The organism is Antarctobacter sp. (genome assembly GCF_048262615.1).
Taxonomy (GTDB): Bacteria; Pseudomonadota; Alphaproteobacteria; order Rhodobacterales; family Rhodobacteraceae; genus Antarctobacter.
Genome location: NZ_JBLXFB010000011.1, coordinates 56022 through 113250, shown reverse-complemented (window position 1 = coordinate 113250; position 57229 = coordinate 56022). Strand labels below are relative to the sequence as shown.

Sequence of the window (57229 nt, the reverse complement as noted above, 5' to 3'; positions counted from 1 at the left end):
GCTCTTGCTCACCGGTGCCGGGGGTGGTCTTGGCGGCCATGGGGGCTCCTTCCTTGTCACGCACAGGGCGTTTTGCCACGCGGGGCGCGGGGGTCAAGCGCCGTCTTGACGCGGGACATGTCCGATACGGGAAGGATTATGGAGCGGGCGACGGGAATCGAACCCGTATCATCAGCTTGGAAGGCTGAGGTCTTACCATTACACAACGCCCGCTCAGCGGGTTATGTCCTATGATAGACTCAAATCGGGGTCAAGGTCGTGTAAGCCGCTCAGGGAGGAAAGCTGGATGGATAAACCGCAGGCCGTCATCATCGGGGCCGGGGACGGGCTGTCCGCCGCGCTGGCGCGCGAGCTGGGCCGGGATCACCGGCTGACACTGGCCGCACGGACCGGCGACCGGATGCGCGCCGTGGTGCAAGAGACCGGGGCGCGGGCGGTGCTGCTGGAGGCGACGGACGAGTCGGCGGTCAGGCGGCTGTTCGATGATCTGTCCGATGCGCCGCGCGTGGTGATCTATAACCCCTCCGCGCGGGTGCGCGGCCCGGTGGCGGAACTGGACGCCGAGGAGGTGCGCAGGGCCATCGAGGTCACCGCCGTGGGGGCCTTTCTGGCCGGAAAACATGCGGCGCGCCGGATGCTGGCGGCAGAGCCGGTGGGCGGCACACGCGGCACCATCCTGTTCACCGGGGCGTCGGCGGGGGTCAAGGGCTTTGCCCAGTCGGCCCCGTTTGCGATGGGCAAGTTCGCGCAGCGTGGTTTGGCGGAAAGCATGGCACGGGAGTTGCACCCCAAGGGCATCCATGTCGCCTGGGTCAATATCGACGGGGCGATCCTGAACCCCGGCCGGGTCGAGCCTGCGGATGCGCCGGGTTCCATGTTGCAGCCCGAGGCGATTGCCCGCACCTATCGCCACCTGATCGAACAGGACCGCAGCGCATGGTCGCAAGAGATCGCCATTCGCCCTTGGGTCGAACGGTTCTGACCGTGGTGCGGCAGGTTTTGGCTCAAAGGCGCAGCGCATGGCCCGCATCCTGATCCTGTCCAGCTGGGTGGCGCATGGCCATGTCGGCGCGTCGGCGGGCGCTCCGGCGTTGCAGGCGCTGGGCCATACGGTCACGCAACTGCCGACGGTGATGCTGTCCAATCATCCCGGCTGGCCGCATGTGGCCGGGATGCCGGTCCCGCCCGAACAGCTTGGCGCGATGATCGACGCGGTGGCGGCGAACGGCTGGCTTGCAGAGCAGGACGCGCTGCTGGTGGGGTATCTGCCCACGCCTGAGCATGTGGCCTTGGCCGCCGGTCTGGTGGAGAGGATGCGCCGCCTTGGGGCGCGCATCGTGATTGACCCGGTGTTGGGCGATGCGCCCAAGGGGCTGTATCTGGCCGAAGCGGCGGCAGAGGCGCTGCGCGACAGCTTGCTGCCGCTGGCGGATGTGCTGACGCCGAACCTGTTTGAACTGGGCTGGCTGACGCGCGCGCCGGTTGACGATATGCAGGCGGCCCGCGCCGCTGCCGAAACCCTGTTGGACCCTGCGCAAGAGGTGCTTGTCACCTCTGCCCCCGTCGGGCCGGGGACAACCGGGGTGCTGCGGGTGACGGCAGAGGGCGCGCAGGTCTGTCCGGTGCCGCTGCGCAAGGGTGTGCCGCAGGGGGTGGGCGATGTCTTTTCGGCTTTGATCGCGGGCGGTCTGGCACCGGGGGAGGCGCTGGGGCATCTGTCAGACCTGATAGACGCCAGCCTGCACGCGCCGCACCTGCGTATTGCAGAGGCCGCCGCCACATGGACCCGCGCCACACCCCTGACCGCAACGGAGATCTGAGCCATGGCCTTTGATTTTATCCTCATGCTGACCGCCAATGACCGCACCATCCCCGACGCCCGCGCGCGTCTGGAAGAGGCGCTGGAAGGCGGGGTGCGCCACATCGGATTCAAGGACGTGGGCCTGCCATTGTCCGAGTTGAAGGGGCTGGCGGCGGCGATCCGCAGCGCCGGGGGGCGGTCGTATCTGGAGGTGGTCAGCCTTGACGCGGACAGTGAACTGGCCTCGGCCCGCGCGGCGGTCGAGATCGACGTGGATTGCCTGCTGGGCGGGACGCGGGCGCGTGAGGTGACAGAGGTCACGCGCCACCATCCGCTGCGGTACTATCCGTTTCCGGGGAAGATCACCGGCCATCCCAGCGTGCTGGAGGGCCCGATTGAGGATATCGCCGCCTCGGCGCGTGAGTTGGCGGATTTTGAACATGTGCACGGGCTGGACCTGTTGGCCTATCGGTTCGATGGCGCGGTGCCCGCGCTGATGAAGGCGGTCTGCGGCGCGGTGGGCAAACCGGTGATCATGGCGGGCAGCATCGACAGCGAAGACCGGGTTGCGGCCTGCGCGCAGGCGGGCGCGGCAGGGTTCACCGTGGGCACGGCGGCGCTGTCCGGGGTCTTTCCGGCAGAGGGCAGCGGGTTCGCGGCGCAGGTGCGCGCGATACTGGCGATCACGGCGCGGGCGCGGGCGGTGTCCACAGCCCCCCGGCGGCTGGCGCTGGTGGCGCATGACACGCGCAAGGCGCAGTTGCGCGCATGGGTGCTGCGGCACCGCGCGGCGCTGGCGGGGCATAGGCTGATCTGCACCGGGGGCACCGGGCGCATGTTGTCCGAACTGGCCCCAGAACTGGCCATCCGCCGGTTGCAGCGCGGCGACCGGGGCGGCGATCAGCAACTGGGCGCGCTGGTGGCGACTGGCGAACTGGACGCGGTGATCTTTTTCGCCGACCCGACGGTGCCGCATGGCGGAGATGTGGATTTACAGGCGCTGACGCGGCTGTCGATGCTACACGACACGCCGCTGGCGCTGAGCACCTCGGCGGCGGACATGCTGGCGGCGGCGCTGCTGGCGGGCGGGCGTGGGGCGTGATTGTTCCAGTTTTAGGCATTGTCCGGCCCGTGTAGACACTTCGTTTCCGTTTCTTCGCCAATCTGCCCCTGAGTTTCCCTCAGGCAGAGGCGATCATGCCCATCCTTTCCGTACCCCTTGCCAGTGCTGGCGAGGCCGCCACCGCTTGGCTGTTTGGCGGCAACCTTCTTGCGCCGCGCGCGCCGATGACCGGCCCCGGCAGCCATGCCGAAGCGGTTGAGGCGCTGGGCGTTACTAGTCTGCGCTATCCCGGCGGGTCGCTGACAGAGAGCTTTTTTGACCTCTCGAACCCCGACGCCATCACCGCCACCGACAATGAGACCGGCGAAGTGGTGTATTTCATGCCGCTGTCGGACGCGATGGATTACGCGGGCGACACCGGCCGCGCGATAACAATTGTGCTGCCGACGCGCGAACAGATTTCTGCCACGCGGTTTGACGACAATGGTGACCGGTTAGCAGCGGTGGATGAGGCGGAACTGCGCGGGTTCGTGCGCGAGGTGATCACCGGCGACTACGGCGATGCGCCGGTCGCGGGGTTCGAGATTGGCAATGAATACTGGGGGTCTGGGCGGATGAACGCGGTCGAATATGGCCGCGTCGCGTCCGAGATGACGCGCATTATCGACAGCGAATTGCAGGCGCTGGCCCCGCTGTACCCCGAGGCGGCAGAGGTCGATATTCTGGTGCAGATGGGCACCAACTTTGGCGACTCCTCGCTGGATGAGGTCTATGACGGCTTTACCGACGCCGAGATTGCCGCCGATCTGAACGCCACCTACGGGCTGAATTTGTCGCCAAACGCGCGGATCGACTGGACCGAGGTCAACAACCTGCTGGTGATCGAACAGTTCGACGCGGCAGAACTGGACGCCGTGGACGGCATCATCGCGCATGTCTATTCGCGCGGTCCCGATGCGCCGCACACGCGGTATTTCCACCTCGATCAGATTCAGGACACGTGGTTTGAGGAAAACCCGGATCTTGAGATCCATGTGACCGAATGGAACCTGCGGTCCAATTCCTCCTCGCTGGATGAGGCGCAGGACTACGGTCTGTTTCAGGCGCAGGAGATGCTGGAACAGGTCGAGGCGTTTATGGCCGAGGGGGTGGATGCGGCGCAGGTCTGGCCGCTGATCCAGAACACGCCGTCGGCGCTGAGCGAAGGAATGCGCTATTCCGGCAACACGCCCCCCGGTGAGATGTTTGCGCTGATGTCGGAGAACCTGCCCGGCATGACGATGCTGGATTTCGCACCGAACGATGCCCGCGAGACAGAGTATGAGGGCGCGGGGATCGAGGTGCATGGCTTTGCCGATGGCGACGACATGCTGCTGTATATCACCGCGCCGCAGGGCGGTGGCGTGGTGCAAAGCGGTGTCGATCTGCGCCCGCTGGTGGCGGATGTCGGCGGGGTCGAGGCGGTGGTGCTGGGCGTCGCTCCGGGGCAGGCGCCGGGCGATACCTCTTCGGCGGCGGTTCTGGAACGGCTGGCCCCGGAGGACGTCTATGACGGCGGACAGGTGGATGTGGTGCTGGCCGAGGGTGAGATTTTGCAATTGCGGCTGGTGGATGTGACCCCGACAGCCTCGTTTGCGCCGGTGTTCGACAGCACCGCGCCGGGGGCGGGTCCGGCGGGTCCGGTCGTGGTCCTTGACGAACCCGCCGAGATGGAGCCGTTGGTCGATCCGGTGCCAGAGGCGCAGGCCGATGCGCCGGACCTTGTGGCCGAAGCGCCAAGACCTGGTCTGGCGCAGGCCAGAGATTTTTCCGGCAGCGATCCGGACCCGGCCCAGAACCCAACTCCGAACCCGGCCCCGACCGCAGAGCGTGAAATTGCGGACACGGATGTCTTGTTCAACATCAGGGCCCAAGATGACAGGCAAGAGGACGCCCCCGAGGCGGCAGAGGCCGAGGGGCCGGATGCGGCGCTGCAAAACTGGGCGCAGGTGATGTCTTTCGATGCGGCAGAGCCGACATCTGCCCGCCCCTCCCAGACCCCGTCGGGACCGGGACGGGATGAGGGGGAGGCCCGCGACTTCTGGTCCGAGATCAACGATCTGCTTCCCCGGACCGAGCCTGCGCCGCCGCCCCCCACCGCTGCCGATCCGGCGCAGGCCGCGCAGGACCTGTTGACGGTGTTGGGATTCGCGCCCGATCAGCAGGATCACGCGGATTCCTTCGATCTGTTCCGTGGTCCACCGGACGCGCCGGAAGAGCCGGAGGAGGACGCAGAACCCGAAGGCGATTTTGATGATCTGGGGCTTGGCTGGGCGCTGGCCGCCTTGCCGTTGTTTGCGATGGCGGGGTTGGGATAGGGGGCGCTGCCCCCATCGCCTTTCAGGCGATCCCCCCGAGATATTTCCGGACAGAAGAAACCGCGGGCGATGACCCTGCATGAGCGCGATGGACCTCTGCGCGGCCGCTTGTTATCAGGCGGCGACGATTTTGCGAGGAGAGCGCCCATGTCCGCCCACGGCACCCCGATCCCGATGACTGCCCGCGCCTCCGGCCCGCTGAAGGGCGAGGCGCATGTGCCCGGCGACAAGTCGATTTCGCACCGGTCGCTGATCCTTGGCGCGATGGCGGTGGGAGAGACCAAGGTAACCGGTCTGCTGGAAGGTCAGGACGTGCTGGACACCGCCAAGGCGATGCAGGCCTTTGGGGCCGAGATCGAAAAGATCGGCGACACGTGGCATGTGCATGGCGTCGGTGTGGGCGGTTTTGGCGAGCCGGGAAATGTCATCGACTGTGGCAATTCCGGCACCGGCGTGCGGCTGATCATGGGCGCGATGGCGACCTCTCCGATCACGGCGACCTTTACCGGCGATGCCAGCCTGAACAAACGGCCGATGGCGCGGGTGACCGATCCGCTGGCGCTGTTCGGGACGCGGTCCTATGGCCGGTCGGGTGGGCGGCTGCCGATGACCATCGTCGGGGCGGCGGACCCTTTGCCGGTGCGCTATGTGGTGCCGGTGCCCTCGGCGCAGGTGAAATCCGCCGTGCTGCTGGCGGGCTTGAACGCGCCCGGTGAGACCGTGGTGATCGAGCATGAGGCGACCCGCGACCATTCGGAACGGATGCTGGCGGGCTTTGGGGCGGTGATTTCGACCGAAGTCACGGATGAGGGCCGGGTGATCACGCTACAAGGGCGGCCCGAGTTGACGCCGCAGACCATCATCGTGCCGCGCGATCCGTCTTCGGCGGCGTTTCCGGTCTGTGCGGCGCTGATTGTCGAAGGCTCTGACGTCTTGGTGCCGAACATCGGGCTGAACCCGACGCGGGCGGGGCTGTTCTTTACCCTGCAAGAGATGGGCGCGGATCTGACGTTCGAGAACATGCGTGAGGAAGGCGGGGAGCCGGTGGCGGACCTGCGGGCGCGCTTTTCGCCGGATCTCAAGGGTATCGAGGTCCCGGCAGAGCGCGCCGCCAGCATGATCGACGAATATCCGGTGTTGTCCGTGGTCGCCGCCTTCGCCGAGGGGCGCACCCATATGCCGGGCGTCAAGGAACTGCGCGTCAAGGAAAGCGACCGCATCGACGCCATGGCCACGGGCCTGCGCGCGGCGGGCGTGCATGTCGAGGAAGGCGAGGATTGGTGGACGGTCGAGGGCCGGGGGCATGGCAACGTGCCGGGCGGCGTGACGGCGGAAAGCCATCTGGATCACCGCATCGCCATGTCGTTCCTTGTCATGGGGATGGCCAGCAACCGGCCGATGTCGGTGGATGACGGCGGCCCGATTGCCACCAGCTTTCCGATATTCGAGGCGTTGATGGGCGGGCTAGGGGCCGAGGTCACGCGTGGTTGAGCCGCGCGGCCTGTCTGCTTTTGACGGGCCGTACACTGGCGGTTTTTGTCACCACGGTTCTGGTGACCTGGCCGCAAGTCGCGGCGGCGGCGGGCTCTGGCAAGTCTGGCGCGTCGGGCGGCCGGGGAATGCAAATCGGGCCGGTGATTGTTGTCAGACGGCGACTGGCCTGGATCGGGACCAAGGGAGCGTAACATGAGCTTTACCATCGCCATCGACGGGCCTGCGGCCAGCGGCAAGGGCACCATAGCGCGGCAATTGGCGGCGCGCTTCGGCTTTGCCCATCTGGACACCGGCCTGCTGTACCGTGCGGTCGGTCGCAAGATGCTGGAGGGGGTCGACCCGGTCGAGGCGGCGCAGGCGCTGGACGTGACCAGTCTGGATGCGGGTGAGCTGCGGGGGCCCGACGTGGCGCAGGCGGCGTCCAAGGTGGCGGCGCTGCCCGCCGTGCGTGCGGCGCTGGTGGACGTGCAGCGCGCCTTTTCGCGGCGTTCCGGCGGGGCGGTGCTGGACGGGCGCGACATCGGCACGGTGATCTGCCCCGAGGCGGAGGCCAAGCTGTTTGTCATCGCCAGCGCCGAGGTGCGGGCCGAACGGCGCTGGCGCGAGCTGGTGGCGGCGGGTCACGCGGTGACGCTGGACGAGGTGCTGGCCGATGTGCTGGTGCGCGATGCCCGCGACATGAACCGGGCCGATGCGCCACTGAAACCGGCAGAGGACGCAACCACTCTGGACACTTCAAAGATGGCCATCGAAGACGCGGTGGCTGAGGCGGTTGCAATTGTGAACGCGGCGCGCGGTTCGGGGTAGGGGCGTTTCGGGCGGCACCTGTGTGCCCGCCGGGAGGTCCCGGATCAGGTCCGGGACGGCGGCGCGCGGCAGGGACGTGCGCGGGCCTTAGCGGCGTTTCAGCGTATCGCCGTAGTCGATCGTGGGCGTCAGTTCGATGACCGGCTCTGTCGCTGTGTCGGGGTTTTCGACCCGCGCGGCGATGATCTGCGCCGCCTTGCGACCGATCTCTGTCCGGCAGGCATCCATCGTCGCCAGATTGCGCGGCAAGCCGTCCAGCAATTCGACCCCGTTGAACCCGGCAAGGCCCACCTGTCCGGGGATGTCGATCCCGGCATCCAGCAGGTGCATCAGGCCCCCGGCAGCGATCATGTCGTTGGAATAGTAGAGGAAATCCAGTTCCGGTTCGCGTTCCAGCATGGCGCGGGTCATCTCGCGTCCTTTGCGGAGCGCCGATCCGCCAGAGTAGAACTCCTGATCGACGACTTCGATGCCGTCCTTGGCCAGCGCCTCTGTAAAGCCTTCGAACCGTTTGCGGGCGCGGTGGTCCAGCGGCATCTTGGTGCCCATGAAACCGATGCGCTGATACCCCTGTTTGAGGATCGCACGGGCCATTTCGCGCCCGGCGCGGCGGTGGCTGATGCCCACGGCGCAATCGATGGGTTTGCCGTCCGTATCCATGATCTCGACCACCGGAATGCCGGCTGCCTTGAGCATCGCGCGCGCGGCGTCTGTATGTTCCAGCCCGGCGACAATCACCCCGGAAGGCCGCCACGACAGCATTTCATACAGAACACGCTCTTCCTTTTCCGGCATGTAGTCGGTGACGCCCACAACCGGCTGCAAATCGGTTTCTTCCAGCACGGCGCTGATCCCGGAAAGAACCTCGGGGAAGACCATGTTGCGCAGGCTGGGGATGATCACGGCCACCAGATTGACCCGCTGGCTGGCCAGCGCACCGGCGATCTTGTTGGGCACGTAGCCCAGCGTCTTGGCCGCCTCCAGCACCTTTTCACGGGTCGCCTGGCTGACGTCGCCACGGTTGCGCAGGACGCGGGATACGGTCATTTCCGAAACACCGGAAGCCTCTGAAACATCGCGAAGGGTGAGCGGGCGGGTATCGTCTGCGGCCAAGGGAATTTCCTTTTAGAGGGATATCGATACGTTATCGCAATCAGGGCGGTGCGCAAGGGGGACGGGACCCGGAGGCGCGTGTCTTTGGCCGTGGCGCAGGCCTCGCAAGGGCGGACATCGCCGGGTGGCGGCAGAGCCGTCCTTCCGGCCATTCCAAGGGTGACAGCAGCACGCGGAGCGGTTATCCAACAATCGCACGGCCCCGTGGCTCAACTGGATAGAGCAGCCCCCTCCTAAGGGGCAGGTTGCAGGTTCGAATCCTGCCGGGGTCGCCAGAAACTCTGACCCCGTGACCTTTTCTGGCGGCTCACTTGTGCGTTCGGGCCAGACGCCCGGTCGCTTGGTTTGGGCGTGTGGAAAACGCATGCGGTATTCAGCGTGATACGGTTCTGGCAACGACCTGCCTTTGTCGCTGCGTCACAACGGGGGGCTGCGGGGGGGTAGGTCTTCGGGGCGTACATAAAGGGCCGCCGCGCCGGGATTGGTGCGTTCATCCTGTTCCTGCCACCGGTGGCTTTGCACATGTGTCAGGAATTGTCAGCGACCAGCGAGACCCGCATGGGGCTATCGGGGCAGCGGCGGCTGCCCGGATACTTCAACGCCACAGACCGGGGTCATGTGTCAGCGAGGCTTTTCTCCGCTCTTTCATGCCCTTCCGGGCTGTGGAGCCTTGGCTGCAAGGTGGCCTGACGTGCCACCAGCGCGGCCAAGGTCCACCGCAGGCGGGGGATCTGAGTCGCTGGAACGATGGCGCCAACCGGCGCAAGTCAGGTCTTTCGCCTGTCCGGATCTGGCGCCGGTGCTTGCTTCAAGACCTGTACAACGGCTCCTCTTGGTCGAGAATGCGCATATTGCTGGCCAGATGCAGCCGCGCGGACTCGGCGTCTTCGTCGCGCATCTGGCGGGCGGTGGCCTTGGCGATCTCGGGCGCGACGGGCACGATCCGGCGACCCGTGGACAGGGCAAGACACTGCACCTCGCAGGCGCGTTCGAGGTAATAGAGATCATCCCAAGCCTCGGCCGCCGATCCGGCCAGCACCATCACCCCGTGATGTTTCATGAAGACGATGTCTGCCTCGCCCACGGCGGCGGCGATCCGGTCGCCTTCGCGTTCGTCCAGCGCAAGGCCGTTGTAATTCTCGTCGACCACGGTGCGGCCATAGAATTTCAGCGCGGTCTGCCCGGCAAAGATCAGCGGGTCGCCCTCGGTCATGGTCAGCGCCGTGGCATAGGGCATATGGGTGTGAAACGCCGCCCGTGCGCGCGGCAGCGCCTTGTGCAGGCGGGCATGGATATAGAAGGCGGTCGCCTCGGGCGTGCCGGAGCCAGAGACCACATTGCCGTCGAAATCGCAGATCAGCAGGTCGGAGGCGGTCAGCTCTGCGAAGGCCTTGCCGTAGGGATTGACAAGGAACAGGTCGTCATAGCCCGGAACCATCAGGGAAAAGTGGTTGCAGATGCCTTCCTGCATGCCCAGCCGCGCGGCATAGCGAAAGCAGGCCGCCAGTTCGACGCGCGCCTGCGTGACTTCCTCTCCGTCGAGGTCGGGTCGGTTCGGGCGGTCCTGCGTGGCAGTGTCACCGCTGGTCGTGCCGAATGCATGTGCCATGTGTCTGGGTCTCCGTTCAGTTGGTTTCGGGCGTCGGTGGGACAACACCGCGCGTCAGGTAGGACAGGATCACGTCCGTGATATGTGCCTTGCGGCTCTGGATGCTTTCCGGGGCGGCCAGTTCCCGGTCGAAGATCATGGACAGGGTGTATTGGTTCGACAGGTAGAAATACCCCAGCCCGGAGATCGAGATATAGAGTTCCACCGGGTCGATGTCGGTGCGAAAGACGCCCGCCTCCTCGCCCGCCCTGAGGATCGAGCGGATGGTATCGGACAGCCGATCGTACATCGCCCGGATCGCCGGCGATTTGGCGATGTGCTTGCCCCGGTACAGGTTTTCGGTGTTCAGCATGGAAATGATGTCAGGCTCGTCGATGAAGACCTGAAAGGTGTCTTCGCACAGCCGCTGCATCGCCTCGACCGGATCAAGGCCGCTCAGGGGGATGTCGCCCTGCCGTCGCCGGAGCGTTTCGTAGATCCGCTCCAGCACCCGGATGTAGAGCTCTTCCTTGCTGCGAAAATGGTGATACAGCAGGTTCTTGGAGATTTTCGCCCGCGCGATGATCGCGTCGACGCGGGCACCGTCATAGCCCTTGCGCGAGAACTCGGCCTGGGCGGCCTTGAGAATGCGTTCCTGCGTGCGGATGGCATCGCGAATGCGGGTCTTTGGCGCATCCGGGGCGGGGGCAGAGCGGGCTTTGGGCAATCGGGAACCTCGTCAGTAACAGGCGTCAGGCCAGAGCGGGCGTCGGTCTTGGGGCCACAAAAGGAGCGCAGCGGTCCACCGACATGCGCACCGTTTCATCCCCGTCCCGCGTCCACCAGTCCAGCTTCGAGAAGATCTCGATCTCGAACGGCCCATCGTAGCCAATCTCGTCCAATATGCCACGGTAGCGGGCGATGTCGATGACACCGTCCCCCACCATGCCACGGTCCTGATAGAGGTCGCGGGTCGGAGCCAGCCAGTCGCAGAGATGAAAGGTCAGGATCTTTTCCGGGCCGGCCTTGCGTAGCCCGTCCTCGAAATCCGGATCCCACCAGCAGTGATAGACGTCGGCCACAAGGCCGCTTCCCTCTCCCAGCCGTTCGCAAAGGTCGAGGCATTGCGCGAATGTCGACAGGCAGGAACGGTCGGCGGCATACATCGGGTGCAGCGGCTCCAGCCCCAGCGCGACGCCAGCGGCGCGCGCATGGGGAAGCAGCGCTTCGAGCGCGTCACCCACCCGCGCGCGCGCGGCGCGCAGGTCTTTTTCGCCGGTGGCGAGGCTGCCGGGCACCACGACCAGCGTCTTGGCCCCCAGCTCTGCGGCGAGGTCGAGCCTGCGCCGGTTCTCATCCAGGGCGGCGGCAAAGGCCGCCTTGTCGGTCAGGTTCACCCAGGCGCTGGTGCAGAGGCAGGGCACAAAAAGCCCCGCGTCGCGGATCAGTTGCGCCGCGCTGGCCCCGTGCGCGTCGGCGTATTCGGTCCAGACGCCGATTCCGGGCACGCCCGCGCGGGCGTAGCCGTCGACCGCCTGCGCGAGGGTCCAGTTCTTGGTGGTGATCTGGTTGATGGCGAAGCGCGAGAGGTCCATCACGCCACCCGCGCACGGCGCAGCGTCTCTGTTTCGACGCGGTCCAGCGCATCGCCGGTCACCGCCACGCCGAACTCTGCGCGCGCGAACCCAACGCTGATCTTGCCGTCCAGCACATCCTCCAGCACCGCCTCGGGCGCGCGTTCAAAGGGATCGCCATAGCCGCCGCCCCCCGCTTGTTCGTGGCGCAGCAAGGCACCGCGGGTGATCTCGCGGGTGACCTTGCTGGCCAGCAGTTCAAAACTCTCCGCCGCGCCCCCCTGGGAGAACAGGTTGCGCGACGGAGCGCCCGGACCGCCCCCGAAAAGGCCGTATGGCCGGGTCTGGTATCGATCGGTGCGCAGTTGCATCACCGCTTCGTCCGCCAGCAGGCGATAGCTGCGGATCACGCTGAGGCCGCCGCGCTGCTTTCCGGCACCACAGCTGTCCGGGCGCAGCCCGTATTCCTCGATGCGGATCGGATAGGTCGCCTCCATGATCTCGACCGGCATGTTGGACATGTTCTGGCAGGGGTTGGTGACGCCATCGACGCCGTCCAGCGTCGCCCGCCCGCCAAGCGCGCCGTTGATCATGTCGACAAGGATGAACGGTTCGCGGGTCTGCTTGTCATAGCCGCCAAGGCAGACCACCGAGTTGCCGCCTTCGCCCGCCGCCGCGACCCGGTCCGGCACGATGCCCGCAAGCGCCCCCAGTACCGTGTCCGCCACGCGGTAGCCGGTCAGGGCGCGCGCCGCGACAGGGGCGGGAAATTCGGGGTTCAGCAGCGTGCCCTTGGGGGCGCTGATGTCGATGCACCGATAAACCCCCGCATTGTTCGGCACGTCATTGTCCAGCACGCAGCGGATGCCCAGATAGGTGGCGGATTTGACAAACGACAGGGTCGAGTTGATCGCCCCCCGGACCTGCGGCGCGCTGCCGGTGAAATCGACGGTCAGGTGGTCGCCCTTTACGGTGATCGTCACCTTGATCGGGATCGGCGTCTCGTCAAAGCCGTCGCCGTCGATAAAGTCGGTGAAGGTGTAGTCGCCGTCCGGCCAGGTGGCGATCGCCTTGCGGGTCAGCCGTTCGCCGTAGTCGAGGAATTCGGCCAGAAACTCTTCCAGCATGTCCGCGCCGTATTTGTCGACCAGTCGCAAAAGCTCGCGTTCGCCCAGCGCGCAGGTGGCAAGCTGCGCCTCCAGATCGCCGACGACCAGCGCGGGCAGGCGGACGTTGGTGCGGATCATGGCCAGTAACGTGTCGTCGCGCACCCCTTTGTTGTAGAACTTCAGTGGCGGGATGCGCAGGCCCTCCTGAAAGATCTCGGTCGAATCCGACGCGTTGGAGCCGGGCACCCGCCCGCCCATGTCGCAATGGTGGCAGATCACGACTGAGAAACCGACATGACGGTCGCCCGAAAAGATCGGCTTGAACATGAAAATGTCGGGCAGGTGCATGCCGCCATCATAGGGGTCGTTGAAGATGATCACGTCGCCCGGATGCAGGTCGTCGCCATAGTGATTCATCAGCGAATCGACGGCATCGGGCACGGCCCCCAGATGCAGCGCGACGGTCTTGGCCTGCGCCAGAATGCGGCCCTTTGCGTCGCACATGGTGGTGGAGTAATCCAGAACGTCGCGCACGATGGGTGAGCGCGCGGTGCGCATAACGGTATAGGCCATGTCGTCGACGATGCTTTCCAGCGCGCTTTTCAACACGGCAAAGGTGACGGGGTCGATGCTGGCGGTCATGGTTGTGTCCTTCATGCGTCGGCGTCCATTTCGATCAGGATGTTGAGATAGGGGTCGCGGGTGCAGCGCGCATCCGGCGGGATCACGACGGTGCTGTCGGTGCCTTCAAGGATCGCCGGGCCAATCAGGGTCGCGGGTGCGCCAAAGCGGCTAAAGCAGGGCGTGTCGCACCAGCCGTGCTCTTCGCCGAAATAGACTCGGCGCGTCGTTGCCGGGGTCTCTGCCTCTGGATCACGCGGCAGGCGGAAGTCCAGCTTGCCGGGGCGCTCGCCGCGCCCGGTGACGCGCAGGCTGACCATTTCGACCTGATCGGTCGGCGTGTAGCTGTAAATGGTGCGGTAGGCGTCAAGATAGCGCGCGCGGATCGCTTCGGGGTCGACCGGATCGCCCAGCGCGACAGACAGCGACAGTTCCTGCCCGCGAAACCGCAGGTCGATCTCTGCCGAAAGCGCGATGGCCTCGGCGGGGATGCCCTCGGCCAGCACCGCGGCATGGGCCTCTGCCTTCAGCGTTTCGATACGGGTGAGGGCGGCACCTGCGTCAATGTCTTCGAGCATTCCGGGGAAGGGGGCGATGAAGTAACGCTCTACATCCCCTGCAAGCATTCCCATGGCGGTGAAGACACCGGGGGACGCGGGCACCAGAATGCGCTTCATCGACAGCAGCCGCGCGATGTCGGCCGCATGGACCGGGCCCGAGCCGCCGATGGCCACCAGGTCGAAGTCGCGCGGATCAACACCGCGCTCGACCGTGACCGCGCGGATGGCGCGGGCCATGTTGGCATTGACCACCGCGCGCACACCCCAGGCCGCCTGTTCGGCGGACAGTCCAAACGGCTCTGCGAGGTCGCGGCCAATCACGTCGGTCGCGCGGGTGATATCCAATGCGCGCGACCCGCCCGCCAACTGCTGCGGCAGGTACCCCAGAATGAGGTTCGCATCTGTTACAGTCGGACGGTCGCCGCCAATGCCGTAGCAGACCGGCCCCGGCTCTGCGCCGGCAGAAATCGGGCCGACCTTCATCAGCCCGCCTTCGTCCACATGGGCGATGGAGCCTGCGCCGCTGCCGACCTCGGCCACGTCCACCGCCGGGACGCTCATCATGTAACCGCCCGCCTTGATAAAACGGCTGGGGGTCGAGATGCCGGAGCGGAATTCATATTCGCTGACCCGGCTGAGGGCGCCTTCGGCCACCAGAGAGGCAGAGGCCGTGGTGCCGCCCATGTCGAACACCACCAGATTCGCGGTTTCCAGCGCGGCGCCGAGGCGTCCGCCGCCCGCGGCACCCGCCGCCCGGCCCGACGAGATGAAGAAGACCGGCTTTTCCCGCGCGGTGGCCGAAGAGGCCAGCGCGCCGTTGGAGTTGCAGACCATCAGCGGCGCGTCGATTCCCAGCGCGCGCAACCCATCCTCCAGCCGGGTGAGGTAGCTTTTCAGGGCGGGGCGGACATAGGCGTTCACCACGGCGGTGCTGGTGCGTTCATATTCCTTTGCCTCGGGCAGAACCGAGACGGAGGTAGTGATTTCGAGATCGGGGAATGCCTTGGCCAACGCCTCTCCGGCGGCGATTTCATGCACCGGGTTGCGGTACGAGTTCAGAAAGCAAATGGCGAGCGAGGTCAGTCCCTCGTCCACAAGCTTTTGTCCGACGCGCAGCAAGTCCTCAATGTCCAGCGGGGTCAGAACCGTACCGTCGGCGGCGATGCGTTCGGTTACCTCGCAGCGGTAGCGGCGCCGCACCAGCGGCTCGGGCTTTTGCCATTGCAGGTCGAACATGCCCGGCGTGCGCAGCCGTCCGATTTCCAGCACGTCGCGGAAGCCGCGCGTGGTGATCAGCCCGGTCCGTGCGCCCAGCTTCTGCAACAGTGTGTTCGATCCGACCGTCGTTCCATGCACGATCTCACCGATTCGCGCGGCGTCGATCCGGGCGTCCTGCATGATCTCGGCGACGCCGGTCAGAACCGCCATTTCGGGGGCCGGAGGCGTCGAAGCCACCTTGCGGTGATACAGCTTTCCGCCCGTATCCGTCAGCACCAGATCGGTGAAGGTTCCGCCAATATCCACGCCGATGCGCGCCAGTGATTCTGTGGTCATGTAACCGCCTTCCCTGCTACTATTGGACTGGATGGTTAGTTAATGAGATTAGGTCGGTCAAGAAAAATAACCAAGTAACACTGATGCAAAACTGGTCGAAAATAAAACTTGCCATATTTATTGTACTAGCTAGTCTCGAATCAAATCATATCACAGGGAGCCTTCAGATGATCCGTACCAACAGTGGAACTATTCGCGCCGCCGTGTCGGCGATGGCCTTGGCGATCGGCTTTGCCGCGTCGGCGGGCGCGCAGGAGCAATTGACTGTCCGGCTCGATTTTTCGCCATGGGGCGTACATGCCGGGATGCATCTGGCTCAGCACATGGGCTGGTTCGAAGAGGCCGGTCTGAACGTCGAGGTGCAGGACGGGCGTGGCTCGGGCAACACGCTGCAACTGGTGAACGCGGGGCGTGTCGATGTGGGGCAGGTGCAGTTGGGTCTGTTGGGGGCCGCGCGCGAAGAGGGGGCCAAGGTGACCTCCTTCGCCGGGTTCCAGCGCAAGACCGACCTCTGCATCCTTGTGGACAAGGACTCTGAGGTGGCGCAGATCGCGGACCTCAAGGGCAAGTCGCTGGTGGTCTTCGCGGCCAGCCCCTGGGCGGCCTATATCAACGATTTCCTTGCTGCGGGCGGGCTGGACGAGGGCGACGCAGAGGTGCTGTTCGTCGACCCCGCCGCGCTTTGGGGCACCTATACCGCAGGTCGCGCGGACGGGCTGATGTCCACCATCGGCTCTGCCATTCCGGTGGCCGAGGCCTCGCGCCCGTCGAAGTGCCTGATGCTCGACCTCGCCGATCTCTACTTTCCCAGCTATGGGTTGATCGCCTCCGAGGACACGATAGCCGATCGCGGCGCGGATCTGGCCAAGCTGGTCGCGGTGCAACAGCGCGCATGGGCCGAAATCAAGGAAAACCCGCAGGCCGGAGTCGAGGCGATCCTTGCCATGCGTCCGGATGCCAAGCTGAACCCCGACGTCTTGCGTGCGCAGATTCAGCTGACGGTCGACTATTTCGACACGCCCGCGACCGAGGGGCACCCGATCGGCTGGCAGGCAGAGGCGGACTGGGCGCAGGCGCTGGCCGGGATGGAAAAGATCGGTCTCATCGCGTCCGGCTGGACCGCGACCGACTACTTCACCAATGATCTTGTCGAGTGAGGCAGGACCAAGATGGATGGAAGTTTTCAAGTGAGCGACACGGCCGCACCCTATGTCCAGATCACCTCCGTGGGGAAGGTCTATGCCTCTCCTCGGGGCAACGTGGTGGCGCTGGAGGACATCAACCTTGATATCCGCCCCGGCGAGTTCGTCAGCATCGTCGGCCCCTCCGGCTGCGGCAAGAGCACGTTGTTCAAGTGCCTTGCCGGGCTGGAGCCGGTGACCTCTGGCGCCATGCAGGTGGCCGGGGGGGCGCTCTCCGGTCCGCCAGAGTCGCTGGGCATGGTGTTCCAGCGCGACGTGCTGCTGGACTGGCGCACGATTATCGACAACGTGCTGTTGCAGGCCGAATTCCGGAACCTGCCAAAGGCCCAATACCGCGCCCGCGCCGCGGAACTGTTGCAACGGTTCGGCCTTGGCGGGTTTGAAAAGATGTACCCGTGGGAGTTGTCGGGCGGCATGCGCCAGCGCGCCTCGATCTGCCGGGCGCTGCTCTGTGATCCCGACATGTTGCTGATGGATGAACCCTTTGGCGCGCTTGACGCCATGACGCGGGACGATCTGAATCTGGAACTGACGCGGATCTGGCAGGGCAGCGAAAAGACGGTGCTCTTCATCACGCATTCCATCGCCGAGGCGGTCTATCTCTCGGACCGCGTGGTGATGATGTCGCGCAGCCCCGGAGCCATCGTCGACGTGATCGACATCGACCTGCCGCGCCCGCGCCCGCTGTCAATCCGCGAAACGCGGGAATTCGGCGCGTATACGCAGCGCATCCGCCATCACTTTGCCGAACTGGGGATCTTGAAAGAATGAAACCGCTTCTGACCGCCCTGTCGGGCGACAACCGGGCCCGCGACGTGGTGATTGTGCTGGTCGTGTCGGTCCTGCTGTGGGAGGTGGCGGTGGCCATTTTCCAGCCCCCGCTGATCTTCCTGCCGCCGCCCTCTGCCGTCTGGGCAGAGTTTATGTCCAGCCCCGGCGTCTTCCTGAAACATATGGGCTACACGCTCTCGACCACCGCCGTGGCGTTTGCGCTGTCGGTGATCCTTGGGGTGTTCCTTGCGGTCTGTATCGTGCAGTCGCCCTTTCTGGAACGGACGGTCTATACCTTGCTGGTGGCGCTCAACTCTGTGCCCAAGGTGGCGCTGGCCCCGCTCTTTGTGATCTGGCTGGGGGTCGGCGTCGCGCCGAAGCTGGCGGTGGCGATCATGCTGGCGATCTTTCCCATCGTCATCGACACCGTTCTGGGCCTGCGCTCGGTCGAGCCGGACATGATCAGCCTGGCCAAGACCTCGCGCGCGTCGCGCTTTCAGGTGCTGATGAAGATCCAGTTCCCCAACGCCTTGCCAAGCCTCTTTGCGGGCATGAAGGTCGCGGTCTCCTTTGCCTTGGTCGGCGCCATCGTCGGAGAGTTTGTGGCGGGCGGGAACGGACTGGGCTTTCTGGTTCTGGTGGCACAGGGGCAGTTCGACACCACGCGGGTCTTTGTCTCACTGGTGCTGTTGGGACTGATGGGCACCATCCTGTTCTACGCGGTGGATTTCATGGAACGGCTGATGCTGCCATGGCACGTCTCGCAACGCGGACACCGGCCAGTGGCAACGCCCGAAGCGGCGGGGGCCTGACATGACCGTGACCGTGAACGAAAACCGCAACAAGCGTGCCCGAGTGGCTCGGGCCGCGCATGTGTCGGGCTGCCGGATGGATCTGAACGTCCGCCATTTCGGCCCGATGACGGCGGATGAACCGGAAATCGCGGGTGGCACCGACAAGGGGCCATCGCCCTTGGAATATGTGACCTCGGGGCTGGCCGCCTGCCAGCTTGTGACCGTGACCAAGATCGCGGACGCCATGGGGTTTGCCTATTCCGACCTCACCGTTGACGCCGAGGCGGATGTCAAGTTCCGCGCCGCCAAAGGCGCCATGAGTCCGATCCCCCGCTTTTCGGCGGCCCGGCTGGTGGTGCGGATGCACAGCCCAGAGTCGCCCGAGCGCCGCGCGCAGCTGGAATCGCTGGTGGAAGAGCGCTGCCCGGTCAGCAATCTTTTCCTGGACGCGGGGCTTGCACCCGAGGTCGTCTGGACCTTCGAGCCCGCCTGACACCCATGCGTCCCGCAACCCTTGGCATCTGCGCGCTGCTTGGCACGGCCATCTTGTGGGGCAGCAACCACGTGGTCGCCAGAGCCGCCAACGGCATCGTTCCGTTGGCGGCTTTTGTGTTCTGGCGATGGGCGCTGGCGTTGCCGATCATGCTTGCCATCGCCTGGCCCTCGATCCGCCGCCACCGGGCGCTGATCCGGTCGCACTGGCGCGACCTCTGCGTGATCGGAACGCTGGGGGTCGGCCTTTTCTCTGCATTGCTGGTGGCGGGGGCCTATCACAGTCGTGCGGTCGAGGTCAGCATGATCAATGCCACGACCCCGGCCTGGGTGGCGCTGATGACCCTGCGCCACCGCGACACCCGACTGGGCGGCCTGCAATGGGCGGGGCTTTCGATTGCAATGCTGGGAACGCTTTTGATCATCGCGCGCGGCGACCTGATGACATTGACGCGGATCGAGGCGCGCACCGGCAATTTCATGGCACTTTGCGCTGCGATCCTCTTTGCATGGTTCAGTATCCGGCTGCGGCGCTATTCCGGGCATCTGCCCGCGTTCACCCTGACCACCGTCACAGCCGCATTCGGCACGGCGGTCGTCTCACTTCCCTATTTCCTTGTGGCGGTTTGCATTCTGGGGCAGCCAATCGTTGCGGCAGCACCCGACAGCCAATCGGCGGCCTTGCTGATCGTTCTTTATTGCGCGCTGGGGCCGACACTGATTGGCAATGTTTTCTTCATCTATGGATTGTCGGAGATCGGGCCGCAAAGAGCGGCTGCCTTCCTCTATGCGGCCCCCATCGCGTCGTCGGTGCTTGCCACCGTCTTTCTCGGAGAGGTTTTGCGGCCTTATCATTTCCTCGGATACGCGGCGATCCTGACAGGGCTGATCATGGTCAACCGGCGTCCGGCCGAAATTCGGGCCGGGGCGCCGGATCTGGAATAGGCCACGTTGAGACGGTGTTTGTTTTGGGGTCGGATCCGGAAAACATCACGCTTATCTGGCTTTCGCCCCGTCGGAGCTGACCCAAAGACCACAAGCCGTGAACCGGCGGCACAGGGTGAAGGCCAAACGCACCGCCGAACGCGGGGTTTACATCCCGCGCCCCGGATCGCGTCTGAAGCCTGACCGCAAGACCGTTTCGCGATGACTTTCCCGCGCCCTGCACGACATGACGGTGTGCGGCGAAACCCCGGTTTTGCGCAGGGCGGGGTGGGCACCGTCAGGTGAAACAGACGGCAGATGGCGTCAGCCCACCGGGTCAAGGGGGTACCGGTATACCCGGCGCTGCGCTGCGACCGGCGCGCCGTGGTCAGGTCAGGACAGGCGACAGGGCACGGGCAGCCGCAAGCGCCGCGTCGTCGAGCGTGACCAGCGCCCCTTTGCCGCCCACCACTTGGCCGGCGACGGCCGAGGCGCGCCGGACCCTTGCCGCCATTGGCAGGGTCTCACCCCAGCCCGTCAGGAACCCCGCGTTAAAGCTGTCGCCGGCCGAGGTGGTATCGACCACGCGCCCCACCTTGGGGACATCGACACGCAACGTTGCGCCATCGTACAGGGCCAGCACCGGATCGGCACCATTCTTGACAATCACCACCGTCGCGCCGGCGGCCGCATAGCGCGCGATGGTGCCTTGCGGGTCGGGGTCACCGAAATGCATGGCTTCGTCTTCGAACGAGGGCAGCACGATATCGCTGACACTGGCCCCTTGCATGATGGCTGTTTGCATCTCCTTGGGGTCAGGCCATAGTCCGGGGCGCAGATTGGGATCGAATGCGATGGTGCGGCCCGCTGCGCGCGCGTCCTGCAAGACGCGCAAGAGCCGCTCCCGCGCAACTTCGGATAGGATGGCAAGGGTGATCCCGGAAAAATAGACCAGATCGGCCGCGTCAATCGCTGCGATCATGGCCGTTTCGTCCCGCGCCAGCAGCCGCGCCGCCGAGGTGTCACGCCAGTAGGAAAAACTGCGCTCTCCGTCGATCAGCGAGATCATGTAGAGCCCGACGCTGTGGCCGGGGCAGCGGGCGATATGGTCGGTGCCGATCCCGGCCTCTGCCATGAAACGGAGCATGTCGGCCGAGATCGCATCGCATCCGACGGCGCTGAGATAGGACACGTCCTGATCCGGGTTCAGTTGGCGCAGATACCAGGCGGTATTGAAGGTGTCGCCCGCATAGCCCAACCGGTAGTCCCCGACCATGTCCAGCGGTGCCAGTTCGGCCATACACTCGCCGATACAAAGGACATGCTGAGGCCGGGTCACAGGAAGTCGTCCCGCCGGGGCGTGAAACTGTCGATCATGGTTCCCGGTTCGAGACATGTGCACCCATGGTGCAGGCCCGACGGAATGACCAGGCTGTCGCCCGGCCCGACCTCGTGTTCCGCCCCGCCAAGACAAAAGCGAAAGCGTCCGCTCTGGACGAATGTGGTCTGAACTTGCCGGTGGTGGTGCAGGGCGCGCGCCGCACCCGGCTTTTCATACTGGCAGGCGACCATCATCAGGTCCGGATGATCCGCCAGAATTTGCCGGGTGATGCCGTCGTCTGCCACGACAATGGGGTATTCGCTCATAGTGCATCGTGCCTTTCAGCCAAACAGCCAGTGGCCATTGTGATCAAAGATTGCGCCGGTGATGAAAACGCATGCCGTGTCGGTGGCGGGGCTCCGCGTGACCGCGCGGAGACCCGTTCCCCGATGGCGCGATCAGGCCCCGAGCTTGCGGAAATAGTCAAAGATCTCTGGCACGTTGCCGTCCCCCATCCCGGCGGTCACGGCAGCCTGAAGGTTGTGCGAGGTGCCTTCGGCAATCTCGGCCCGCGTGCCCAGATCCTCGGCCATCTTCAGGAAATAGCCCAGATCCTTGTTGGCGTTGTTGATCGAAAAGCCCAGATCGCTGACGCCATCCACGGCGTAGTGCTTGCAGAACTTCATGAAGGGCGAATTCGACGGGCCGGTCGACATGATGTCGTAGAGCTGCTGGCGGTCGACACCGGCACGGTCGGCCACGGCAAAGGCCTGGCTCATGGTGCAGACGGTTGTCATGCCCATGAAGTTGTTGATCAGCTTGGTGGTGTGGCCCGCGCCCAGCGCGCCAAGGTAAAAGACGTTCTCGCCCTGCGCGTCCAGCACCGGCTTGACCTTGTCAAAGGTCGCCTTGTCGCCCGCCGCCATGATGTTCAGCAGCCCGTCCTTGGCATGCGCCGGGGTGCGGCCCAGGGGGGCGTCGATCATGCCTGCGCCCTTGGCGGCCAGATCCGCGCCGATCTTGCGGGTGGAGGCCGGAATGGAGGTGCCGTAGTCGATCAGCACCGCGCCTTCGCGGATGCCCGCCAGAATCCCGTTGTCGCCATAGACAACCTTTTCGACCACTTCGGAGGTGGTCAGGCACAGCATCACGATATCGCTCGCCTCTGCCAGATCCTTGGGCGTGGCGGCCTCACGCGCGTTGCCCCGGTCGAGGACCGCGTTCACCGCATCCTTGTTGAGGTCCATGACAACCAGTTCGAAGCCCTTCTGCTGAAGGTTCTCCACCATGTTGCCGCCCATAAGGCCGAGGCCGATGAATCCGATGACGGGTTTGGACATACCGTTTCTCCCATAAGTCTTTGAGTTTTTTGTGATCAGAGGAAATCTTCGCGGTGCGGCGTGAAGATATCCAACAGCGTTCCCGCCTCCAGGCAGGTCGCGCCGTGTACGATGTTGGGTTGTTTGTAGAGCGAGTCTCCGGCGGAAACGATGTAGCTGTCGTCACCGACCGTGAAGGCGAACTTGCCCGAGATCACGTAGGTGATCTGTTCGTGCGGGTGGCTGTGCAATGCCGCCACTGTGCCGGTCTCGAAATGCACTTCGACGACCATCGCGTTGTCGTTGTAGGCACCGACCTTGCGGGTCAGCCCGCCACCGGCGTCGAAAAGCGTGTTTTCGCTTTCGGGAAAGTAGTTTTTGACAGTCATGGCACATATCCAAGATGGCTGTTTTCGGTCTGGCCCCGGACCGCCGGTCCGGGGCCATGGGCGGCGTCGGTCAGGTATTGGCCAGCTTTTTCATCACCACCTTGAAGGTGTTCTCGTCGGTGTCGGTGAAATAGAGATCGGCGTCGTAGCCCTGATCATCCATGAAGTTGAAGATCCGCTTTGGCGCGTCCAGCCGGTAGGGCACCAGCAGGGTGGCGATCCGGTGGCGGGTCGAGGCCGGGTATTGCGCATGCAGGCAGGTGCTGACGGGCAGGCCGTCGTAATCCGCCGGATCGACATTGGGAAAGCCGGTCTCCTGGGTCAGGACCGGTTTGCCCGCCTCGGACCAGACCACCTGCCCGTAGAACCCGGCGCGCTGGCCGGTGTAGCGGAAAGTCGTCTTGCCAAGGTCATAGGGGGCGTTGGCGTGCAGCAACCAGTCGAGGGTGACAGGCGTCTCGGCGTCGACCTTGTCGACGATGACGAAATAGCTGTTGCGCACAAAGTAGATTTCGCGTTCCGCCAGTGTCACCTCAGGCGACAACGATTGATAGGCGGCGGTGGCGTCCCCCTTGATGTAGATGTGATCCTCTCGCGTTTCGGCGGCAAGGATCTTGCCCGATGCGGCGATCGCCTTGGCCTTGTCCTTTTCGGCGTATTGGCCCTTGCCGTTGATCAGGATGGCGTTCTTGGACACGGTCTGTCGCCGCCAGAGCCGGTGCATGCTCGAGTTGAAGGCCACGTAATAGCCCGACTGGATCGCCAGATCCTCGCCGTAGGCTGCCATGCAAAAGGCGTTCTGGTCGCCGTGGCTGTGGCTGATCGAGCCAAAGCGCGAGGACTTGAACACGAACTGGATGTGGTTGTCCGGGTCCGCCATGGCGTGCTGGATGCCGACCCAGCCAATGCCGCGGAAATGGCGGAACCCGCTTTCAGGTGGCGTCGCCTCGACCTGCGGGTAGTCGGTCAGATAGGTCAGTTCGTCGAAATGGGTGTCCCACCAGCCCCAATTGTAAAAGGCGTCTTCGGTGTCCGGGTTCAGCCGGGCCAGTTCCTCATGATACCATTGGTAGGCACCGTTGCCGGTGACGCCCGCGTATTGGCGCAGGTTGATGCCGGTCTTGATGCAGGGCAGATCGCCCTGCGTGCTGTCGTCGCCAAAGGTGGCGCGGCGGGTGTCGGGTGCCTTGCAGTATAGTGGGAAATCCCCGGTGTTGCGAAAAAACGGCCGCTTGTAGAGGTCAATGCCGGCAAAGCTTTTCAACCGGTTCGCCGCCTCGATCAGATAGGCCATGCCCATCATCCAGTAATTCGTGCCCTCGGCCCAGCCGCCATCGCTGTCGCCCCAGGGCGAATAGACGGTGGCGAGGAATTCGATGCAGTAGTTGAGCCAGTCACGGGCCTCGTCGTCCGCGTCATCGCCCAGCAGGGCGATACAGGCCGGGACCAGCGTCAGCGAGACCGAGCGGACCGCATGGCTGTCATAGGGGAAGAGGTGGATCTTGGCGTTGACGATCGCATGTTCGGCGATGTCGCGGGTGCGGGCCAGCAGGGCGGCACGCACCGTGGCGCGTTCCGCGTCGCTCATCTGGTCGTAAAGCCAGTCATAGCCCCATGCCAAGGCATTGCAGACACGGTAGGCCCATTCGTCGGTATAGGCGCGCGAGGTGACGCCCATGGGGTCCCAGCTTGCCGCTTCCAGCAACCAGTCCTTGGCGCGGTCCAGCATCCCCTGGTCGCCGGTCACCTGACCGCCGATGGCAAGGTGACGCACGGCGTACATGTGCTCTTGCAGGTCGATATAGGTCTGGCGCCAGACCGGCGCGACCCGCTGGTTGTTGGGATAGCCCGCAGGTTCCCGCATCACCGCGCGGTCCATCCATGGCAGGACGGATTTCTGGTAAAAGGTTTCCCACGTGCAATGGGCCGGGTCGGCCTCGACGGCGTTTTTGAATTCTACCAGCCGATCGGCGCTCAGCCAGAGGCGCGGGTGTTCCGGGGCGGTCTTTCCAAAGCGGGCCTTGCGCGATGGCAGTGGGGACTCCGGCAGACCTGCGGGCACGGTAAAGCTGCGCACCGTGCTCCAGGTGGTTGTGGGTTTGCCCGACTCCGGGTCGCAGACCGCGTATGACCAATGGTAGTCGCCGGGTTCCAGAACCACGTCCGGCGTAAAGAAATTCACCGGCAACCGGCAATAAAAGTGTGTGGACCCTGTCGGGAAACCCGGATCGGCCGAGATCCGCAGCACGTACTGCGCCTCGTCCTCGATCACGGGCAGCCATGTGAAACGCGGCGGATTTTCGACGATCTCGCTCTGTGCGTCTGGTGCATACTGGATGGTCAGGCGGCCGGTGTTGGGTTCGTCGAGCATGGGGGCGGGTGCGCCGGGCATCGGTCAGGACTTTCTGTTGCTTGCACGGTGGGGGATGTGCGGCCAACAGCGGGCCGCACATGTCTTTGTCGATGGGACGAGAGTCAGCCGTACTGCCGCTTGTAGGCGGTGTTCAGGACCTCGATGACCTTTTCGTAGCCCATCTTGTTCAGCGTCTTGACGTAGTCGTCCCATTCCGCGGTGACGTCGCCGGTGCCCAGCACCCATGCCTGCTGGCGCTCCAGCATGTAGGTGCGGATCGACGGCCAGTAGCGGTCAAAGATGGCCTGTTCGTCCTTGTTGAAGGCGACACCAAGGAACTGATCGACCAGAATGTCGTGCTGGTCGTACAGCTCAATCCCCTTGCGGGCAGCCTCGGCGGTCCACTGCCACTCATAACGGTAGTCCTGCCAGTAGCCGCGCTGGATCTGCGCGCCCACCGCCCACATCTGGGCGTTGACCGGCTGGCCGTTGGTCAGCACCTCTTCCTTGTAGATCGGCTCGCCGTCGACCATGTCCCAGGTATCGCCCTCGACGCCGAAGTTCGACAGCAGGCGGCCTTCTTCGCTGAACCAGAAGTCAAAGTACTTGATCGTCTCGACCGGGTGCTTGTTGTTGTGGCTGATCGCCCAGCCATCCGGTTTGATCGGGATGCGGCGGTGCTCTTCCATCCGCACGCCCCCGGCCGATGCCGGCGGCAGGAACGGCACAAAGTTGAAGCCGTCGACCTTGTCCGCCAGCGCGGCGTTATAGCCCGAGGTCGAGGCGAACCAGTCATGGGTCATCCCGCCCAGGTTCTCGCCCAGCAGGTATTCGCGGGCGGAAGAGCCGCGGGTGAACACTTCGGGGTCGATCAGCCCTTCGGCATACCACTTGGCCACATGGGCCAGACCGTCGCGATAGGCGTCCTGCGCGTAGGGGTGCGCCACCTTGCCTTCGGCGTTGACGTAGAAGTCATGGTAGGTGTCCGACCCGGACGACCGCGCATCCCACAGCGTGACCAGACGGATGGCCTCTTCCCAGTCGCGGAAGAAGGACGGCACCTCGTCCTTGAGGCCGTTGCCGTTGGGGTCCTGATCGCGGAAGGCCACCAGCACATTATACAGGTCATCGACGTTCTGCGGCTGTTCCAGTCCCAGCTTGTCCAGCCAGTCCTGACGGATGAAATAGGCCCGGCCATATTTGCCGTCGGGCAGGTAGGGGATGTAGTAATAGTTGCCGTCAAAGGCCGAGATCGCCTCCTTCAGGCCGGGGTGGCTGTCCCAGAAGGCCTTGATGTTCGGCGCGTGCTCTTCGACCAGCTCGTTCAGCGGCAGAAAGGCGCCCTGCGGGCCGTATTCGTTGACCGGCTGCTGGATCAGATGACCGCCGACGATGTCGGGCATGTTGCCCGAGGCGATCAGCAGGTTCATGGCCTCTGCCGAATCCTTGGTGTTGCGGCCGACGGTGGCCTCCTTGAGGTGAATACCCGTCAGTTCGCGGGCTTTCAGCTCGACCGGGTAGGTCTCGTCATAGCCCTGGCTGCGCGGCCAGTGCATGTGGACCGACAGGTCCAGAGGGCTGTCGACGATTTGCAGGTGGCTGTCGGCGAAGGCCGGGGCCGTCATGGCCGTGGTACCCAGGATGGCAAGTGCCAGTCTGAAGGTTCGCATGGTGTCCTCCCTATTGCGAAGTTCTTGATGATGCGTGGTCATTCCTTCACCCCACCCAGCAGGATGCCCTTGCTGAAGTACTTCTGAAGGAACGGGTAGATGAGCAGGATCGGGATGATCGAGCAGACGATGATCGCGGCGCTGACGGTCTCGACGGAAAAGGGCGCGTTGATCAGCGTGGCGGCAAAGGTTTCGTCATCGGTCAGTTCGGTGATGACGTGGCGCAGGTAGACCTGAAGCGGGATCTTGTCCTCGTCCTGTAGCAGCACCATGGCCCAGAAAAAGCCGTTCCAGCGCGACACGATGCAGAACAGGGCGACGGTGGCGATGGCGGGCTTGGACAGCGGGACGTAGACCTTCCACAGCACCTGAAACTCATTGGCGCCGTCCATCCGCGCGGCCTCTTCGAAGGACTGCGGAATGCCCTCGAAGAAGTTGCGCAGCAGGATGATGTTGAAGCCGTTGACTGCAAAGCCGATGATGATGCCAAAGTAGCTGTCCAGCAGGCCGAGGTCGCGCATGTTCAGGAAGAACGGGATCAGGCCTGCGTTGAACCACATGGTGAAGGCCACCATCAGGTTCCAGAACCGCCGCCCGTATAGCTGCGGGCGTGACAGGGCGTAGGCGCCGGGGATGATGAACACCATGCTCATCAGCGTGCCGCCGATGGTGTAGATAAAGGTGTTCTTGTAGCTGATCCAGAACTGCGGCTCTGACAGGACCTGCTTGTAGGCCTCCAGCGTAAAGCCCACCGGCGTCAGGATGACATTGCCGGCGCGGGCCTCGAAACCGGTGCTCATCGACAGCGAGGCGATGTAGATGAACGGGTAAAGCGTGGAGATCGTGAACAGCGCGATCAGCACCATGTTGACGATGACGAACAGCTTGTCGCCGCGCGAATAGAGATTCATGTTGGCCATTGATCTTTCCTCCTCACCACAGTGACGTGCGCGAATAGCGCTTGGAGATCGTGTTCGCGGTCATCACCAGAACGAAGGCAACCAGCGCGTTGAACAGTCCGGCAGCGGCGGCAAAGTCGTACTGCCCACCCTGAAGGCCCTGGCGGTAGATGAAGGTGTTGACCACGTCGGCGGTCTGGTAGGTCGCCGGCTGGTACAGCAGGATGATCATCTCGAAGCTGACTTCGAGGATGTTGCCGATGCGGATGATCAGCATGATGATGATCGTCGGCATGATCGACGGGACGGTGATTTTCCACATCATCTGCCAGCGGCTGGCGCCATCGACCACGGCCGATTCATACAGCGTCGGCGACACCCCCGCGATGGCGGCCAGATAGACGATCGACTGGAACCCGGCCTCTTGCCAGATGCCCGTGCCGATAAAGATCGGGCGGAACCATTCCGGCTTGGTCAGGAAGTAGACAGGATCGACACCAAACCAGCCGAGGAAGGTGTTCACGATCCCTGCCGATGGCGAGAAGGCGGTCATCACAATCCCCGCGATGATCACCGACGAGATGAAATGCGGCAGGTAGACAATGGTCTGCGCGGATTTCTTGAAGGTCTGGTTCAGCACCTCGTTGAACATCAGCGCCAGCAGGATCGGCACCGGAAAGCCGAACAGCAGGCCGTAGGCGCTCATGATGATGGTGTTCTTGAGCGCGCGCAGGAACTGGTCGTTGCCGAACAGCGCCTCGAAATGCGCGAACCCGATCCACGGGCTGCCCGCGACGCCGCGGAAGATCGAGTAATCCTTAAAGGCGATCTGCAAGCCGTACATCGGCTTGTAGAGGAAGATCAGCAGCCACAGGATCGTCGGGATCAGCATGACGTAGAGCTGCCATTCCCGCTTCAGGTGGTCGCCCACCCGTTGGACGCGGCTGGGCTTGCGGCGGCGCTGTGCTTCGGAGGCGTCAAAGACCAGTTCTTCGGTCTTTGGCCCGGCGGAAGAGATGAAATCGGGATCGCTGCTCATTGGACCAGCACCTGTCCGGGCAGCGCCTGACCGTTCTGAGCGTCGAACACCTTGATCAGGTGCGGGGCGATGGTGAACCCGGAAATGCCGTCGAGGATATTCATCTGGCCGACGGTGTCGGTGCGGATCACAAAAGGGTCGCCCTGAAGATTGGCATGGATAAGCGCCTCTGAGCCCAGAGTTTCGACAAGATCGACATCCAGACCGACACGCCCCGAGGTGCTGTCATCCGCCACGGTGACGAACTCTGGCCGAATGCCCAGTGTCACGTCCCGCCCCACGGCATTCTGCAACGATGGCAGCGGTTGCAGCTGGACGCTCTGGCCGCCGAACTCTGCGACCGGGCCCTGATCGCCCGCGCCGATTGTGGCCTTGACCATGTTCATCGGCGGAGAGCCAAGGAACCCCGCGACAAAGGTGTTGGCGGGGTTCAGGAACAGTTCCATCGGGGTGCCGATCTGTTCGATCCGCCCGTCGTGCATGACAACGATGCGATCCGCGAGGGTCATCGCCTCGACCTGATCATGGGTGACGTAGATGCTGGTTGCGCCCAGCCGTTTGTGCAGGCGCTTGATTTCCGCCCGCATCTGGGTGCGCAGCTTGGCGTCGAGGTTCGACAGCGGCTCGTCAAAGAGGAACACCTTGGGGCGGCGCACGATGGCCCGGCCCATGGCGACCCGCTGGCGCTGGCCGCCCGAAAGATCCGCCGGACGGCGTTCCAGATAGGGCGTCAGCCCCAGGATTTTGCCCACCTCGTCCACGGAGGCGGCGATGTTTTCCTTGCTTTCCTTGCGGATGCGCAGGCCAAAGGCGATGTTGTCGGCGACGTTCAGATGCGGATAAAGCGCATAGTTCTGGAACACCATCGCCACGTCGCGATCCTTGGGTGCGACCCGGTTCACCAACCGTCCGTCGATGGTCAGATCGCCGTCCGAAATCTCTTCCAGCCCCGCAATCATGCGCAGCGTGGTGGACTTGCCGCAGCCGGACGGGCCGACAAGCACGACGAATTCCTTCTCCTGCACCACCAGGTCGATGCCGTGCACGACCTGCACGGCGCCATAGGTCTTTACGATGCCTTCTAAACGAACCCCTGACATGAGCCCTCCTCCAGACTGCCCTGCGCGTGGCATGGGCCGGTTTTGCAAATCGTCCCGGCCTCCCGCCGGTTCCAAGGCGATACGATTCGCCTGAATTTCCATCTGGTATACTAGTCGTAAATCTGGAATACTAGTATAAAGTTGAGACTCGGGCGGGCGCTGGTTGCCCGTCGCGGAGCAGAGAGGTTGAAATGATTATCAATTCGGAAACGACCGCCCGCGCATTTTTGGCGGGCAACTGCCGCCCTCAGGCCGGGCACTTGCAGCCACCGACCGACACGCATCGGTCCTTGCTGTCCTTGCCCGATGACACCCCGACGCACCGTACGGGGCCGACGACGTTGGCCTTTCCGGATTCCGCGTCTATAAAACCCGCACCCAAAAGGATCTTGTGATGCAGCCGACACTGGCCCATGAACGCCGAACCACCGTCGATGAGATTTTTGACCATCTCTACGGCGAGATATCGTCGCTGCGCCTGCGCCCCGGCGACAGGATTTCCGAAGCCGAGATCGCGGCGCAGTTCGGGGTGTCGCGCCAGCCCGTGCGCGATGCCTTCACGCGTCTCGCCAATCTCGACCTGCTCCTGATCCGCCCGCAGCGCGCCACCGAAGTGAAACGCTTTTCGTCGCGCGAAATCGAAAAGTCGCGCTTTGTCCGGGCCGCGGTCGAGGCCGAGGTGCTGCGCCGCGCTGCCCGTCTGTGTGACGCCGACGGCGCCGGACGACTGGAATCCTGTCTTGTCGAACAGCGCAAGGTGATTGCCGACGGGGATTTCAGCGCCTTCGGAACGCTGGATTATGCCTTTCACAAGACGCTGTGCGACATTGCGGGCGTCGACTTTGCCTTTGAGGTCATCTCGTCCGAAAAGGCCAAGGTCGACCGGCTCTGCACACTGGGCCTCTCCAAGGAAGACCGGATGCCGCAACTGCTGGAAGATCACGAAGTGATTGCAGCGGCGATTTCGGCAGGCGACGAGGAGGCGGCGGTCAAGGCAGGCATGCTGCACCTGTCGCGGCTGGATTCCACCATCGAGGCCATCTCCAAGAGTAACGCGAACTACTTCGATCCCGAAGACCGCTGAAGCGAGGTCGCGGCCCGCGACCGATATTCCCTGACCGGCGTCTGTCACGACACCACGTCCTGCGCGGCCGATCCCGCGCGCGCGAGGTCCGGACGTGATCCATGCGACCGGTCGCACAAGGATTCTTTCCGAAAATGACCTACTCCATTGGTGCCCCGAACACCTCCGCCGCCCGCGCGGTTTTTGATCTGGCTTGGCCGCTGACCTTCAAGGCCTTGATGCTGCACGGCATTGTTGTCGTAGATGCCTATCTTGTATCCTCGTTGGGGGAACCGGCGGTCGCGGTGCTGGGCCTTTCGGCCTCTATCGCGGGGCTGCTGCTGGGTCTCATCGTGGCGTTTTCGAACGCCACCCAGATCCGCATCGCGCAGGCCTTTGGCACCGGCGATCCGGTCTTTATGAAATCGGCCTTGTTGGCCGGGCTGACGATCAACGTCGTGGTTGTCGTGGCGGGGCTGGCCATCCTTGGTCTGTCCGCTGGCGCGATCATCGACACATTGGCCCATGATGCTTGGATCGCCGCCGAAGCGCGGCGCTACCTGTCGGTTTTTGCCTTGGTCGTTCTGGCCGAGGCCATCGGCCAGTGTCTGACAAGTTTTTTCAACGGGTGCGGGGATACCCGAATGCCGGCCCTCAGCTATCTGATGGCCGTCCCGATCAATATCGCGGCCAGCCTCATCCTGATTCACGGACTGTTCGGCGCGCCCGAATTCGGCGTTCTGGGGGCCGCCATGGGCAGTGCCCTTGCCTCAACGGTGCAGGTCGGGTTTCTGGCGCGGCGGTTGTTGCGGCGTCACGGCGACCTGTTGCGCCGCGCCGGATGGCGCAACGGCAGCTTTGCCGCGACGGTCCGGCGGCACCTTGTCTTTGCGCTGCCCATCGCCGCCACCTTTGGCAGCGCCACCATTGCGATGAGTGTCTGCGGCCTGATCTACGCGACGCTGCCGGTGATCCAGTTCGCGGCGATGACCATCATCATGCCATGGGTGCAGGTTGCTGGTACGGTCGGCATGAGCTGGGCGCAGGCGACGGGGATCATCGTGGCACAGCTTTTGGGCCGTGCCACGCCGGCAGAGGATCTGGACGGGTTCCTGACCGGGGCATGGCGTGGTGCCTTGGTGGCCGCGACATTTGTCTCGATCACCTACGCGGGCGTCTGCCTGTCGACGCCATGGATCTATTCAGAGTTGCACGTGGACACGCAGGCCACGCTCATCAGTTTTCTGCCCATCCTGTTGCTGCTGCCCTTCCCCAAGGGATCGAACGCGATCTGCGGCAACACGCTTCGCGCGGGTGGGGATACGGTCTATGTCATGCACATTTTCGTCTGGTCGCAATGGCTGTTCCGGGTGCCGGCCACCGCCGTGGCGGTGCTTTGGCTAGACCTCTCGGTGACTTGGGTCTTTTCTCTGCTGCTGGCGGAGGAATTGATCAAGTTCGGCCCCTTCCACCTCCGCCTGCGCAAGGGGCGGTGGAAGCAGGGCGTTGCACCGGACTAGAGTCAATAGTTCCACATAGTTCCGTCTTCCAACCGCACGATGGGGTGGCTGCCCGGCGCATAGTCATAGCGCGCGGCCTCTGTCTCGTCAAAGTCGACCCCAAGGCCGGGGGCATCGCTGACAAAGACCATGCCGTTTTCCATCCTGTGTGCGGCGGGAAACAGTGCGTCGCATTCGGGTGTGCCCAGCACAAGGTATTCCTGAATGCCGAAATTCGGGGCCCAGGCGTTCAGATGCGCCTGTGCCGCCATGCTGATCGGCGAATGGCTGGGTGCGCCGTGAAAGCCGGTCTTGACGTGATGCAACCCGGCAAGATCGACGATGCGTTTCGCGTGGGTGATGCCGCCCACATAGGTGACCGCGACGCGGACGAAGTCGATCAGCTCGTCTTCGATCAACCGGTTGCATTCCCAGATCGAGTTGAAGACCTCACCAATGGCCACAGGCACGGTGGAGTGCTGCCGCAACAGGCGCAGGGCGTTCTGATCCTCTGCCGGTGTCGGGTCTTCCAGCCAGAACAGGCCGACGGGTTCCACCGCCTTGGCAAACTCGGCGGCCTCGCGCGGGGTCAGCCGGTGATGCACGTCATGCAGGATCTCTATTTCCGGACCAAACCGCTCGCGGATTTCCATCAATGCGCCGGGCATGTAGCGCATGTACTTTCCGGTATCCCAAACTTCGACCTTGGGCCGGATACCGCTGTAATTGGTGATGTAGTTCTTTACGTCCCCCTTCTTCTCGGGCACCGCATAGCTGGCCGAGGGCATCCCCGGAATGCCGCATTGCACGCGAACGGCCTTGTATCCCTGCTCGATGTAATGCGCGACGGAGTCCATCAGATCCTCCAGATCGGCCCCCGTGGCATGGGCGTAGGTCAACGCGCCCTCGCGGCTCTTGCCACCGAAAAGCTGGTAAAGCGGCATGTTCGCAAGCTTGCCCTTGATGTCCCACAGCGCCATGTCGATGGCCCCAAACGCCGCCATGGCGATGGGGCCGCGCCGGAAATAGGCGCCACGGTAGAAAAACTGCCAGATGTCCTCGCTGTTGCGCGGGTCCATCCCGATCAGATTGGGGATCAAGTAGTCTTGCAGGTATTTCGCGGGCAGCGTCTCGCGGTTGTTCAGCGTGGCGTCGCCAAGCCCGTAAACCCCTTGATCGGTCATGATCTTGAGGGTGACGTAGTTCTTCTTTGGTCCGCCGACAAAGACCTTTGCATCGGTGATTTTCATTTTGCCTTCCTCAGGTCAGGTGGGACACGTCGGTCCAGTTGTCGTTGCGGCGGATCAGGTCGATGATCTGCTGATACTGGCTGCCTTGGTGAAAGGTTGGATACGGTTCAACCGCTTCGCCCTGGATGTCCTTGACGAACATCCGCGCAAGGTAGTGCCAGCACTGTTCTGTTTCGCCCTGCACATCCGGGACGGCAGCGGCGATGTCGTGCGGCAGGGCCAGTTCCGTCCAGACCTTATCGCGGCCCCAGTGGTACAGTTGCCCGCTGCCGTAATGGCCCTTGATGTAGATGGCGCCTTTTGTTCCGTAAAAGACGATGTGGTCGTCGTGAAACCGGGGCACCAGCCCGCCATGCTTGAACAGCACAGAGACCGGCTGGTCAGCCAACGGGCTCTCCAGTTTTGCCAGTACGGTGTAGGACCACTCGACGTTGCTTTCTCCCCATTTCAGCGATGGGTCGTTCAGATCGTCCGGAATGAAGTTCCGCCGGGTGGCAAAGTTGTGCACCCCCTCGACGATGGGCGCACGCCCGAGATCGTCCCGTACCTCGCCGATGACCGACAGGATCGTTTCACCGATGACCGAACAGGCGATCGACAGTGTATGGGTAAAGTTGTTGTTCAGCCGCCCGCCGCCGTCTTCCTTGCGGTGGGACCAGCCAAAGGGGATGTCGCACTCAAGGTTGAAGTGTGAGATGCACTCCACCTCGGTCGGCGCGCCAATCGCGCCTTCGGCGACCAGCCGCTTGGCATGCAGGACGCTTGCCGCATAGCGAAAGCTGGCGGCATATGCCGTCTTGACCCCCTTGGCACGGGCGAGGCTGGCCAGTTCTGCGGCTGTTTCGCCGCTTTCCGTCATGGGTTTATCGCAAAACACGTGGCAGCCAGCGGCGATGGCCTGCTTGATCGGTGCAAAATGCGCGCCGCCGGGCGTCGCAATGGAGACGATGTCGGGACGGCAGGTGGTCAGGGCCTCTTGCCAATCGGTGCCGGAAAAAGGGATCGCCAACTGCGCGGCCACGTCGCTGACGACGCTCGGGGTGCGACCGACAATGCCGACCACCTCTGCCCCCGCTGCCCGGAATGCTTGGGCGTGTCCCTGTCCGGCAAAGCCGGTTCCGTAAACCAGAACTTTCAATTTTCCAGCCATGTGCTCCCTCGTCACTAATTGCAGACTAGTATTCTAGTCGGCAAGCGCGACAATGGCAATCTGGAAATCCGCCGCAAGCCGCGACCCGCAAAATCGGAAAGCGGGGGCAGATCCCCGTTTGGGTGGATTACTTTGTGCGTTTGAAGGGGGGAAATCGTGCCGCCGATCACCGCAAGAGTGGTCTGACACTGGTCAAAGATCGCCACGGAGATTGACGAGGGCACGAACCTGGGCACGGCTGTTTGACGAGCGCGGTGAGCAGGATACCAATGTTACAAGGCGCTGTCGGCTGATGGCTGGTGCTGACCTCCGGGGCTGAATTCCGGGCCCGAATTCTGGGGCCAGATTCTCGGAGCGGGGGCAGGGGCTGGGACTGGTGCTCTTTGGTGCGAAGTTCCAAAGCCCAACAGATCCACAGCAAGGAATGGCGCGGCTCTTGTGTTGTCCGCCCAAGAGGCCGCGCCGGGTGATGGTCAGAACGCAGGATCGCCTACGGCGTGCGTCCAAGCGTCGGCATAGGCGCGCATTTCGGTCAGGCGCGGCTCTTCGGCAAGTGAAAAGGCGTCCCCCTCGGCGGCGGCCCGTGCCTCTTGGCAGGCGACAATTGCGGCCCCTTGGCTGGTCCCGGTCTGGCCTTTCGATGCCACAACCGTCGACTGCGTCGCGACCGCCAACATGCGCAGGAAAACCGGATTGGCCGCAAAGGGCCCCTCGACGATGATGGACCCCCGGTGGCCCGTATTTTGCAGGCACCGCGCGACGACAAGCGCGAGGTAAAGCGCAACTTCTGCGCCGCGCAAGGCGGTGCCGGGCGCAGGCACGGCCCCGACCCATCGGGCCTTTTGTCCGCGAAAGGGGCCGGTTTCCGGGGCGAATCCGGGCAAAATCATACGCTGTTCTGCCAAGACGACAGCCAGCGCGGCGTCGTCGGGTTCCGGATAAGGCCCCTGCGTCGCCAGATCATGTTCCCGTCCGCCCATGAAGCGGGCAGAGGGGACCGGGTCGCCCAGCGCGTTGACGTTGATCAGCACGTCCTGTTCCGGGTCCAGTGTGACGTCCTGCCCGCCAACGGTCATCGCGACAACCCATGTCCCGGTGGACACCACGCTGAACGGTTGCCTGTTGGCAAGGATATGCGGCAGCAGCGACGCGTTGGAGTCGTGGATGCCGCAAAAAACCGGCGTATCCGGGGCCAACCCGGTGCGCGCGGCAATGTCCGGCAGGACTGGCCCCAGAATGTCGCTGGATTTCTTGGCGGGCGCGATCTTGTCGCGGATGCCAAGCGCGTCGACAAGTGACGAAAAACAGCGGCGATGCGGGTTCCACAGGTCGCTGTGACAGCCCAGAGAAGTCACGTCGGTTGCCCCGATCCCGGTCAGACGGTGGCCCCAGTATTGCGGATAGGTCACGATCTGATGCGTGCGTTCGGCCAGCCCGCGGTCGGTCGCAAACTGCCAGAACAGCTGCGCGCCGATGTTGAGACCCAGGCGCAGTCTTGGCGAACCGGTTTCTGCGAAGGGCGGGCGGATCGCGTCATAGTCGGCGGCGGTCTCGTCGGGGCCGGTGTGCTCATAGTCAAGAATGGGCGCCGCCAGCGCGCCGTCACGGTCCAGCAATGCGGCACAGGCGCCGTGGGTGGTGATCGAAATCGCCTGGACACCGTGCTGGGCGTGAAAGTCCCTCAACCCGTCCAACAGGAAGGCCCAATGCCCTTCGGTGTCGAAATGCGGGTAGGGCGGTCCGGGACGCACCGTGTTGGGCCGCGTGATGACGGCGATTTCCGACAGGTCGGCAAGGTCGACCAGCGCCAGTTTGGCATTGGTCTTGCCGATGTCGATGACGGCGACATGACCCGTCTTCATGGCATGTGAAAGACGCAGACAAGCTCCGTCACCACGGGTTCATTGTCGGGGTGGGTTTCCATGATGTCCGCCATGTGCGCCCACCATTTCCGCATGATTTCGGTCGTGGGGAGGGCATCCATCCCGTGGTTCTCTGTCCGCCAGAGGACACCGAACAGCGTATCGGTGTCCCGGTCGAGGTGGATCGAATAGTCCGAAACACCGGCCTCTTTCAGAAGACGCACCAGATCCGGCCAGATCTCATCGTGGCGTTTGCGATACTCGGCCTCGCAGCCCGGATTCAGCCGCATCTTGAAGGCGTGTTTTTCCATCACCGTGCCTTCCACATGGACCAGAGCCGGGGCAGCGCGATGACCCCGATCAAAAGCGCGCCGATGACGATGGACATCACGATGCCCGGCACGTTCAGCAGCCCCAGACCGAACGTCACCAGCCCCATGACAAAGGCCGCGATCACCACACCCGGTATGCTGCCCGATCCGCCAAGGATATTGACGCCGCCAAGGACCACCATCGTGACCACCTCCAGCTCCCAGCCGAAGGCGATGGAGGGACGGGTAGAGCCCAGCCGGGCGGTCAGACAGACCGCCGCGACACCGGCCATCAGCCCGGTCAGCAGGAACAGGATGAATTTGACACGTGCCACCCGAATTCCGGAGAACAGCGCGCCCGTCGGGTTGTTTCCGATGGCATAGACCGCGCGGCCAAAGTTGGTCTTGTGCAGGAGGATGCCGTAGAACACCGCCAGGATGGCAAACAGCATCAGTTCGAAAGAGATCACCCAGAACACGTAGCCCTGACCGAAAAAGGCAAAGTCTGACGGATAGCCTTTGTAGACTTGGTCACCCAGCACGATAAAGCTGATGCCGCGAAACAGGCTCATCGTGCCGATGGTGACAACGATTGAGGGCAGGCCCATCCGGGTGACCAGAACGCCGTTGAACGCACCGCAGATCAGGCCGGTGCCAAGCCCGACAGCGATCAGCACCGGCGTGCCCGCCCCGGCCTCGACGGCCGCGCCCATCGCGGTCGAGGCCAGCGCGATGATTGCCGCGACCGACAGGTCGATTTCGCCAGAGATGATCAGCAGCGCCATGGCAAAGGCGATCATCGCCTTTTCGGTAAAGTTGAAGGTCGCGTCGCTGAGGTTCCAGGCGTTCAGAAAGTAAGGCGAGGCAAAGCTATTGGCGACAAAAATGGCGATGGCCACCACCAGCAACAGCGATTCCCAGCTTTTCAGGCGCTTTTGAAACGGCGATTGCAGCCGGTCGGGGATGAAACGGGTTGTATCGGTCATACCGCGTGCTCCGCTGACTTGAGGATGATCCGGCCCTTGGTCTGTGAGGCACGGGCGTTGACTGCGACGGCAATGATGATCGCCGCCCCCGAGATGGCGAGTTGCCAGAACGGTGAGACATTGATGACCGGCAGCGCATTCTTGATTACGCCAAGGAACAGCGCGCCCAACAGCGCCCCGCCAACCGTGCCAATGCCGCCGGCGATGGAAATGCCGCCGATCACGCAGGCCGCGACCACGTCCAATTCGAACCCGCTGGCGATGTCCACATAGGACACCGCGTAGCGCGACACCCAAAGATAGCCGGTCAGCCCGGCCAGCGCGCCGGAGATGGTGAAGGCCCAGAACTGGGTGCGCCCCACGTCGATGCCGGTATAGGTCGCGGCATGGGGATTGCCGCCCACCGCATAGGCCGCGCGGCCCAGTGACGTGCGTGACATGACGATTGTCAGGACGATCACGGCAAGGATCGCAATCCAGCTTAGGACCGGCAGACCCATAAGGTCAGCCCGCGGAAACGCCTTGAACGCCGGGCTCATTTCATGGCTGTTGACCCATTTCCCGTCTGAAATCAGAAAGATGATGCCGCGAAAGATGGTCATGGTGCCAAGCGTCACCACGATAGGCGGAATGCCCAGTTTCCAGACAAGCACACCGTTGGCCATTCCCATGACGGTGCCCAGCGCGATGGCGACAAGCAGGATCACCGCAACCGGCACGCCGGGAAAGGCGACATTGATCATGGAAACGACCATGCCGGTCAGGGCCAGATTGGCGGCCACCGACAGGTCGATACACTTGGTCAGGATCACGACCATCTGCCCGATGGCCAGCAGGATCAGCGGAGAGGTGTCGTTGAACACATCCGCAAGGTTCGAAGGCGCGACAAATGCCGGAAAGCGGGTGGCGATCAAGGCCAGCAGCACGGCTATCGCACCGAGCAGCAGGGTTTCGCGCGAAGTGATAATGCGATGGAGCATAACGGGTCCTCAGATTCCGGCCGCGTGACGGACAAGGGTTTCGGGGGTCAGGTCGTCGCCCGCCAGTTCGGCGGCGATGCGGCCTTCGCGCATGACGATCACCCGGTCGGACATGCCAAGGATTTCCGGGATCTCAGAGCTGACCATGATCACGGCCAGACCCTGCGCGGCCAGTTCGGCCATGAACTCATGCACCGCCGCCTTTGATCCGATGTCGATGCCCTTGGTCGGTTCATCGAGGATGATCACCTTGGGCTGGGTCGCCAGCCATTTGGCAATCACCACCTTTTGCTGGTTGCCGCCGGACAGATTGCCGACCTCGGTATCCAGTGACGCCGCGCGCAGGTCCAGCCGCCGGGTGTATTCCCGTGCAAGGCTGAATTCCTCCGCCAAACGCAGGAACCCCTTGTGCGAGGTGCGGCCCAGCGACGGCAAGGTGACGTTCTGAAAAATCGGCAGCGCGGTGATCGCCCCTTGTTTGCCGCGATCCTCGGGGACGTAGACAACCCCGTGATTGATGGCGTCGGCTGGCGACCGGATGATGCGGATCTCGCCGTCGATCTTGGTCACGCCTTTCGACGGTTTGGTGATGCCGAACAGGGCTTGCATGAACTCGGACCGGCCTGCGCCGACCAGTCCGTAAAAGCCAAGGATTTCACCCCGGCGCAGGGTAAAGCCGATGTCGGCAAATTCCGTCGGGTGATCGTAGCCGACAACCTGAAGCACCTCGTCGCCGATATGGCTCTGACGCACGGGAAAGACCTGAGAGACATCGCGGCCAACCATCATCTTGACCAGTTCGGCCTCTGTCACATCGGAAATCAGCCCGTCGCCGACAAACTGACCATCGCGGAAGACGGTATAACGGTCGGCGATGCGGAAGATCTCATCGAACTTGTGGCTGATGAACAGGATCGCTTTTCCTTGCGCCTTCAGCGTCTCCACCAATTCGTAGAGTTCCTGAATCTCCTTATGGGACAAGGCTGCGGTGGGTTCGTCCATGATCACCACACGGGCGTCGATGGACAGGGCGCGGGCAATTGCGACCAGATGTTTGTTGGCAATGCCCAGATCGCGCAAACGATGGCCCGGATCGATCTCGGCACCGATGCTGCCGAGGATTTCCAATGCCCGCCGCTGCATCGTCTTCCAGTCGATCAGACCAAGCGCGTTGCGCGGCGCATGGCCAAGAAAGATGTTCTCGGCCACGGTGAGTTCGTCGAACAGGACGGTTTCCTGATGGATTGCGGTGATGCCCGCCTTGGCCGCGTCCTGCGAGTTTGCAAATCGCGTGGCCAGGCCATCGAGCAGGATGTCACCGCCGTCAGGCTGGTAGATACCTGTCAGCGTCTTGACCACCGTCGACTTGCCTGCGCCGTTCTCACCGACCAGCGCCGTGACCTGACCGGGGTAAAGCCGCAGCGACACACCGTCGAGCGCCTTGACTCCGGGAAAGGTCTTGGTGATCCCGTCGAGTGCAAGAATGGGGGCCGTCCGGTTGGCGGCATCTGTCTGGGTTTGCATGAGCATGTCGGCAATCTGTTTTCGGGGCCCCGGCACGTCAAAGCGCCGGGGCCGAAGGACATCGGATCAGACGATCAGAAGATCGATTTGAAGTCGTCGATGTTCGAGCTGTCGTAGACAAAGGGATCGGCCATCGCGCCCTCGTTGTTTTCGTCCAGCGTGACGGTGCCCATGCGGCCCATCGGGATCTCGGCACCCGGCTCTGCCTTGGCGGCATCGGTGGCAAGGGCGTGGGCGATCATCGTCGCCGAATACCCCAGATCGATCGGGTTCCAGATGGCAAAGGACTTGGACGCGCCGCTGTCGATGGCCCCCGCCATTTCCGAAGGCAGGCCAAGGCCGGTCACGTTGACCTGTCCCACCTTGCCGGCGTCCACGACGGCCTGTGCGGCCGCCACGATGCCCACGCTGGTCGGCGCGATGATCGCGTCGAGGTCAGGGTACTTTTGCATCAGCCCCTGCGCCTCGCGGTAGGACTTGTCAGCCAGATCGTCGCCGTAGACCGTCGTCACCACCTCGATGCCGGGATAGTTGCCCATGACCTTTTCCATCTCGGAGATCCAGATGTTCTGGTTGGTCGAGGTGGTGGTGGCCGACAACAGGGCTACCTGTCCGCCATCGGGCAGGTGATCGGCGGCCAGCTTGATGATCATGTTGCCGATCAGCGGGTTGGACGAGGGGTTGAGGTGCATCTGGCGGCCTTCGGGAGCCACACCTGAATCCCATGAGATCACGGTGATGCCGCGCTGCATGGCCTTTTTCAGGGCCGGAACCAGCGCGTCGGTGTCATTGGCCGAAACCGCGATGGCGTCGACTCGTTGCGCGATCAGGGAGTTGATGACCTCGATCTGCTCTTCGGCGGTGGTTCCGGTCGGTCCGGTGTAGATAATCTCGACCCCGCCCAATTCTGCGGCAGCCTCTTCGGCGCCTTTATGAGCGGCCTCGAAGAAGCCGATGCCAAGGGCCTTGACCACAAGCGCGATGCGCATGTTGTCCTGCGCCATGGCGCTGGTGCCCATGAGGCTGGCGGCAAGGCTTGCCCCGGCGAGAAGCTTGGTAAAGTTGCGACGGATCATGGTGTCCTCCCTAAGATCACGTTTCGTGTTGAGGTCAGCTATGTGGCTGCCTCGCCCTCCTGCTGGACCGCGCCGGACTGGGCGACGATCAGCGTTACGTCCGCGGCCTCAAGCATGGCGGCGGCCTTGTCCGTGATCCCCTCGTCGGTGATCACGGTATCAATGCGGTCCAGTGGGCAAAGCACCAGACTTGACCGGTTTTCGAATTTTGAACTGTCGACAAGAACCACCAGTTCGTCGGCTTGACCGATCAGCTTTTGCTCGGCCTGGATCAGCAGCGGATCGGCCTCCATCAAACCGATCGGTCCCAGCCCCTGCGCGCCCATGAACATGCGGCGGGCATAGAAATTCCGCGTCACGTCATTGTCGAAGGGGGACAGGATGATGTTCTGTTCGCGGTAGATCACCCCGCCGGACAGCATGACAGTGTTCTTGGAATGCTTCAGCAGGTGCTCGGCGATGGGGAACGAGTTGGTAAAGACCTGACACCGGCGCGAGGCCAGCGGATGCACCATCTGAAAGGTGGTTGTGCCACCGTTGATGATGATTGAATCGCCATCCGAACACAGATCGACGGCGGCGCGGGCAATCGCCTGTTTTTCGCGGCTGTGCATGGTTTCGCTGACGGAAAAGGGGCGACCGGCAAGGCCCACAAATTGCGGCGGGCTGATGGCCTCTGCGCCACCGCGCACCCGGCGCAGCTTTTTCTGGGTGTCCAGAGATGCGATGTCGCGGCGGATCGTGGCCTCGGACGCATCGGTCAGATTGCACAGGTCGATCACGGTCACGACCGGCCTGTCCTGTACGGCAGACAGAATGATCCTGTGGCGCTCTTTCTCGTGCATCTGGTCCTCCCTTGCCGATGACACTGGCCAGATTCGCCGCTTCTGTCAATCAATTTTGATCACAACCAATCATTCTGCGGCGCAGCATGATTGGTTGTGATTGTTTTAGATTGACATTGCGCCGCACCCGGCGCAATTTCCCGGCAACAATCTATCGCGGGCGCCAGGCGCCAAATGGGAGGACGCCATGTTGAAAACCACAGAAAATCAGCTTCTTGAGAACCGCTGGGATCAAAGCAAAGCGCAGAACATGACCGAGTCGGAGCTGCTGCTTTATCGCTCCAACATTCTGGGGTCCGACAAGCGGGTGACCAATTACGGTGGCGGCAACACGTCAGCCAAGGTGATGGAGGTCGACCCCCTGACCGGCGAGCAGGTCGAGGTGCTTTGGGTCAAGGGGTCGGGCGGCGACATCGGCTCGATCACGATGGACGGGTTTGCAACGCTCTACATGGACAAGTTGCAGGCGCTGAAAGGTCTGTATCGCGGGGTCGCGTTCGAAGACGAAATGGTCGCCTATCTGCCCCATTGCACTTACAAGCTGAACCCGCGCGCTGCCTCTATCGACACGCCGTTGCACGCCTATGTGCCGCGCAAGCATGTCGATCACGTTCATGCCGACGCAATCATCGCCATTGCGGCGTCGAAGAATTCCAAAGACCTGACGCAAGAGGTGTTTGGCGACAAGATCGGCTGGCTGCCGTGGAAAAAGCCGGGCTACGAACTGGGGCTGTGGCTGGAGAAATTCTGTCTCGAAAACCCCGATGCCGATGGCGTCGTGCTGGAAAGCCACGGGCTGTTCACCTGGGGTGACACGGCAAAGTCCTGCTATGACAAGACCATTGAGGTGATCAATACCGCCACCAAATGGCTGACGGAAAAGACCGAAGGCGTCGCGGCCTTTGGCGGCGCGATGCACCAGAGCCTGCCGACCGCCGAACGCCGGGCGGTTGCCGCACGGTTGATGCCCGCCATTCGCGGATTCGTGTCCGGCAACCAGCACATGGTCGGCCATTTCAACGACAGCGAGGCGGTGCTGGAATTCGTCAATGCCAAGGGGATGGAGCCACTGGCCGCGCTGGGCACCTCTTGCCCCGACCATTTTCTGCGCACCAAGATCCGCCCGCTGGTGGTGCGTTTCGACCCGGCGAAAGGCAATCTGGAGGAAGTGCTGGCAGGGTTGCCCGCGCAGATCAACGCCTACCGCGAAGACTACAAGGCCTATTACGACCGCTGCAAACACGACGATTCCCCGGCGCTGCGCGATCCCAACGCGGTGGTCTACCTTGTGCCCGGCGTCGGCATGATCACCTTTGCAAAGGACAAGGCCACGGCGCGGATATCGGGTGAATTCTACGTCAATGCGATCAACGTGATGCGCGGGGCGTCCTCCGTCAGCGCATACACCGGCCTGCCGGAGCAAGAAGCGTTCGACATCGAATACTGGCTCTTGGAAGAGGCCAAGCTGCAACGGATGCCGAAACCGAAATCGCTGGCAGGCCGGGTGGCGCTGATCACCGGCGGGGCAGGCGGCATCGGCGCGGCCACGGCGGAACGCTATCTGGCCGAAGGCGCCTGCGTGATGCTGGCCGATATCGCAGAGGACAGCCTGAAGGCGACCCAAAACGCCATGGCCAAACGGTACGGCAAGGACGTGGTGCGAACGGTCATGATGAACGTCACCGACGAAAACGCCGTTGCCGCCGCATATGCCGAAATGGCGGTCGAATTTGGCGGCGTGGATATCCTTGTCTCCAATGCCGGTATCGCATCGTCGGCCCCGGTCGAGGAAACCACGCTGGCGCTGTGGAACAAGAACATGGAGATCCTGTCGACGGGATATTTCCTTGTCTCGCGCGAAGCGTTCAAGGTGATGCGCGTGCAGGGAATGGGCGGTTCGATTGTCTTTGTCGCCTCCAAGAACGGCCTTGCCGCCAGCCCGAATGCCTCTGCCTATTGCACGGCCAAGGCGTCGGAAATCCATCTGGCGCGTTGTCTGGCGCTCGAAGGGGCCGAAGCGGGCATTCGGGTGAACGTGGTGAACCCTGACGCGGTTTTGCGCGGCTCCAAGATCTGGGAAGGCGAATGGCTGGAACAGCGCGCCGGAACATACGGCACCGACAAGGACGGTCTGGAAGAGATGTACCGCAAGCGGTCGCTGCTGAAACGGTCCGTCTTGCCCGAGGACATCGCCGAGGCGGCTTATTTCTTTGCCGCCGAGACGTCGGCCAAGTCGACCGGCAACATTCTGAACGTCGATGCCGGAAACGTGCAGGCCTTTACGCGCTAAGACAGGGGCGGGCGGTGGGATGCACTCCCATCGCGCCGTAGGGAGGAAGACCATGAACCTTTATGACAGCGCCAAGGCGCAGTTCGCCGATTGGGGTGTCGATACCGAAGCCGCGATTGACGCCCTCAAGACCATCCCGATTTCCATGCATTGCTGGCAGGGCGATGACGTTGTGGGGTTTGAGACATCCACCGGAACCTCGGGCGGCGGCATTCAGGCGACGGGCAATCATCCGGGGCGCGCCCGCACCCCGGACGAGTTGCGCGCCGATCTGGAGTTTGCCTATGCAAACATTCCCGGCAGTCACCGTCTCAACCTGCATGCCATCTACATGGACACGGACGAAACACCGGACCGCGATGAGATCGAGTTCCGCCATTTCGCCCCTTGGGTGGACTGGGCCGCGCAAACCGGTGTCGCGCTGGATTTCAACCCGACCTTTTTTGCACACGCCAAGGCGGACGATAACCTGACCCTTGCGCACCCTGACAAGGGTATCCGCGACTTCTGGATCGAACACGGCCGCCGCTGCCGGGATATCGCGGCGCAGATGGGGGCGGCGCAGGGCAGCCCCTGCCTCAACAACATCTGGGTGCCGGACGGGTTCAAGGACACGCCGATTGACCGCATGGCCGCGCGCGCCCGGCTGCAAGAGTCGCTGGACCAGATGCTGGCCCCGCAGCAGGACCGGGCCATGATGCGCGACGCGGTCGAGAGCAAACTGTTCGGCATCGGGGTAGAGGCCTGTACCGTTGGCAGCCACGAATTCTACTTTGGCTACGCGATCCGCAAAGGCACCCTGCTGTGCCTCGACATGGGGCATTTCCATCCGACAGAGAACATCGCCGACAAACTGTCCGCCTGTGCCTTGTCGCTGGATGAATTGTTGCTGCATGTCTCGCGCCCGATGCGGTGGGACAGCGATCACGTGATCCTGCTGAACGACGATATTCAGGCCATGGCCAATGAACTGGTCAGCGGCGATCTTTTGGGCCGCACGCATATCGGGCTGGATTTCTTCGATGCCACCATCAGCCGCACGGCGGCCTGGGTCATCGGCACCCGGAACATGCAAAAGGCGCTGTTGCGGTCTTTGTTGCTTCCGCTGGATCGGTTGAGGGCCGCCGAAACCGCGCTGGATTTCACGACCCGTTTCGTGGTGACGGAAGAGTTCAAGGATATGCCGTTCGGGGCCATCTGGGATGAATTCTGTCGCCGGATGGATGTGCCCACCGGCCAGAACCTGATCCGTGATCTGGACAGCTATCAAGGCAAGGTCGCGGCGCGCGGGTAAACGGTTTGGACCTGCGTCGCCCCGGATCTTTCGTCAAGGTCGGGGCGCGCATCCTTGGTCCGTGCTAGGCGACCCATCCCGCGCCACCGGTTTCGTCACGGCGCGCAGATATGCCGGTGCGCCTTGTCAGGTCCAATGACTGCTCCGGACAGGGGGGGCGTAGATGCTGCGCCGGGTATCGAGGCCGAAACCGCCCCTCTGAAACGGTTTCTTGACCCGTCGTTTCGGACCGAAAAATCGCGTATTCGCCAGCTACCCCTGCACGTTCTCCGGGTGTCCGGAGCGCGAGAAAGTCTGGTATTGCGCTCGTTCAGTCATGATCATATAGTTATCATACCAGTTGGCGAGGAGATTCTCATGACGAAGGTCGCACTCTTTGGTGCAGGCGGAAAAATGGGTATGCGAAGTGCCCGCAACCTGCTTGATACAGATTTTGACGTTGCGCACGTCGAGATTTCCGAGGCCGGGCAGGCCCGGTTGAAGGACGCATTGGGCAAGACCTGCGTGCCCGCCGAAGACGCGCTCAAAGGCGCTGAGGTTGTTCTACTTGCGGTGCCGGACACAGCGATCAAGGTAGTGTCACATGCGATCATCGATATGGTCGAGCCGGGCGCAATCGTCATCTGTCTGGACGCGGCGGGGCCCTTTGCCGGGCATTTGCCAAAACGCGAAGACGTCACCTATTTCATCACCCACCCTTGCCATCCGCCGATCTTCAACGACGAGGACACCGCCGAGGGCCGCAATGACCACTTTGGCGGCATTGCCGCAAAACAGGGCATCGTCAACGCGCTGATGCAGGGGCCGGATGAACACTATGCGCTTGGCGAAAAGGTGGGCAAGGCGATCTATGCGCCGGTTGTGCGGTCGCATCGCGTCACGGTCGACCAACTGGCGCTGCTGGAACCGGGTCTTTCCGAAACCGTCTGTGCGTCGCTGCTGTATGTGATGAAAGAGGCGATGGACGAAGTTGTCGCCCGCGGCGTGCCGGAAGAGGCTGCCCGCGATTTCCTGCTGGGTCACATGAATATCCTTGGCGCGGTGACCTTTGGCCATATCGACGGCGTCTTTTCGGATGCCTGCTACAAGGCCATCGAAAACGGCCTGCCGATGCTGATGAAAGATGATTGGAAGCGCGTCTTCGAACCTGACGAAATCGCCGCCAGCATCGAACGGATCACCTGAGCCGACCATGCTGAGGGGCGGGATCATCGGCGCCGGGTTCTTTGCCGGCAACCATTTGAACGGCTGGAACATGGTCGAGGGGGCCAAGATCGTCGCACTGTGCGACACTGACCCCGACCGATTGGCCGGTATGGGCAAGGCCTTTGGCATCAAGGCGCTGTTTTCTGACGCGGCCGCAATGCTGGACAGCGAAGATCTGGATTTCGTTGACATCATCACAACGGTGTCCAGCCATCGTGCCTTGGTCGAACTGGCGATTGGCAAAGGCGTAAATGTCATTTGCCAAAAGCCTTTTGCCGAGACCCTTGAAGATGCCCGTGCCATGGTTCATGCCGCCGATGCGGCGGGTAAGGTTCTGATGGTGCACGAAAACTTCAGGTGGCAGTCGCCCATCCGCGCCGCCATCGACGCCCTGCGGAACAATGCAATCGGCACGCCTTTTTTCTGCCGTGCGGCGTTTCGGTCCGGTTATGATGTCTTCTCGGGGCAGCCTTATCTGGCCAAGGGGCAGCGGTTCATCATCGAGGATCTGGGCATTCACGTTCTGGATGTCGTGCGGGCGCTGATGGGCGATGTCACGCGGGTTGCCGCGCAGACGACGCGGGTCAATCCAAACATCACCGGCGAGGACGTCGCCACCATCCTGCTGACCCACGACAGCGGCATGGCCAGCGTGGTCGATTGTTCCTACGCCACGCGGCGCACGCCAGAGACGTTTCCCGAGACGCTGTTGGAAGTGGATGGCGACAAGGGGTCTTTGTTTCTGAAGTCGGGCTATCGGCTTGAGATCCACACGGACGGATCAATAGAGACCCGCGATGTGTCTCCGCCGCTTTTGGACTGGGCGGAACGCCCGTGGCACAACATTCAGGAAAGCGTCTACATCATACAAAAACACTTCGTCGAGTGTCTGACGCACGGCACCGCCCCGGAAACCTCAGGGGCCGACAACATCAGGACACTAACGCTGGTTGAGGCCGCTTATCGGTCAGCCGCCGAGGGTCAAACGATCGCAACCAGCACGCTGTGACCTCGGCCCGACAGACACGTGCGGGGCGGCAATCCGGGGCGAGACCAGTCTGACCTCTGATTGATCGCCTGCTTTCAACGTCCACAGCGGTTTTCCGACGCACTGTGGCGCGCGACGTCCAGAGTGACGCCTTACCAAATATCCGTTGTGACGAAGGCAATCGAAAAGGGCTGCAACTCCAGATCCGCCTCCTTGGATCGCGTTGCCGTATCCAGCCAGTCAACGGACGTGGTGGCCGCATCAAAGGTTTCCACGTCAAGGCGCAGGATCTTCGCCGCTGTGCCAAACTCCACATGTCGCGCCCTGTCCGTGACATTGGCCAGCATGAAACAAAACGTACCGTCAATTTCTGCGCCATACCCGGCGACACCATCCGGCAATCCGTCCAGCGACACCCTTGGGTGCCCCGCCATACCGCAGGCCGCGCGCACGATGTGGTACAGCGGGTAAACGACCCGGTCTGACTTGTCATAGCCGGCTTGCGGATACTCTGCCGGACTGTACATCAAACCGAATGGCCCCACCGGAGCGCCCAGGCACAGTGCCTGAATAGTGCTGTGTTCCGTCGCCGCCAGAACGCCCACGGCATAGGCGGCCCCGAACAGCCCCCGGTGCCGAGGGTCGATCCGCGCCATGGTGCGCCGCACCTGTGTCGGGTTTTCGGCCACGGCGGCACCGTAGGGGTTTGAGCGCATGCCGATGCTGGCCAAACCCAGCCTGTAAGGCAGACCGTTTGCCAAGGCCGCCGTGCTGTCGAAGATCTGCGGCAGGGTCTCCAGCGTTTCCAGAACCGACATGTCGTCGCCCGCGTGAACAAGCGGCGTCAGCCCGTGTGTGATGTAATCACAGCCTGCAACGTCCGGGCGACAGCGGTTCACTTCGGTGAAATTCGTCAGCATGCCGCCGCCCACAGCGGCTTGGGGAAAGGCGGCGCGTACGGCCCCCAGCATGTCGTTCGGTGCGGGGCCTTCGGGCCACGGTCCGACCGGTTGGTGGCTGGCAAGGTAGGAGGCGCGCAGGGCGATGACACGGTTCGGCGCAAGACCCGCCGACGCGATCTCCGCGGCCACATCGCGCAACCCGTCGTCGACCGGCATGTCGTCCGGCAGGACAATCTCTAGTTCGGTGGCGGGGAAGTCCCTTGCAAACGCGGCAAGTGTGGGCAGATCGGTGTCCCCGGGGGAGGTGCGCAACAGAACGTAAGACACATCGAGTGCGGCGGTGGCAAGCTTTGGCAACCAGCCGGTCTCTACGGCCAGACCTATGTCCAGAGCCTGACGGCTGGAGGTTTCAACCCTCAGGGCGGCCGCTGCGCCGCCAGCCTTCACCGGCACAGCGCTACCGGAGAACGTCATGCGAATAGATTGTCGCGTTGGGTCTGTGATGGTGTACGTGAAGGGATAAACCAGTGGCACACAATAGGTCTTGAAAGAGGCATCGGACCAGTTGCGCTGGTCCTCCATCTCAAAGATTTCGCCGTCAAACATGATTTTGACCGATTGACCGTCATGGCCGTAGCGCAGCCCGGCGATGTCCTTCACCGGTTGGTCGGGCTGGATATGCTTGGGGAACGCTGTGTCCTCCGCGGTTCCATCGGCGTGGGACACATGCAGCGGCGCCCCGGCAATGCCCTTGATCGGATGCAGAACGGTGAACCCCGCGCGATTGGTGGAAAACGGTCCGCCTTTGGGGGTCATCACCAGCTCGGCAGACACCTCGCCCGAGGCGAAAGCGCGGACGCTCAGGTCACAGATCAACCTGCCGTCGCCAACCTCGAACGTCAGATCGGCAGAAAACCCGTCGCTGTCGTCGATGGCCTCGGCGATGAGCCGCGCCGGATAGGTGCCCCAGTTTTCATCGCGGATGGGCCAGGCCAAAGCGCGGACAAGTTCCGTTCCATGCCACGACAGGCGTCGAAGCCCATCCTGCGAATAGAAGAACGTGAGCGGACCAACCGAGACCTGCCGCATCACCTGCGTGGGGTCGTCAATTCCGTAGAGTTTCAAAAGAGTGTCTGCGTTCTCCACCCAAAACCTCCTGAAATGGCGCACGTTCTGTGCTCAATTTGTCAGACTGCCCGGCCGATCGGAACGTACATGCGACATCGCCCGTTGCGAGCGGCAAAGTCAGGACGTGCGGCGCGGCATGAACTTTTCCCGCGAACGATCAAGGTGGCTGCTCATCTCTTCTACGGCACCGTCGGCATCGTTGGCGGCAATGCGCTGGATGATGCGGGCGTGTTCATCCAGCGTGATCTGTTCGTTGTCCGACCAATGCAACAGGGCCGTATGATATTCCTGGAGCCATCGCAGCATGGCGCTGGACGCGGCCGTGATCACCGGATTGCCCAGAATATCCGCGATGCCGGTATGAAACGCCATGTCCGTTTCGACGAAGTTTCGGACATCCAGCTCACGGGTCAGGAACGACTGCTGTTTGGTGAGCAATGAGCGCAGCTTTTCGACATCCTTGTCCGTCGCCCTTTCGGCGGCGGCCCGGACGATCCCAAGTTCGAACATGCGGCGCGCTTCTTTCAGGTGTTCCAGATTGGCGGGCACCGCGTCCAATAGGATGTTCGCGACCATATCGCTTTGGTCCAGCACCAGATTGGCCGACAACTCATTCACCCGGCTACGCTCGCCGTGGCTGATCGTGATCAGCCCTTGGGTGTGCAAAGACTGCAATGCCTCCCGAACAGCCGGTCTGCCAACACTGAACTGCTCCATCAGGGCCCGTTCAGAGGGCATGTAGTCCCCCGGTTTCAGATCGCCGCTGCGGATCATTTCGCGCAGGCGGTCAAGGACTTGCTCAGAGAGCTTCAGCCTGACGATCTTGTCCGTGGGTTTGGGTGGTGTGTCGGTCGACATGTTTCACGGTCCGTCTTTTTTAATGCCAGATCCCCGATCAGAGGACAGGAAGTCAACTCTATAGACCCTAAGCGCCGTTGACCTCGCGATGGTTCGGGTTTAAATCCGAACTGGTATGATGAGGTGATATATAGCATGAGCGATGTATCTGCCAACAGCTTCGACCGACCTTTGGTGGCGTGGCTGGGCGACGATTTCACCGGTGCCGCCGCCGTCATGGAGGTTCTCAGCTTTGCAGGGCTGCGGTCTCTCCTGTATTTGTCGGCCCCCGGACCAGAGGCCTTGGCGGCAAGCAGGGGACTGTCGGGCATCGGCGTTGCAACGCTGGCCCGGACGCGGTCGCCAGCCTGGATGGCCGACAACCTGCCCCCGATCTATGATTTCCTTGATCGGACCCGCGCCGAGTTCATCCACTATAAGATCTGCTCGACGCTCGATTCCTCCCCGTCTGTCGGATCAATTGGCAAGGCCATCGACATTGGGCGTCAGCACTTTGGGGCGGCACCTGTTGCGGTGGTCACGGCGGCCCCGGAAATGCGCCGCTATCAGGCATTCGGGTCGCTTTTTTGTTCCGCCGCCGATGGCGTGTATCGGCTGGACCGGCATCCGGTCATGGCCCATCACCCTGTCACCCCGATGGCAGAGGCGGACGTCGCGCGTCATCTGGCGGCGCAGACGCAGATCCCCACAGGGTGCATCACGCTGGAAGACTTTGCCAAGGGGTGTGCGGATCAGAAATTCTCCGGGGCCCCGGACATCTGGACGGTGGACATGATCTCTGTTGAACAACAGGCCCAGGTCGGTCGGCTGTTGTGGGACCACCGGCATAACAGCCGCTTTGTCGTCGGATCGCAGGGGGTGGAATATGCTCTGGTCTCATACCTGCAGAGCAAAGGCATGATCGATACCCAGCCTGCGCCGCCGGGTCTGGGACGCGACGACCGGTTTGCCGTTGTTTCGGGGTCTGTCTCGCCGACCAGCGCGGCCCAGATATCGTGGGCCCGCAGCAACGGGTTCGCGCCCATTCGCCTCGACGCGGCAAGCCTTTTGGGACGTGACGCCTCCCGCGCCGAGGATCAGGCTTTGGCAGCGGCCAAGGACGCATGCGCCGCCGGAATGCCGCCAATCGTCTTTACCGCAGAGGGGCCCGACGATCCCGCATTGGATCGCGTCCGTAAGGCCGCCGCTGGCGACATGGACCATGCCAACGACCTGATCGGGCGCGCCCTTGGGCGGATCATGCGGGCCTTGGTCGATGATCTGGGCCTGCGCCGTATCGCGGTGTCGGGCGGCGACACCTCTGGCCGGGTCTGCGAGGCGCTTGGCATCTACGCGCTCGAAGCGGTGGCCCCGACGATCCCCGGCGCTGCGATCTGTCGCGCGCGGGCGACCGGGCCGATGGACGGTTTGGAAATTGCCCTGAAGGGCGGACAAATGGGCTCGCCCGATTATTTCGGCTGGGTTCGCGACGGAGGGGGTAAACGCACATGAGCGCAGAACGTTTTGAGGCAACATATGAAATCGAGTCACCTGTCGGTCTGGAACGGGCCGCAGCCGTGGTCGCCGGTGAGCAGTCGACGGGAACGTTCGTGCGTCTTGCCTCGGAAACCGACGAATTGCGCGACCGCGCTGCGGCGCGGGTCGAACATATCGAGGTGACAGGCACCTCGGGGACACCCGCCTTGCCGTGCCGGTTGACGGTTGACACCTATGAGCGGGGACTTGTCCGGCTCAGCTGGCCGGTCGACAATATCGGACCGTCTCTGCCGAACCTCATGGCGACAATCGCCGGCAACCTGTTTGAGCTGGCCGAGATATCGGCCATTCGCCTGATCGGACTGGAGGTGCCAGAACGCTTTGCCGCTGCACTTCCGGGACCGGCCCATGGCATTGAGGGCACCCGTCAACTGATGGGCGTGCCCGAGGGACCAATGATCGGGACCATCATCAAGCCCAGCATCGGCCTGACGGTCGAGGACACCGCCGCGCTTGTCGACACATTGGCCGCGGCCGGTGTCGATTTCATCAAGGACGACGAATTGCAGTCCAGCGGACCCGGCAATACGCTGGAAGACCGGGCAAGGGCTGTTATGGACGTGCTGAACCGCCATGCCGACGCGACGGGGCGCAAGGTGATGTATGCGTTCAATATCACCGGTGAGATTGACGAGATGGCGCAGCGCGCTGACCTGTTGGAGCGTCTTGGCGCGACATGCGCCATGGTCTCGCTCAACTGGGTCGGGCTGAGCGGCATCCGGTTTCTGCGCGACCGGTCAAAGCTTCCGCTTCACGGGCACCGGAACGGATGGGGGTTGATGTCACGGTCGCCGGACATTGGCATTTCATATCCGGTGCAGCAAAAAATCTGGCGAATGGCGGGTGCCGACCATCTGCATGTGAACGGACTGCGCAACAAGTTCACAGAGCCGGACAACCTGGTGAAGGAGGCTGCAAGGGCCGTTCAAACCGCGTTGCCGGGAACGGCCCGGTCTGCCTTGCCGGTCTTTTCATCGGGCCAGACAGTCTGGCAGATGGGCGAATGCGCGGCCTTCCTTGGCAATCAGGATTTTCTGTTCTGCGCAGGGGGCGGCATCATGAGCCATCCCGATGGACCGGGCGCTGGCGTGACATCTCTGCGACAGGCGGCAGACGCGGCACGGGCCGGAATCCCGGTGCAGGACCATGCGAAGGATCACCCCTTGTTGGCCGCCGCTTTGGCGACCTTTGAACAAGGGCAGCATTGACCGGCGCTGTGTTCTGTCCGGACGTGATATCGGTTTGCGCGGGCGTTGCGGGGTGTCTGCCACGGGGGCCCTTCAGACCCTCAGCCCAGTTCCATTGTGGCAATGGCGTGCAGCGTCTCGCCCACGGTGGGCGGGGTGCCCCGGTACATGCGCGCGGTCGAGAAGGTCTCGACAAAGCCCGCGCCACGTAACACTTCTGTCAAACCGGTGGCATGGTCTGGAACGTCGACGATGACGTCTGTCTGATCAAGGGCTGCGGCGGCCTGTTGCACAAGGCCAAAAGCGTCCTCGACGGACGGGGCCACCACCGGCCCGATCTTGCACCCCTGTCGGCATAGGCGCGCCGTCGCGAACCCCGACATCGCATCCCCACGTCTGAGCAGGATGGTTTTTCGGGTATCGCTTTGGCCTGTCCATGTCTCAAGAAAGCGCCGCCGCGCATATCCGTTTGCGGCATGGTCCAATTTGATAAGCGTCTCTGCATCATTGACCTCGGCGATCGGCACTGACAACCGGGTGGCGGGTAGCGTTCCGCAATACCGACGCGTTCGACCGGTCCGAACGAAGCCCGACTTGGCATAATTGGCCTCTTGCTCGGGCACGCCGTCCAGCCCGACGGTCCGGTTTACCGCCTGCTTCAAGGCATGCCCCCAAAGGGAATAGCCTATTCCCCGGCCACGATACTCTGGGCGGCACAGGTACAGGCCAAGAAAGGCGAAATCGTCTGAATGGGTGACGACTGAAATGGCCGCAGCCAGCGTTCCGTCCACCTCGGCGACGAAAAAGCCGCCGGGATTTGTCGCGTAAAAGGCCTCTGCGTCGTGCAGTCCGGGGTTCCAGCCTTCGGCAGCGGCCCAGTCGAGCATCGTGCGGACCTCGGCCAAAGTGGCGGTGCGATAGGCCGGGATCATCGGTTCAGCGCCTCACGCAGAGAGGTTGGGGGTTGGGTGACATTGCGCAGGTCCAAAGAGGCGACAAGGTCCAGAAGGTGACTTTTCATCAACTGTTCCGCCAGCGCACCATCGCGGGCGGCAAAGGCGTCCAGCAGCGCGTGGTGGGCCTGCGTTTCGCACATCGCCGCGCGCCGCCGCCAGTACAGCGCGATAATCAGCGACGACCGCGAGATGAGTTCGGACACAAAGGCCTCGATGGTGGTCTGGTCGGCGATCCGCGCGATTTCAATGTGAAATTGGCCGGACAGGAACAGCGCCCGGCCATTTTCCCGCGCATCCAGCGCGGCGTGTTCCTGTTCGATGTTTTCCCGCAGCAGGGTGAGGTTGTCCTCGGTCATGCGCTCGGCGGCGGAATGGGCGGTGCGCGGCTCCAGAAGGGCGCGGGCCTCAAAAACCTCGCGCGACTCGCGCACGGACGGCTGCGCGACAAACGCGCCCCGGTTGCGTTTCAGTTCGATCAGATGACGATGCGACAGCGCCAGCAAGGCGGCGCGCACGATGGTGCGGCTGATGCCATAGGCCTCGCCCAGTTCATCCTCGCCCAGTTTTGTGCCGGGGGGCAGGCGGTGTTCATGGATCGCGCGTTCCAGATCGGCGGCGACGGTTTCGCTGGACCAAGGTTTACTGTGGAAACTGTTCATACCGTACTGCCGCCGTTTTCCTGCCGGTCCATCTTTGCGATTCGGCAACGGACGGACAAGGCCGAGCTGACTATCAGCTTCGCATCCATTATTGTATACAGTTTTGGGCGCAATTTTGCACACATAGGCGCCACAATTGCACATTTTCTGCCCGAAGCAGGTCTTTGGCGGTGCGCAAGCCGGAAAAACCTGCCCCGCGCGCAATCCTGATCCCATCCTGATCCCAACAATCTGATGAGGACGGCATGCGGACGGGATACGATCTGGAACTGGTTCACGTGACCAAACGCTATGGCAATACGATTGCCGTGCGCGATTTGAACCATGTGTTCGCACCGGGCAGCTATGTCTGTCTGCTGGGGCCGTCGGGCTGTGGCAAGTCATCGACCCTGCGGATGATCGCCGGGCATGAAGAGGTCAGCGAAGGCTCGATCCTGCTGGATGGCCATGACGTGTCCAACCTGCCGCCAGCGCAGCGTGGCACGGCGATGATGTTCCAGAATTACGCCCTGTTCCCGCACCTGTCGGTGCGCGACAACGTGGCGTTTTCGCTGCGCATGAAAGGCATGGACAAGGGCGCGCGCCACAAGAAGGCGGATGAACTGCTGGAACTGGTGGACATGACCCAGCTTGCAGACCGTCTTCCGGCGCAACTGTCGGGCGGGCAGCAACAACGGGTGGCATTGGCCCGCGCGCTGGTGACGCAACCCAAGGTCCTGCTGCTGGACGAGCCGCTTTCGGCGCTAGACCCGTTTTTGCGCATCCGCATGCGGTCCGAGCTGAAAAAGCTGCAACGTGAACTGGGCATCACCTTTATCCACGTCACCCACGGACAGGACGAGGCCTTGGCGCTGGCGGATGAAATCGTCGTGATGAACGACGCCGTGATCGAACAGGCTGGCCCCGCGCGAGAGGTCTGGGCCGCGCCGCGCACAGAATTCGTCGCGCGGTTCATCGGCGGCCACAACGTCCTTGCCTTGCCCGAGGGCAAGGTCACGGTGCGCGCGGACGCGGTCAGGCTGGCCCCCGATGGAATGCCTGCGACGGTTGTTGCGGTCGAATATCAGGGCGCGTCGGTTGCGGTCACGACCAGGACCGACAGCGGTGACGAGGTGCTGGCCCTGCTGCCCGAGGACCAGTTTTTCGCCTCCCCAAAATCCCCCGGCGAAGCGGTCACGCTGCGTTGGGACGAGGGGCGGCTGCACCGCCTCATGGCCTGAACGGCCACGTTCCCCCCAAATCCAGACGGTTCAACAGAGAGGACTGATATCATGTCGAAACCCAAGGTCGGATATTCCCGCCGTGCGATGCTCAAGGCCGGGGGCGCGGCTTTGGCCGCTTCTGCCCTGCCAGCCCCGATGCTTTGGGCGCAGGACACCAAGGACATTGTTCTGCGTCAGTTCGGCACCGGGGTGTCGAACCTGAACGACGTGGCCAAGAAAGTGAAAGAGGATCTTGGCTTTACGCTGGAAATGACCGCGCTGGACAGCGACAGCGTCACCCAGCGCGCCGCCACCCAGCCCGACAGCTTTGACATTGCGGACATCGAATACTGGATCTGCAAAAAGGTCTGGCCGACCGGCAATCTACAGGCCATGGATGTGTCGAAGATCGCCAACTACGACAAGATCGTCGGCATCTTCAAATCCGGCAAGCTGACCCCGGACAGCGTGATCGCACAGGGCACCGCGCCGCATACCGTGGGTTTTGTGCCCGAGCAGGGGGCCAAGACCTTTGCCGATGAGCAGACCAACTGGATGACGCT

Annotated in this window: 50 protein-coding genes and 2 tRNA genes (2 of these 52 only partly in view); 22 read left to right on the top strand and 30 right to left on the bottom strand. The window is 63.1% G+C overall.

From position 1 onward, the window contains the following. Positions 1-40, bottom strand: the start of a protein-coding gene (locus ACN0S5_RS13790) for an ABC transporter transmembrane domain-containing protein (RefSeq protein WP_417209138.1). The gene continues 1760 nt to the left of window position 1, outside the view; the window shows 40 of its 1800 coding nt (coding positions 1-40); its start codon is at positions 38-40; its stop codon lies off the left edge, out of view. A 99-nt stretch (positions 41-139) separates the two neighbouring features. Further along, positions 140-213 (bottom strand) — tRNA-Gly (locus ACN0S5_RS13785). A 73-nt stretch (positions 214-286) separates the two neighbouring features. Between ACN0S5_RS13785 and ACN0S5_RS13780 the strand changes: the two genes are divergently transcribed. The 6 genes from ACN0S5_RS13780 to ACN0S5_RS13755 all read left to right on the top strand — a co-directional run bounded on the left by ACN0S5_RS13780 (position 287) and on the right by ACN0S5_RS13755 (position 7522). Further along, positions 287-982, top strand: coding sequence for an SDR family NAD(P)-dependent oxidoreductase (locus ACN0S5_RS13780; RefSeq protein ID WP_417209135.1), 696 nt, complete (start codon positions 287-289; stop codon positions 980-982). A gap of 37 nt (positions 983-1019) precedes the next feature. Next, the gene (locus tag ACN0S5_RS13775; protein WP_417209134.1) at positions 1020-1820 is read left to right on the top strand and encodes a PfkB family carbohydrate kinase; all 801 of its coding nucleotides are present in this window, start codon (positions 1020-1022) and stop codon (positions 1818-1820) included. A gap of 3 nt (positions 1821-1823) precedes the next feature. Continuing rightward, positions 1824-2903 (top strand): methylglyoxal synthase, encoded by a 1080-nt coding sequence (locus tag ACN0S5_RS13770; protein WP_417209131.1) that lies wholly within the window; start codon positions 1824-1826, stop codon positions 2901-2903. A 95-nt stretch (positions 2904-2998) separates the two neighbouring features. Beyond that, on the top strand, positions 2999-5221 hold the full coding sequence (locus ACN0S5_RS13765; protein WP_417209129.1) for a type I secretion protein: 2223 nt from the start codon (positions 2999-3001) through the stop codon (positions 5219-5221). Between the two features lie 147 nt (positions 5222-5368). Further along, positions 5369-6712, top strand: a complete 1344-nt coding sequence (gene aroA, locus ACN0S5_RS13760) for a 3-phosphoshikimate 1-carboxyvinyltransferase (protein WP_417209127.1) — start codon at positions 5369-5371, stop codon at positions 6710-6712. Positions 6713-6907: 195 nt separating this feature from the next. Further along, complete coding sequence (locus ACN0S5_RS13755; protein ID WP_417209125.1) at positions 6908-7522, top strand: (d)CMP kinase; 615 nt, start codon at positions 6908-6910, stop codon at positions 7520-7522. 87 nt (positions 7523-7609) lie between these two features. Here the strand turns inward: ACN0S5_RS13755 and ACN0S5_RS13750 are convergent, their stop codons facing one another. Continuing rightward, positions 7610-8635, bottom strand: a complete 1026-nt coding sequence (locus tag ACN0S5_RS13750) for a LacI family DNA-binding transcriptional regulator (RefSeq protein ID WP_417209123.1) — start codon at positions 8633-8635, stop codon at positions 7610-7612. Positions 8636-8833: 198 nt separating this feature from the next. Here ACN0S5_RS13750 and ACN0S5_RS13745 point away from each other — a divergent pair. Further along, positions 8834-8910: transfer RNA gene (locus ACN0S5_RS13745), tRNA-Arg, on the top strand. Between the two features lie 533 nt (positions 8911-9443). Here the strand turns inward: ACN0S5_RS13745 and ACN0S5_RS13740 are convergent. The 5 genes from ACN0S5_RS13740 to ACN0S5_RS13720 are packed head-to-tail and all read right to left on the bottom strand — an operon-like array spanning position 9444 to position 15641. Continuing rightward, complete coding sequence (locus ACN0S5_RS13740) at positions 9444-10244, bottom strand: aldolase (protein ID WP_417209120.1); 801 nt, start codon at positions 10242-10244, stop codon at positions 9444-9446. Between the two features lie 16 nt (positions 10245-10260). Beyond that, positions 10261-10950 (bottom strand): TetR/AcrR family transcriptional regulator, encoded by a 690-nt coding sequence (locus tag ACN0S5_RS13735; RefSeq protein WP_417209118.1) that lies wholly within the window; start codon positions 10948-10950, stop codon positions 10261-10263. A gap of 25 nt (positions 10951-10975) precedes the next feature. Next, the gene (locus tag ACN0S5_RS13730) at positions 10976-11818 is read right to left on the bottom strand and encodes a sugar phosphate isomerase/epimerase family protein (RefSeq protein WP_417209116.1); all 843 of its coding nucleotides are present in this window, start codon (positions 11816-11818) and stop codon (positions 10976-10978) included. Next, complete coding sequence (locus ACN0S5_RS13725; protein WP_417209113.1) at positions 11818-13563, bottom strand: hydantoinase B/oxoprolinase family protein; 1746 nt, start codon at positions 13561-13563, stop codon at positions 11818-11820. Before ACN0S5_RS13725 ends, ACN0S5_RS13730 begins: the two co-directional genes overlap by 1 nt. Further along, positions 13560-15641: a hydantoinase/oxoprolinase family protein gene (locus ACN0S5_RS13720; RefSeq protein WP_417209111.1), complete on the bottom strand. Its 2082-nt coding sequence runs from the start codon at positions 15639-15641 to the stop codon at positions 13560-13562. Before ACN0S5_RS13720 ends, ACN0S5_RS13725 begins: the two co-directional genes overlap by 4 nt. A gap of 167 nt (positions 15642-15808) precedes the next feature. Here ACN0S5_RS13720 and ACN0S5_RS13715 point away from each other — a divergent pair, with 167 nt between their 5' ends. Genes ACN0S5_RS13715 through ACN0S5_RS13695 form a run of 5 tightly spaced genes read left to right on the top strand, consistent with a single transcriptional unit; the run spans position 15809 to position 19845 of the window. Beyond that, positions 15809-16798: an ABC transporter substrate-binding protein gene (locus ACN0S5_RS13715; protein WP_417209109.1), complete on the top strand. Its 990-nt coding sequence runs from the start codon at positions 15809-15811 to the stop codon at positions 16796-16798. Between the two features lie 30 nt (positions 16799-16828). Further along, entirely contained in the window at positions 16829-17614 is a 786-nt protein-coding gene (locus ACN0S5_RS13710; protein WP_417209107.1) for an ABC transporter ATP-binding protein, read from the top strand. Then, complete coding sequence (locus ACN0S5_RS13705; RefSeq protein WP_417209106.1) at positions 17611-18426, top strand: ABC transporter permease; 816 nt, start codon at positions 17611-17613, stop codon at positions 18424-18426. Before ACN0S5_RS13710 ends, ACN0S5_RS13705 begins: the two co-directional genes overlap by 4 nt. 1 nt (position 18427) lies before the next feature. Next, positions 18428-18901 carry an OsmC family protein gene (locus tag ACN0S5_RS13700; protein ID WP_417209104.1) on the top strand — a complete coding sequence of 158 codons (474 nt, stop codon included), beginning with the start codon at positions 18428-18430 and terminating at the stop codon, positions 18899-18901. Between the two features lie 5 nt (positions 18902-18906). Continuing rightward, positions 18907-19845, top strand: coding sequence for a DMT family transporter (locus ACN0S5_RS13695; protein WP_417209103.1), 939 nt, complete (start codon positions 18907-18909; stop codon positions 19843-19845). A 367-nt stretch (positions 19846-20212) separates the two neighbouring features. On the opposite strand, the gene ACN0S5_RS13690 is transcribed toward ACN0S5_RS13695, so the two are convergent. From ACN0S5_RS13690 to ACN0S5_RS13650, 9 genes are all read right to left on the bottom strand, one after another. Continuing rightward, on the bottom strand, positions 20213-21163 hold the full coding sequence (locus tag ACN0S5_RS13690) for a sugar kinase (protein ID WP_417209101.1): 951 nt from the start codon (positions 21161-21163) through the stop codon (positions 20213-20215). Beyond that, positions 21160-21471 carry a cupin domain-containing protein gene (locus ACN0S5_RS13685; protein ID WP_417209100.1) on the bottom strand — a complete coding sequence of 104 codons (312 nt, stop codon included), beginning with the start codon at positions 21469-21471 and terminating at the stop codon, positions 21160-21162. Before ACN0S5_RS13685 ends, ACN0S5_RS13690 begins: the two co-directional genes overlap by 4 nt. A gap of 132 nt (positions 21472-21603) precedes the next feature. Then, positions 21604-22485 (bottom strand): NAD(P)-dependent oxidoreductase, encoded by an 882-nt coding sequence (locus tag ACN0S5_RS13680; RefSeq protein ID WP_417209097.1) that lies wholly within the window; start codon positions 22483-22485, stop codon positions 21604-21606. 35 nt (positions 22486-22520) lie between these two features. Further along, positions 22521-22853 (bottom strand): cupin domain-containing protein, encoded by a 333-nt coding sequence (locus tag ACN0S5_RS13675; protein ID WP_417209096.1) that lies wholly within the window; start codon positions 22851-22853, stop codon positions 22521-22523. Positions 22854-22923: 70 nt separating this feature from the next. Continuing rightward, a complete protein-coding gene (locus ACN0S5_RS13670; protein ID WP_417209095.1) occupies positions 22924-25224 on the bottom strand; it encodes a DUF4962 domain-containing protein in 2301 nt (766 codons plus the stop codon). A 104-nt stretch (positions 25225-25328) separates the two neighbouring features. Continuing rightward, positions 25329-26876, bottom strand: coding sequence for an extracellular solute-binding protein (locus tag ACN0S5_RS13665; protein ID WP_417209092.1), 1548 nt, complete (start codon positions 26874-26876; stop codon positions 25329-25331). Between the two features lie 38 nt (positions 26877-26914). Beyond that, positions 26915-27796: a carbohydrate ABC transporter permease gene (locus tag ACN0S5_RS13660; RefSeq protein ID WP_417209089.1), complete on the bottom strand. Its 882-nt coding sequence runs from the start codon at positions 27794-27796 to the stop codon at positions 26915-26917. Positions 27797-27809: 13 nt separating this feature from the next. Continuing rightward, complete coding sequence (locus ACN0S5_RS13655) at positions 27810-28814, bottom strand: ABC transporter permease (protein ID WP_417209086.1); 1005 nt, start codon at positions 28812-28814, stop codon at positions 27810-27812. Continuing rightward, the gene (locus ACN0S5_RS13650) at positions 28811-29914 is read right to left on the bottom strand and encodes an ABC transporter ATP-binding protein (protein WP_417209083.1); all 1104 of its coding nucleotides are present in this window, start codon (positions 29912-29914) and stop codon (positions 28811-28813) included. Before ACN0S5_RS13650 ends, ACN0S5_RS13655 begins: the two co-directional genes overlap by 4 nt. Before the next feature lie 394 nt (positions 29915-30308). On the opposite strand from ACN0S5_RS13650, the gene ACN0S5_RS13645 reads away from it, so the two are divergent. Beyond that, positions 30309-30998 carry a GntR family transcriptional regulator gene (locus tag ACN0S5_RS13645; protein WP_417209081.1) on the top strand — a complete coding sequence of 230 codons (690 nt, stop codon included), beginning with the start codon at positions 30309-30311 and terminating at the stop codon, positions 30996-30998. A 134-nt stretch (positions 30999-31132) separates the two neighbouring features. Then, positions 31133-32497 carry an MATE family efflux transporter gene (locus tag ACN0S5_RS13640; protein ID WP_417209078.1) on the top strand — a complete coding sequence of 455 codons (1365 nt, stop codon included), beginning with the start codon at positions 31133-31135 and terminating at the stop codon, positions 32495-32497. Between the two features lie 2 nt (positions 32498-32499). Here the strand turns inward: ACN0S5_RS13640 and manD are convergent, their stop codons facing one another. From manD to ACN0S5_RS13595, 9 genes are all read right to left on the bottom strand, one after another. Further along, positions 32500-33726 carry a D-mannonate dehydratase ManD gene (gene manD, locus ACN0S5_RS13635; RefSeq protein ID WP_417209075.1) on the bottom strand — a complete coding sequence of 409 codons (1227 nt, stop codon included), beginning with the start codon at positions 33724-33726 and terminating at the stop codon, positions 32500-32502. Between the two features lie 10 nt (positions 33727-33736). Then, positions 33737-34876: a Gfo/Idh/MocA family protein gene (locus ACN0S5_RS13630; protein ID WP_417209073.1), complete on the bottom strand. Its 1140-nt coding sequence runs from the start codon at positions 34874-34876 to the stop codon at positions 33737-33739. A 473-nt stretch (positions 34877-35349) separates the two neighbouring features. Continuing rightward, positions 35350-36738, bottom strand: a complete 1389-nt coding sequence (locus tag ACN0S5_RS13625) for an FGGY-family carbohydrate kinase (RefSeq protein ID WP_417209072.1) — start codon at positions 36736-36738, stop codon at positions 35350-35352. Then, the gene (gene rhaM / locus ACN0S5_RS13620) at positions 36735-37049 is read right to left on the bottom strand and encodes an L-rhamnose mutarotase (RefSeq protein WP_417209069.1); all 315 of its coding nucleotides are present in this window, start codon (positions 37047-37049) and stop codon (positions 36735-36737) included. The genes ACN0S5_RS13625 and rhaM overlap by 4 nt, the downstream gene beginning before the upstream one ends. Next, positions 37049-38035: an ABC transporter permease gene (locus ACN0S5_RS13615; protein WP_417209067.1), complete on the bottom strand. Its 987-nt coding sequence runs from the start codon at positions 38033-38035 to the stop codon at positions 37049-37051. Before ACN0S5_RS13615 ends, rhaM begins: the two co-directional genes overlap by 1 nt. Next, positions 38032-39015 (bottom strand): ABC transporter permease, encoded by a 984-nt coding sequence (locus ACN0S5_RS13610; protein WP_417209065.1) that lies wholly within the window; start codon positions 39013-39015, stop codon positions 38032-38034. The genes ACN0S5_RS13615 and ACN0S5_RS13610 overlap by 4 nt, the downstream gene beginning before the upstream one ends. A 9-nt stretch (positions 39016-39024) precedes the next feature. Further along, positions 39025-40545, bottom strand: coding sequence for a sugar ABC transporter ATP-binding protein (locus ACN0S5_RS13605; protein WP_417209063.1), 1521 nt, complete (start codon positions 40543-40545; stop codon positions 39025-39027). A 68-nt stretch (positions 40546-40613) separates the two neighbouring features. Then, complete coding sequence (gene rhaS, locus ACN0S5_RS13600) at positions 40614-41615, bottom strand: rhamnose ABC transporter substrate-binding protein (protein ID WP_417209060.1); 1002 nt, start codon at positions 41613-41615, stop codon at positions 40614-40616. A 38-nt stretch (positions 41616-41653) separates the two neighbouring features. Then, positions 41654-42460 carry a DeoR/GlpR family DNA-binding transcription regulator gene (locus ACN0S5_RS13595; protein WP_417209058.1) on the bottom strand — a complete coding sequence of 269 codons (807 nt, stop codon included), beginning with the start codon at positions 42458-42460 and terminating at the stop codon, positions 41654-41656. A 187-nt stretch (positions 42461-42647) separates the two neighbouring features. On the opposite strand from ACN0S5_RS13595, the gene ACN0S5_RS13590 reads away from it, so the two are divergent. The 4 genes from ACN0S5_RS13590 to ACN0S5_RS13575 all read left to right on the top strand — a co-directional run bounded on the left by ACN0S5_RS13590 (position 42648) and on the right by ACN0S5_RS13575 (position 48259). Continuing rightward, a complete protein-coding gene (locus tag ACN0S5_RS13590; RefSeq protein WP_417209056.1) occupies positions 42648-44750 on the top strand; it encodes a bifunctional rhamnulose-1-phosphate aldolase/short-chain dehydrogenase in 2103 nt (700 codons plus the stop codon). A gap of 52 nt (positions 44751-44802) precedes the next feature. Then, entirely contained in the window at positions 44803-46044 is a 1242-nt protein-coding gene (locus tag ACN0S5_RS13585; RefSeq protein ID WP_417209054.1) for an L-rhamnose isomerase, read from the top strand. Between the two features lie 357 nt (positions 46045-46401). Beyond that, complete coding sequence (locus ACN0S5_RS13580; protein ID WP_417209052.1) at positions 46402-47229, top strand: phosphogluconate dehydrogenase C-terminal domain-containing protein; 828 nt, start codon at positions 46402-46404, stop codon at positions 47227-47229. A 7-nt stretch (positions 47230-47236) separates the two neighbouring features. Beyond that, positions 47237-48259 carry a Gfo/Idh/MocA family protein gene (locus tag ACN0S5_RS13575; RefSeq protein WP_417209050.1) on the top strand — a complete coding sequence of 341 codons (1023 nt, stop codon included), beginning with the start codon at positions 47237-47239 and terminating at the stop codon, positions 48257-48259. A 131-nt stretch (positions 48260-48390) separates the two neighbouring features. Here the strand turns inward: ACN0S5_RS13575 and ACN0S5_RS13570 are convergent, their stop codons facing one another. Together ACN0S5_RS13570 and nanR are read right to left on the bottom strand one after the other, a co-directional pair. Continuing rightward, positions 48391-50286, bottom strand: coding sequence for a hypothetical protein (locus ACN0S5_RS13570; protein WP_417209048.1), 1896 nt, complete (start codon positions 50284-50286; stop codon positions 48391-48393). Between the two features lie 99 nt (positions 50287-50385). After that, the gene (gene nanR, locus ACN0S5_RS13565; protein ID WP_417209046.1) at positions 50386-51126 is read right to left on the bottom strand and encodes a transcriptional regulator NanR; all 741 of its coding nucleotides are present in this window, start codon (positions 51124-51126) and stop codon (positions 50386-50388) included. Positions 51127-51261: 135 nt separating this feature from the next. Here nanR and ACN0S5_RS13560 point away from each other — a divergent pair, with 135 nt between their 5' ends. Further along, positions 51262-52617, top strand: a complete 1356-nt coding sequence (locus tag ACN0S5_RS13560) for a four-carbon acid sugar kinase family protein (RefSeq protein ID WP_417209045.1) — start codon at positions 51262-51264, stop codon at positions 52615-52617. After that, positions 52614-53870 carry a ribulose-bisphosphate carboxylase large subunit family protein gene (locus ACN0S5_RS13555; protein ID WP_417209044.1) on the top strand — a complete coding sequence of 419 codons (1257 nt, stop codon included), beginning with the start codon at positions 52614-52616 and terminating at the stop codon, positions 53868-53870. Before ACN0S5_RS13560 ends, ACN0S5_RS13555 begins: the two co-directional genes overlap by 4 nt. A gap of 80 nt (positions 53871-53950) precedes the next feature. On the opposite strand, the gene ACN0S5_RS13550 is transcribed toward ACN0S5_RS13555, so the two are convergent. Then, the gene (locus ACN0S5_RS13550; RefSeq protein ID WP_417209042.1) at positions 53951-54781 is read right to left on the bottom strand and encodes a GNAT family N-acetyltransferase; all 831 of its coding nucleotides are present in this window, start codon (positions 54779-54781) and stop codon (positions 53951-53953) included. Next, positions 54778-55464 carry a GntR family transcriptional regulator gene (locus ACN0S5_RS13545; RefSeq protein WP_417209040.1) on the bottom strand — a complete coding sequence of 229 codons (687 nt, stop codon included), beginning with the start codon at positions 55462-55464 and terminating at the stop codon, positions 54778-54780. Before ACN0S5_RS13545 ends, ACN0S5_RS13550 begins: the two co-directional genes overlap by 4 nt. A gap of 245 nt (positions 55465-55709) precedes the next feature. Between ACN0S5_RS13545 and ACN0S5_RS13540 the strand changes: the two genes are divergently transcribed. Together ACN0S5_RS13540 and ACN0S5_RS13535 are read left to right on the top strand one after the other, a co-directional pair. Beyond that, positions 55710-56684 (top strand): ABC transporter ATP-binding protein, encoded by a 975-nt coding sequence (locus tag ACN0S5_RS13540; RefSeq protein ID WP_417209038.1) that lies wholly within the window; start codon positions 55710-55712, stop codon positions 56682-56684. 51 nt (positions 56685-56735) lie between these two features. Beyond that, positions 56736-57229 carry the start of an ABC transporter substrate-binding protein gene (locus ACN0S5_RS13535; protein WP_417209037.1) on the top strand. Its footprint extends 778 nt past the window's final position, so the window shows 494 of its 1272 coding nt (coding positions 1-494); the start codon lies at positions 56736-56738; the stop codon falls past the right edge of the window.

Bases quoted from the DNA above. Each gene is read 5' to 3' on its own strand.
- ACN0S5_RS13555 (WP_417209044.1), top strand. From the start codon at position 52,614: ATGAGCGCAGAACGTTTTGAGGCAACATATGAAATCGAGTCACCTGTC.
- ACN0S5_RS13675 (WP_417209096.1), bottom strand. From the start codon at position 22,853: ATGACTGTCAAAAACTACTTTCCCGAAAGCGAAAACACGCTTTTCGAC.
- ACN0S5_RS13585 (WP_417209054.1), top strand. From the start codon at position 44,803: ATGAACCTTTATGACAGCGCCAAGGCGCAGTTCGCCGATTGGGGTGTC.
- ACN0S5_RS13610 (WP_417209065.1), bottom strand. From the start codon at position 39,015: ATGCTCCATCGCATTATCACTTCGCGCGAAACCCTGCTGCTCGGTGCG.
- ACN0S5_RS13775 (WP_417209134.1), top strand. From the start codon at position 1,020: ATGGCCCGCATCCTGATCCTGTCCAGCTGGGTGGCGCATGGCCATGTC.
- ACN0S5_RS13685 (WP_417209100.1), bottom strand. From the start codon at position 21,471: ATGAGCGAATACCCCATTGTCGTGGCAGACGACGGCATCACCCGGCAA.
- ACN0S5_RS13660 (WP_417209089.1), bottom strand. From the start codon at position 27,796: ATGGCCAACATGAATCTCTATTCGCGCGGCGACAAGCTGTTCGTCATC.
- ACN0S5_RS13540 (WP_417209038.1), top strand. From the start codon at position 55,710: ATGCGGACGGGATACGATCTGGAACTGGTTCACGTGACCAAACGCTAT.
- ACN0S5_RS13595 (WP_417209058.1), bottom strand. From the start codon at position 42,460: ATGCACGAGAAAGAGCGCCACAGGATCATTCTGTCTGCCGTACAGGAC.
- ACN0S5_RS13755 (WP_417209125.1), top strand. From the start codon at position 6,908: ATGAGCTTTACCATCGCCATCGACGGGCCTGCGGCCAGCGGCAAGGGC.
- ACN0S5_RS13715 (WP_417209109.1), top strand. From the start codon at position 15,809: ATGATCCGTACCAACAGTGGAACTATTCGCGCCGCCGTGTCGGCGATG.
- ACN0S5_RS13730 (WP_417209116.1), bottom strand. From the start codon at position 11,818: ATGGACCTCTCGCGCTTCGCCATCAACCAGATCACCACCAAGAACTGG.
- ACN0S5_RS13705 (WP_417209106.1), top strand. From the start codon at position 17,611: ATGAAACCGCTTCTGACCGCCCTGTCGGGCGACAACCGGGCCCGCGAC.
- ACN0S5_RS13575 (WP_417209050.1), top strand. From the start codon at position 47,237: ATGCTGAGGGGCGGGATCATCGGCGCCGGGTTCTTTGCCGGCAACCAT.
- ACN0S5_RS13780 (WP_417209135.1), top strand. From the start codon at position 287: ATGGATAAACCGCAGGCCGTCATCATCGGGGCCGGGGACGGGCTGTCC.
- ACN0S5_RS13650 (WP_417209083.1), bottom strand. From the start codon at position 29,914: ATGTCAGGGGTTCGTTTAGAAGGCATCGTAAAGACCTATGGCGCCGTG.
- ACN0S5_RS13615 (WP_417209067.1), bottom strand. From the start codon at position 38,035: ATGACCGATACAACCCGTTTCATCCCCGACCGGCTGCAATCGCCGTTT.
- ACN0S5_RS13655 (WP_417209086.1), bottom strand. From the start codon at position 28,814: ATGAGCAGCGATCCCGATTTCATCTCTTCCGCCGGGCCAAAGACCGAA.
- ACN0S5_RS13670 (WP_417209095.1), bottom strand. From the start codon at position 25,224: ATGCTCGACGAACCCAACACCGGCCGCCTGACCATCCAGTATGCACCA.
- ACN0S5_RS13765 (WP_417209129.1), top strand. From the start codon at position 2,999: ATGCCCATCCTTTCCGTACCCCTTGCCAGTGCTGGCGAGGCCGCCACC.
- ACN0S5_RS13720 (WP_417209111.1), bottom strand. From the start codon at position 15,641: ATGACCACAGAATCACTGGCGCGCATCGGCGTGGATATTGGCGGAACC.
- ACN0S5_RS13695 (WP_417209103.1), top strand. From the start codon at position 18,907: ATGCGTCCCGCAACCCTTGGCATCTGCGCGCTGCTTGGCACGGCCATC.
- aroA (WP_417209127.1), top strand. From the start codon at position 5,369: ATGTCCGCCCACGGCACCCCGATCCCGATGACTGCCCGCGCCTCCGGC.
- ACN0S5_RS13665 (WP_417209092.1), bottom strand. From the start codon at position 26,876: ATGCGAACCTTCAGACTGGCACTTGCCATCCTGGGTACCACGGCCATG.
- ACN0S5_RS13605 (WP_417209063.1), bottom strand. From the start codon at position 40,545: ATGCTCATGCAAACCCAGACAGATGCCGCCAACCGGACGGCCCCCATT.
- ACN0S5_RS13680 (WP_417209097.1), bottom strand. From the start codon at position 22,485: ATGTCCAAACCCGTCATCGGATTCATCGGCCTCGGCCTTATGGGCGGC.
- ACN0S5_RS13625 (WP_417209072.1), bottom strand. From the start codon at position 36,738: ATGAAGACGGGTCATGTCGCCGTCATCGACATCGGCAAGACCAATGCC.
- ACN0S5_RS13560 (WP_417209045.1), top strand. From the start codon at position 51,262: ATGAGCGATGTATCTGCCAACAGCTTCGACCGACCTTTGGTGGCGTGG.
- ACN0S5_RS13590 (WP_417209056.1), top strand. From the start codon at position 42,648: ATGTTGAAAACCACAGAAAATCAGCTTCTTGAGAACCGCTGGGATCAA.
- manD (WP_417209075.1), bottom strand. From the start codon at position 33,726: ATGAAAATCACCGATGCAAAGGTCTTTGTCGGCGGACCAAAGAAGAAC.
- ACN0S5_RS13545 (WP_417209040.1), bottom strand. From the start codon at position 55,464: ATGAACAGTTTCCACAGTAAACCTTGGTCCAGCGAAACCGTCGCCGCC.
- ACN0S5_RS13740 (WP_417209120.1), bottom strand. From the start codon at position 10,244: ATGGCACATGCATTCGGCACGACCAGCGGTGACACTGCCACGCAGGAC.
- nanR (WP_417209046.1), bottom strand. From the start codon at position 51,126: ATGTCGACCGACACACCACCCAAACCCACGGACAAGATCGTCAGGCTG.
- ACN0S5_RS13630 (WP_417209073.1), bottom strand. From the start codon at position 34,876: ATGGCTGGAAAATTGAAAGTTCTGGTTTACGGAACCGGCTTTGCCGGA.
- ACN0S5_RS13580 (WP_417209052.1), top strand. From the start codon at position 46,402: ATGACGAAGGTCGCACTCTTTGGTGCAGGCGGAAAAATGGGTATGCGA.
- ACN0S5_RS13640 (WP_417209078.1), top strand. From the start codon at position 31,133: ATGACCTACTCCATTGGTGCCCCGAACACCTCCGCCGCCCGCGCGGTT.
- ACN0S5_RS13550 (WP_417209042.1), bottom strand. From the start codon at position 54,781: ATGATCCCGGCCTATCGCACCGCCACTTTGGCCGAGGTCCGCACGATG.
- ACN0S5_RS13725 (WP_417209113.1), bottom strand. From the start codon at position 13,563: ATGAAGGACACAACCATGACCGCCAGCATCGACCCCGTCACCTTTGCC.
- ACN0S5_RS13770 (WP_417209131.1), top strand. From the start codon at position 1,824: ATGGCCTTTGATTTTATCCTCATGCTGACCGCCAATGACCGCACCATC.
- ACN0S5_RS13700 (WP_417209104.1), top strand. From the start codon at position 18,428: ATGACCGTGACCGTGAACGAAAACCGCAACAAGCGTGCCCGAGTGGCT.
- ACN0S5_RS13645 (WP_417209081.1), top strand. From the start codon at position 30,309: ATGCAGCCGACACTGGCCCATGAACGCCGAACCACCGTCGATGAGATT.
- rhaM (WP_417209069.1), bottom strand. From the start codon at position 37,049: ATGGAAAAACACGCCTTCAAGATGCGGCTGAATCCGGGCTGCGAGGCC.
- rhaS (WP_417209060.1), bottom strand. From the start codon at position 41,615: ATGATCCGTCGCAACTTTACCAAGCTTCTCGCCGGGGCAAGCCTTGCC.